The 56,138-nt window shown below is 57.1% G+C and carries 53 protein-coding genes, 1 pseudogene and 1 other annotated feature (1 of these 55 running past the window's edge); of the genes and pseudogenes, 34 read left to right on the top strand and 20 right to left on the bottom strand.

Annotated elements, in window-relative coordinates; all coding sequences use genetic code 11:
- The 3 genes in view from dnaN to gyrB are tightly spaced (at most 28 nt apart) and all read left to right on the top strand, a layout consistent with a single transcriptional unit that may run on beyond the window.
- A protein-coding gene (gene dnaN / locus ACTJJI_RS17260) for a DNA polymerase III subunit beta (protein WP_014830028.1) crosses the window boundary here: on the top strand, positions 1-50 show its 3' end. It extends 1,051 nt beyond the left edge of the window; the window shows 50 of its 1,101 coding nt (coding positions 1,052-1,101); its start codon lies off the left edge, out of view; it ends in the stop codon at positions 48-50.
- Positions 50-1,123 (top strand): DNA replication/repair protein RecF, encoded by a 1,074-nt coding sequence (recF, locus tag ACTJJI_RS17255; RefSeq protein ID WP_014830029.1) that lies wholly within the window; start codon positions 50-52, stop codon positions 1,121-1,123. Before dnaN ends, recF begins: the two co-directional genes overlap by 1 nt.
- A 28-nt stretch (positions 1,124-1,151) precedes the next feature.
- Positions 1,152-3,563, top strand: a complete 2,412-nt coding sequence (gene gyrB, locus ACTJJI_RS17250; RefSeq protein WP_014830030.1) for a DNA topoisomerase (ATP-hydrolyzing) subunit B — start codon at positions 1,152-1,154, stop codon at positions 3,561-3,563.
- A gap of 33 nt (positions 3,564-3,596) precedes the next feature.
- Here gyrB and ACTJJI_RS17245 read toward each other — a convergent pair whose 3' ends face one another.
- Positions 3,597-4,532 (bottom strand): LysR family transcriptional regulator, encoded by a 936-nt coding sequence (locus ACTJJI_RS17245; RefSeq protein WP_050861182.1) that lies wholly within the window; start codon positions 4,530-4,532, stop codon positions 3,597-3,599.
- A 110-nt stretch (positions 4,533-4,642) separates the two neighbouring features.
- Here ACTJJI_RS17245 and ACTJJI_RS17240 point away from each other — a divergent pair, with 110 nt between their 5' ends.
- From ACTJJI_RS17240 to ACTJJI_RS17205, 8 genes are all read left to right on the top strand, one after another.
- Positions 4,643-5,668, top strand: a complete 1,026-nt coding sequence (locus ACTJJI_RS17240) for a zinc-dependent alcohol dehydrogenase family protein (protein WP_014830032.1) — start codon at positions 4,643-4,645, stop codon at positions 5,666-5,668.
- Positions 5,669-5,782: 114 nt separating this feature from the next.
- Positions 5,783-6,595, top strand: a complete 813-nt coding sequence (gene yidA, locus ACTJJI_RS17235; protein ID WP_047360526.1) for a sugar-phosphatase — start codon at positions 5,783-5,785, stop codon at positions 6,593-6,595.
- Positions 6,596-6,821: 226 nt separating this feature from the next.
- On the top strand, positions 6,822-7,511 hold the full coding sequence (dgoR, locus tag ACTJJI_RS17230; protein ID WP_003861109.1) for a D-galactonate utilization transcriptional regulator DgoR: 690 nt from the start codon (positions 6,822-6,824) through the stop codon (positions 7,509-7,511).
- Entirely contained in the window at positions 7,508-8,386 is an 879-nt protein-coding gene (locus ACTJJI_RS17225) for a 2-dehydro-3-deoxygalactonokinase (protein ID WP_047360527.1), read from the top strand. Before dgoR ends, ACTJJI_RS17225 begins: the two co-directional genes overlap by 4 nt.
- Entirely contained in the window at positions 8,370-8,987 is a 618-nt protein-coding gene (locus ACTJJI_RS17220; RefSeq protein WP_014830035.1) for a 2-dehydro-3-deoxy-6-phosphogalactonate aldolase, read from the top strand. The genes ACTJJI_RS17225 and ACTJJI_RS17220 overlap by 17 nt, the downstream gene beginning before the upstream one ends.
- The gene (gene dgoD, locus ACTJJI_RS17215; RefSeq protein WP_014830036.1) at positions 8,984-10,132 is read left to right on the top strand and encodes a galactonate dehydratase; all 1,149 of its coding nucleotides are present in this window, start codon (positions 8,984-8,986) and stop codon (positions 10,130-10,132) included. Before ACTJJI_RS17220 ends, dgoD begins: the two co-directional genes overlap by 4 nt.
- A 180-nt stretch (positions 10,133-10,312) precedes the next feature.
- Positions 10,313-11,650 (top strand): MFS transporter, encoded by a 1,338-nt coding sequence (locus ACTJJI_RS17210; protein ID WP_176489214.1) that lies wholly within the window; start codon positions 10,313-10,315, stop codon positions 11,648-11,650.
- A 50-nt stretch (positions 11,651-11,700) separates the two neighbouring features.
- A complete protein-coding gene (locus tag ACTJJI_RS17205; protein ID WP_046888842.1) occupies positions 11,701-12,930 on the top strand; it encodes a DUF3748 domain-containing protein in 1,230 nt (409 codons plus the stop codon).
- On the opposite strand, the gene ACTJJI_RS17200 is transcribed toward ACTJJI_RS17205, so the two are convergent.
- Entirely contained in the window at positions 12,927-13,259 is a 333-nt protein-coding gene (locus tag ACTJJI_RS17200) for a YceK/YidQ family lipoprotein (RefSeq protein ID WP_020685435.1), read from the bottom strand. The genes ACTJJI_RS17205 and ACTJJI_RS17200 overlap by 4 nt on opposite strands.
- Positions 13,260-13,507: 248 nt before the next feature.
- Positions 13,508-13,580, top strand: a sequence feature (ROSE (Repression Of Heat Shock gene Expression) occurs in the 5'-region of heat shock genes and acts as an RNA thermometer to modulate expression.).
- Between ACTJJI_RS17200 and ibpA the strand changes: the two genes are divergently transcribed.
- The 3 genes from ibpA (at position 13,574) to ACTJJI_RS17185 (ending at position 16,375) form a co-directional block, all read left to right on the top strand.
- The gene (ibpA, locus tag ACTJJI_RS17195) at positions 13,574-13,984 is read left to right on the top strand and encodes a small heat shock chaperone IbpA (protein WP_006177605.1); all 411 of its coding nucleotides are present in this window, start codon (positions 13,574-13,576) and stop codon (positions 13,982-13,984) included. Its footprint overlaps the feature before it by 7 nt.
- Positions 13,985-14,120: 136 nt before the next feature.
- Positions 14,121-14,549 (top strand): small heat shock chaperone IbpB, encoded by a 429-nt coding sequence (ibpB, locus tag ACTJJI_RS17190; RefSeq protein ID WP_047360530.1) that lies wholly within the window; start codon positions 14,121-14,123, stop codon positions 14,547-14,549.
- Between the two features lie 164 nt (positions 14,550-14,713).
- Positions 14,714-16,375: a putative transporter gene (locus ACTJJI_RS17185; RefSeq protein ID WP_194516655.1), complete on the top strand. Its 1,662-nt coding sequence runs from the start codon at positions 14,714-14,716 to the stop codon at positions 16,373-16,375.
- On the opposite strand, the gene ACTJJI_RS17180 is transcribed toward ACTJJI_RS17185, so the two are convergent.
- Positions 16,343-17,089, bottom strand: a complete 747-nt coding sequence (locus ACTJJI_RS17180; protein ID WP_014830042.1) for a GntR family transcriptional regulator — start codon at positions 17,087-17,089, stop codon at positions 16,343-16,345. The genes ACTJJI_RS17185 and ACTJJI_RS17180 overlap by 33 nt on opposite strands.
- A gap of 222 nt (positions 17,090-17,311) precedes the next feature.
- On the opposite strand from ACTJJI_RS17180, the gene ACTJJI_RS17175 reads away from it, so the two are divergent.
- From ACTJJI_RS17175 to ACTJJI_RS17160, 4 genes are all read left to right on the top strand, one after another.
- A complete protein-coding gene (locus tag ACTJJI_RS17175) occupies positions 17,312-18,934 on the top strand; it encodes an alpha-glucoside-specific PTS transporter subunit IIBC (protein ID WP_440654953.1) in 1,623 nt (540 codons plus the stop codon).
- A complete protein-coding gene (locus ACTJJI_RS17170) occupies positions 18,931-20,253 on the top strand; it encodes a 6-phospho-alpha-glucosidase (RefSeq protein WP_319852366.1) in 1,323 nt (440 codons plus the stop codon). Before ACTJJI_RS17175 ends, ACTJJI_RS17170 begins: the two co-directional genes overlap by 4 nt.
- Before the next feature lie 92 nt (positions 20,254-20,345).
- A complete protein-coding gene (locus ACTJJI_RS17165) occupies positions 20,346-20,693 on the top strand; it encodes a YidH family protein (protein WP_014068263.1) in 348 nt (115 codons plus the stop codon).
- Positions 20,683-21,030 carry a DUF202 domain-containing protein gene (locus ACTJJI_RS17160; protein ID WP_046888835.1) on the top strand — a complete coding sequence of 116 codons (348 nt, stop codon included), beginning with the start codon at positions 20,683-20,685 and terminating at the stop codon, positions 21,028-21,030. The genes ACTJJI_RS17165 and ACTJJI_RS17160 overlap by 11 nt, the downstream gene beginning before the upstream one ends.
- A 34-nt stretch (positions 21,031-21,064) precedes the next feature.
- Here the strand turns inward: ACTJJI_RS17160 and dsdA are convergent, their stop codons facing one another.
- Together dsdA and dsdX are read right to left on the bottom strand one after the other, a co-directional pair.
- Positions 21,065-22,351: a D-serine ammonia-lyase gene (dsdA, locus tag ACTJJI_RS17155; RefSeq protein WP_047360533.1), complete on the bottom strand. Its 1,287-nt coding sequence runs from the start codon at positions 22,349-22,351 to the stop codon at positions 21,065-21,067.
- 17 nt (positions 22,352-22,368) lie between these two features.
- Positions 22,369-23,706, bottom strand: a complete 1,338-nt coding sequence (gene dsdX, locus ACTJJI_RS17150; RefSeq protein ID WP_440654950.1) for a D-serine transporter DsdX — start codon at positions 23,704-23,706, stop codon at positions 22,369-22,371.
- Positions 23,707-23,910: 204 nt separating this feature from the next.
- Here dsdX and dsdC point away from each other — a divergent pair, with 204 nt between their 5' ends.
- Together dsdC and ACTJJI_RS17140 are read left to right on the top strand one after the other, a co-directional pair.
- The gene (gene dsdC / locus ACTJJI_RS17145) at positions 23,911-24,837 is read left to right on the top strand and encodes a DNA-binding transcriptional regulator DsdC (protein ID WP_038418253.1); all 927 of its coding nucleotides are present in this window, start codon (positions 23,911-23,913) and stop codon (positions 24,835-24,837) included.
- 84 nt (positions 24,838-24,921) lie between these two features.
- Positions 24,922-26,010: a cellulase family glycosylhydrolase gene (locus ACTJJI_RS17140; protein ID WP_046888831.1), complete on the top strand. Its 1,089-nt coding sequence runs from the start codon at positions 24,922-24,924 to the stop codon at positions 26,008-26,010.
- Here ACTJJI_RS17140 and emrD read toward each other — a convergent pair.
- The 4 genes from emrD to tisB form a co-directional block, all read right to left on the bottom strand.
- Positions 25,913-27,097 (bottom strand): multidrug efflux MFS transporter EmrD, encoded by a 1,185-nt coding sequence (gene emrD, locus ACTJJI_RS17135; RefSeq protein ID WP_014830051.1) that lies wholly within the window; start codon positions 27,095-27,097, stop codon positions 25,913-25,915. The genes ACTJJI_RS17140 and emrD overlap by 98 nt on opposite strands.
- Positions 27,098-27,272: 175 nt before the next feature.
- Positions 27,273-28,106: an EamA family transporter gene (locus ACTJJI_RS17130; RefSeq protein ID WP_014830052.1), complete on the bottom strand. Its 834-nt coding sequence runs from the start codon at positions 28,104-28,106 to the stop codon at positions 27,273-27,275.
- Between the two features lie 62 nt (positions 28,107-28,168).
- On the bottom strand, positions 28,169-28,615 hold the full coding sequence (locus tag ACTJJI_RS17125; RefSeq protein WP_020684668.1) for a GNAT family N-acetyltransferase: 447 nt from the start codon (positions 28,613-28,615) through the stop codon (positions 28,169-28,171).
- Between the two features lie 64 nt (positions 28,616-28,679).
- Positions 28,680-28,769, bottom strand: coding sequence for a type I toxin-antitoxin system toxin TisB (gene tisB, locus ACTJJI_RS17120; protein ID WP_020684667.1), 90 nt, complete (start codon positions 28,767-28,769; stop codon positions 28,680-28,682).
- A 625-nt stretch (positions 28,770-29,394) separates the two neighbouring features.
- On the opposite strand from tisB, the gene ACTJJI_RS17115 reads away from it, so the two are divergent.
- The 10 genes from ACTJJI_RS17115 to ACTJJI_RS17070 all read left to right on the top strand — a co-directional run bounded on the left by ACTJJI_RS17115 (position 29,395) and on the right by ACTJJI_RS17070 (position 39,387).
- Positions 29,395-30,099: a hypothetical protein gene (locus tag ACTJJI_RS17115; protein WP_014830054.1), complete on the top strand. Its 705-nt coding sequence runs from the start codon at positions 29,395-29,397 to the stop codon at positions 30,097-30,099.
- Positions 30,100-30,304: 205 nt separating this feature from the next.
- A complete protein-coding gene (locus tag ACTJJI_RS17110) occupies positions 30,305-30,784 on the top strand; it encodes an Hcp family type VI secretion system effector (protein ID WP_083021658.1) in 480 nt (159 codons plus the stop codon).
- 107 nt (positions 30,785-30,891) lie between these two features.
- The gene (gene ivbL, locus ACTJJI_RS17105) at positions 30,892-30,990 is read left to right on the top strand and encodes an ilvB operon leader peptide IvbL (protein ID WP_071830013.1); all 99 of its coding nucleotides are present in this window, start codon (positions 30,892-30,894) and stop codon (positions 30,988-30,990) included.
- Between the two features lie 229 nt (positions 30,991-31,219).
- Entirely contained in the window at positions 31,220-32,908 is a 1,689-nt protein-coding gene (ilvB, locus tag ACTJJI_RS17100) for an acetolactate synthase large subunit (protein ID WP_046888828.1), read from the top strand.
- Positions 32,909-32,911: 3 nt separating this feature from the next.
- Complete coding sequence (ilvN, locus tag ACTJJI_RS17095) at positions 32,912-33,199, top strand: acetolactate synthase small subunit (RefSeq protein ID WP_001171659.1); 288 nt, start codon at positions 32,912-32,914, stop codon at positions 33,197-33,199.
- Positions 33,200-33,281: 82 nt separating this feature from the next.
- Entirely contained in the window at positions 33,282-33,875 is a 594-nt protein-coding gene (gene uhpA / locus ACTJJI_RS17090) for a transcriptional regulator UhpA (RefSeq protein ID WP_014830056.1), read from the top strand.
- Positions 33,872-35,377, top strand: a complete 1,506-nt coding sequence (uhpB, locus tag ACTJJI_RS17085; protein WP_050861167.1) for a signal transduction histidine-protein kinase/phosphatase UhpB — start codon at positions 33,872-33,874, stop codon at positions 35,375-35,377. The genes uhpA and uhpB overlap by 4 nt, the downstream gene beginning before the upstream one ends.
- Positions 35,370-36,689: an MFS transporter gene (locus ACTJJI_RS17080; protein WP_014830058.1), complete on the top strand. Its 1,320-nt coding sequence runs from the start codon at positions 35,370-35,372 to the stop codon at positions 36,687-36,689. The genes uhpB and ACTJJI_RS17080 overlap by 8 nt, the downstream gene beginning before the upstream one ends.
- Positions 36,690-36,829: 140 nt before the next feature.
- A complete protein-coding gene (gene uhpT / locus ACTJJI_RS17075) occupies positions 36,830-38,221 on the top strand; it encodes a hexose-6-phosphate:phosphate antiporter (RefSeq protein ID WP_020684662.1) in 1,392 nt (463 codons plus the stop codon).
- Positions 38,222-38,382: 161 nt separating this feature from the next.
- Complete coding sequence (locus tag ACTJJI_RS17070) at positions 38,383-39,387, top strand: alpha/beta fold hydrolase (RefSeq protein ID WP_125365835.1); 1,005 nt, start codon at positions 38,383-38,385, stop codon at positions 39,385-39,387.
- On the opposite strand, the gene ACTJJI_RS17065 is transcribed toward ACTJJI_RS17070, so the two are convergent.
- Complete coding sequence (locus ACTJJI_RS17065) at positions 39,375-40,277, bottom strand: LysR family transcriptional regulator (RefSeq protein WP_440654944.1); 903 nt, start codon at positions 40,275-40,277, stop codon at positions 39,375-39,377. The two genes, ACTJJI_RS17070 and ACTJJI_RS17065, sit on opposite strands and share 13 nt — an antisense overlap.
- Positions 40,278-40,376: 99 nt before the next feature.
- Between ACTJJI_RS17065 and ACTJJI_RS17060 the strand changes: the two genes are divergently transcribed.
- From ACTJJI_RS17060 to nepI, 3 genes are all read left to right on the top strand, one after another.
- Positions 40,377-40,829 carry a DUF1198 domain-containing protein gene (locus ACTJJI_RS17060; protein WP_014830062.1) on the top strand — a complete coding sequence of 151 codons (453 nt, stop codon included), beginning with the start codon at positions 40,377-40,379 and terminating at the stop codon, positions 40,827-40,829.
- A 96-nt stretch (positions 40,830-40,925) separates the two neighbouring features.
- Positions 40,926-41,453 carry an SRPBCC domain-containing protein gene (locus ACTJJI_RS17055; protein ID WP_047360541.1) on the top strand — a complete coding sequence of 176 codons (528 nt, stop codon included), beginning with the start codon at positions 40,926-40,928 and terminating at the stop codon, positions 41,451-41,453.
- A gap of 65 nt (positions 41,454-41,518) precedes the next feature.
- Positions 41,519-42,709, top strand: coding sequence for a purine ribonucleoside efflux pump NepI (gene nepI / locus ACTJJI_RS17050; RefSeq protein WP_063411750.1), 1,191 nt, complete (start codon positions 41,519-41,521; stop codon positions 42,707-42,709).
- A gap of 49 nt (positions 42,710-42,758) precedes the next feature.
- On the opposite strand, the gene ACTJJI_RS17045 is transcribed toward nepI, so the two are convergent.
- From ACTJJI_RS17045 to ACTJJI_RS17020, 6 genes and pseudogenes are all read right to left on the bottom strand, one after another.
- Positions 42,759-43,664, bottom strand: a complete 906-nt coding sequence (locus ACTJJI_RS17045; protein ID WP_063411749.1) for an EamA family transporter — start codon at positions 43,662-43,664, stop codon at positions 42,759-42,761.
- A 144-nt stretch (positions 43,665-43,808) separates the two neighbouring features.
- Positions 43,809-45,188 carry a carbohydrate porin gene (locus ACTJJI_RS17040; RefSeq protein ID WP_014830068.1) on the bottom strand — a complete coding sequence of 460 codons (1,380 nt, stop codon included), beginning with the start codon at positions 45,186-45,188 and terminating at the stop codon, positions 43,809-43,811.
- Between the two features lie 134 nt (positions 45,189-45,322).
- Positions 45,323-45,625, bottom strand: coding sequence for a PTS lactose/cellobiose transporter subunit IIA (locus ACTJJI_RS17035; protein WP_014830069.1), 303 nt, complete (start codon positions 45,623-45,625; stop codon positions 45,323-45,325).
- An 11-nt stretch (positions 45,626-45,636) separates the two neighbouring features.
- Positions 45,637-47,010, bottom strand: a complete 1,374-nt coding sequence (locus ACTJJI_RS17030) for a glycoside hydrolase family 1 protein (protein WP_440654940.1) — start codon at positions 47,008-47,010, stop codon at positions 45,637-45,639.
- A gap of 17 nt (positions 47,011-47,027) precedes the next feature.
- A pseudogene (locus tag ACTJJI_RS17025) lies at positions 47,028-48,352 on the bottom strand (PTS sugar transporter subunit IIC).
- An 11-nt stretch (positions 48,353-48,363) separates the two neighbouring features.
- Entirely contained in the window at positions 48,364-48,678 is a 315-nt protein-coding gene (locus ACTJJI_RS17020) for a PTS sugar transporter subunit IIB (RefSeq protein ID WP_440654938.1), read from the bottom strand.
- Positions 48,679-48,971: 293 nt separating this feature from the next.
- Here ACTJJI_RS17020 and ACTJJI_RS17015 point away from each other — a divergent pair, with 293 nt between their 5' ends.
- A complete protein-coding gene (locus tag ACTJJI_RS17015; protein ID WP_013094823.1) occupies positions 48,972-49,922 on the top strand; it encodes a LacI family DNA-binding transcriptional regulator in 951 nt (316 codons plus the stop codon).
- A gap of 61 nt (positions 49,923-49,983) precedes the next feature.
- Here ACTJJI_RS17015 and ACTJJI_RS17010 read toward each other — a convergent pair whose 3' ends face one another.
- From ACTJJI_RS17010 to ACTJJI_RS16995, 4 genes are all read right to left on the bottom strand, one after another.
- A complete protein-coding gene (locus ACTJJI_RS17010; protein ID WP_013094824.1) occupies positions 49,984-50,280 on the bottom strand; it encodes a YicS family protein in 297 nt (98 codons plus the stop codon).
- A gap of 119 nt (positions 50,281-50,399) precedes the next feature.
- On the bottom strand, positions 50,400-51,764 hold the full coding sequence (locus tag ACTJJI_RS17005; RefSeq protein WP_440654935.1) for an efflux transporter outer membrane subunit: 1,365 nt from the start codon (positions 51,762-51,764) through the stop codon (positions 50,400-50,402).
- Positions 51,764-54,874, bottom strand: a complete 3,111-nt coding sequence (locus ACTJJI_RS17000) for an efflux RND transporter permease subunit (RefSeq protein ID WP_014830074.1) — start codon at positions 54,872-54,874, stop codon at positions 51,764-51,766. The genes ACTJJI_RS17005 and ACTJJI_RS17000 overlap by 1 nt, the downstream gene beginning before the upstream one ends.
- The gene (locus tag ACTJJI_RS16995; RefSeq protein ID WP_219280424.1) at positions 54,874-55,995 is read right to left on the bottom strand and encodes an efflux RND transporter periplasmic adaptor subunit; all 1,122 of its coding nucleotides are present in this window, start codon (positions 55,993-55,995) and stop codon (positions 54,874-54,876) included. Before ACTJJI_RS16995 ends, ACTJJI_RS17000 begins: the two co-directional genes overlap by 1 nt.
- Positions 55,996-56,138: the final 143 nt, after the last annotated feature.

Raw genomic sequence — 56,138 nt, 5'->3', positions numbered from 1 at the left:
ATGCGGCCAGCCAAAGCGCGGCTTATGTTGTTATGCCAATGAGACTGTAATGTCGCTCACCCGTCTGTTGATCCGCGACTTTCGCAATATCGAAAGCGCGGATCTCGCTTTATCCCCTGGCTTTAACTTCCTGGTTGGCGCGAACGGCAGCGGCAAAACCAGCGTGCTTGAAGCCATCTATACGCTCGGCCACGGTCGGGCGTTTCGCAGTTTGCAGATTGGGCGCGTGATTCGCCACGAGCAGGAATCCTTTGTCCTGCACGGGCGTTTGCAGGGGGCGGAGCGGGAAACCGCCATTGGCCTGACCAAGGACAAGCAGGGCGACAGCAAGGTGCGCATCGACGGTACCGACGGCCACAAAGTGGCGGAGCTGGCGCTGCTGATGCCGATGCAGCTGATCACGCCGGAGGGGTTTACTTTACTCAACGGCGGCCCCAAATACAGAAGAGCGTTCCTCGACTGGGGATGCTTTCACAACGAAGCCGGTTTCTTTAACGCCTGGAGCAACCTGAAGCGTCTGCTTAAGCAGCGTAACGCCGCATTGCGCCAGGTCACGCGCTACGCCCAGCTGCGCCCGTGGGACATGGAATTAATTCCTCTTGCGGAACAAATCAGCCGCTGGCGTGCCGAATACAGCGCAGGTATCGCCGAAGATATGGCCGACACCTGCAAACAGTTTTTACCTGAATTTTCTCTCACCTTCTCCTTCCAGCGTGGCTGGGAAAAAGAGACGGATTATGCCGACGTGCTGGAGAGAAACTTCGAGCGCGACCGTATGTTGACCTACACCGCGCACGGCCCGCACAAGGCGGATTTCCGCATTCGTGCTGACGGTGCGCCGGTGGAAGACACACTGTCGCGTGGGCAGCTCAAGCTCCTGATGTGCGCGCTGCGCCTGGCGCAGGGGGAGTTTTTAACCCGTGAGAGTGGGCGACGCTGCCTGTACCTGATAGATGATTTTGCCTCGGAACTTGACGACGCGCGGCGCGGACTGCTTGCCAGCCGCTTAAAAGCCACGCAGTCGCAGGTTTTCGTCAGCGCCATTAGCGCTGAACACGTTATGGACATGTCGGACGAAAATTCGAAGATGTTTACCGTGGAAAAGGGTAAAATAACGGATTAACCCAAGTTGAAATGAGCGAGAAACGTTGATGTCGAATTCTTATGACTCCTCCAGTATCAAAGTCCTGAAAGGGCTGGATGCGGTGCGTAAGCGCCCGGGTATGTATATCGGCGATACGGATGACGGCACCGGTCTGCACCACATGGTATTCGAGGTGGTAGATAACGCTATCGACGAAGCGCTCGCGGGTCACTGTAAAGACATTATCGTCACCATCCACGCCGATAACTCCGTTTCCGTACAGGATGACGGCCGTGGTATCCCGACCGGTATCCACCCGGAAGAGGGCGTGTCTGCTGCAGAAGTGATCATGACCGTTCTGCACGCAGGCGGTAAATTTGACGATAACTCCTATAAAGTCTCCGGCGGCCTGCACGGCGTAGGTGTTTCCGTGGTAAACGCCCTGTCGCAGAAACTGGAACTGGTTATCCAGCGCGAAGGCAAAATTCACCGTCAGATCTATCAGCACGGCGTGCCTGAAGCGCCGCTGGCGGTGACCGGCGATACCGAAAAAACCGGTACCATGGTGCGTTTCTGGCCGAGCCTCGAAACCTTCACCAACGTCACCGAATTCGAGTACGACATCCTGGCAAAACGCCTGCGTGAACTGTCGTTCCTGAACTCCGGCGTCTCAATTCGTCTGCGTGACAAACGCGACAACAAAGAAGACCACTTCCACTATGAAGGTGGTATCAAAGCGTTCGTTGAATACCTGAACAAGAACAAAACGCCAATTCACCCAAATATCTTCTATTTCTCCACCGAAAAAGACGGTATCGGCGTGGAAGTGGCCCTGCAGTGGAACGATGGTTTCCAGGAAAACATCTATTGCTTCACCAACAACATTCCACAGCGTGACGGTGGTACGCACCTTGCCGGCTTCCGTGCGGCGATGACCCGTACCCTGAACGCCTACATGGACAAAGAAGGCTACAGCAAAAAAGCGAAAGTCAGCGCCACCGGTGATGACGCCCGTGAAGGCCTGATCGCTGTTGTCTCCGTGAAAGTGCCGGATCCGAAGTTCTCCTCACAGACCAAAGACAAGCTGGTCTCCTCTGAGGTGAAATCGGCGGTTGAACAGCAGATGAACGAACTGCTGAGCGACTACCTGCAGGAAAACCCGAACGACGCGAAAATTGTTGTCGGTAAAATTATCGATGCAGCGCGTGCCCGTGAAGCGGCGCGTAAAGCCCGTGAAATGACCCGTCGTAAAGGCGCGCTGGACTTAGCTGGCCTGCCGGGCAAACTGGCTGACTGCCAGGAACGTGACCCGGCGCTGTCCGAACTGTACCTTGTGGAAGGGGACTCCGCGGGCGGTTCTGCGAAGCAGGGCCGTAACCGTAAGAACCAGGCTATCCTGCCGTTGAAAGGTAAAATCCTCAACGTTGAGAAAGCGCGTTTCGACAAAATGCTCTCTTCACAGGAAGTAGCGACGCTGATCACCGCGCTGGGTTGCGGCATTGGCCGTGACGAATACAACCCGGACAAGCTGCGCTATCACAGCATCATCATCATGACCGATGCGGACGTCGATGGCTCGCATATCCGTACGCTGCTGTTGACCTTCTTCTACCGTCAGATGCCGGAAATCGTTGAACGTGGCCACGTCTACATTGCACAGCCGCCGCTGTACAAAGTGAAGAAAGGCAAACAGGAACAGTACATTAAAGATGACGACGCGATGGATCAGTACCAAATCGCGATCGCACTTGATGGCGCGACCCTGCACGCAAACTCCAGCGCCCCGGCACTGGCAGGTGAGCCGCTGGAGCGTCTGGTGTCTGAGTTCAACGCCACGCAGAAAATGATTGGTCGTATGGAGCGTCGCTATCCAAAAGCGCTGCTGAAGGAGCTGGTCTATCAGCCAACCCTGACTGAAGCCGATCTGAGCAACGAGCAGGCTGTGACCCGCTGGGTAAACGCTCTGGTGAGCGAGCTGAACGAGAAAGAGCAGCACGGTAGCCAGTGGAAGTTCGACGTTCAGCAGAATGCTGCTCAGCAGTTTGAGCCGATTATTCGCGTGCGTACCCACGGCGTCGATACCGATTACCCGCTGGAGCACGAGTTTGTGACCGGCCCGGAATACCGTCGTATCTGTACCCTCGGCGAGAAATTGCGTGGTCTGATCGAAGACGATGCGTTCATCGAACGTGGCGAACGTCGTCAGCCGGTAGCCAGCTTCGAGCAGGCGCTGGACTGGCTGGTGAAAGAGTCCCGTCGCGGCCTTTCTATCCAGCGTTATAAAGGTCTGGGCGAAATGAACCCGGATCAGCTGTGGGAAACCACCATGGATCCGGAAAGCCGTCGCATGCTGCGCGTTACCGTTAAAGACGCGATTGCTGCCGACCAGCTGTTCACCACCCTGATGGGTGATGCGGTTGAACCACGTCGTGCCTTCATCGAAGAGAACGCGCTGAAAGCGGCGAATATCGATATTTAATCGTTGTTACACAGCACGACTCAGGCCGCGCATTTAGCGCGGCTTTTTTTTGGGCGGAGGCATTTCCAGCGACAGCACTGATGGTAGTCGGCTGGCAAGCGTATCGACGGCAATTCTGACTCTGAGTGGCAGATGCGGCGTCTGTTGCCAGACCGCATGAACGTCGAAGCGCACATCCGGCGCCTGCTTTAAAAGCGGGATGAGTTTTCCCTGATGAATTTCTCTGCTGGCCATCCAGCAGGGCAACCATGCAATGCCGTGGCCTGCCAGCGCTGCGTCGCAAATCGCCTGCAAATCATCCATATTGAGGGATGAGCGGGGAGTAAAGGTGTGCGACGTTCCTTCGTTATCCATCAGTTGCCAGGGTAACACTCTGCCTGCGCGCAGATAGTTAATGGCCGTATGGTGGGGTAAATCCGCAACGGTTTCTGGCAGACCGCTTTTCTGCAGATAATCTGGTGCGGCGCACAGCACCATGCGATGTTCTCCCAGTCTTCTGGCCACCAGAACGCTACTGTCCTGCAGCGTGCCGTTGCGCACCGCCATATCAAACCCTTCCTCTACGAGATCCACCACGCGGTCGCTGAATGACATTTCCAGCTCAAGACCGGGATGTTCCTGCGCCAGTTCTATCAGCAGTGGGGCGACACACTGGCGACCAAACAGCACCGGCATGGCCACACGCAGGCGGCCTCTGACCTGCTGCTTCCCCGTTTCCAGCAGGGTTTCTGCGCCCCGAATCTCCTCCAGTGCGCGCAGGCAGCGCTCATAAAAAAGCGCCCCGTTATCGGTCAGGCTTTGGCTGCGGGTGGTGCGGTGAAACAGACGGACTCCGAGCCGCTCTTCCAGGCGAGCAATGCTTTTTCCCACCGCGGAGCGTGACAAATGCAGGCGGATCGCGGCCTGCGCAAAACTGCCCGCCTCCACGGCGGCCACAAAAACGGGAATATCCTTCAGCGTACTGGTCATGTATTGTTTCCATCATGGCGTCAATAGTGGGAAAAGTTATCGCCACTGGCAACCTGTAGTCAACGGTAGACTGTCGATACTGAAGCTCATTTAACGGCAGGAGAAAAACGATGGCAGAGACAATGCAACGCTGGTCAATGGACGCTCTCGGGCGCGAGAATCTCAAACTCACCCAGGAGCCCATTCCTGCGCCAGGTCCAGGCGAAGTGCGCGTGCGGGTGAATGCCGTTGCGCTCAACTATCGCGATAAAATGGTTATTGAAGGCATTATGCCGATCCCGCTCTCCTTCCCGTTCACACCGGCGTCTGATATGGCCGGCGTGGTGGACAGCATTGGTGAAGGCGTGACGCGTTTCAAACCCGGTGCCCGTGTTATCTCGACGTTCTTCCCGGAGTGGATGGACGGCAAGCCGCAGGCGGATGCCCGCGATTTGCCTTATAAAACGAGCGGAGGGTACTTCCCGGGGATGCTGGCTGAGTACGTGATCGTGAATGAAAACGGGCTGGTGGCCGCTCCGGAAACCCTGGATGACGTTGAGGCCAGCACATTACCGTGTGCAGGGCTAACCGCCTGGTTTGCGCTGGTGGAGCGCGGGAACTTGCGCGCCGGACAATCGGTGCTGGTACAAGGCACCGGCGGGGTGGCGATTTTCGCACTGCAAATTGCAAAAGCATTCGGTGCAGAGGTTTACGTGACCTCGGGGAGTGATGAAAAGCTGGCGCGGGCCAAAAAACTGGGGGCCGATCGGGGTATCAACCGGCTGAAAGGCGACTGGGCTGAAGCGCTTTTAACGCTGACTCAGGATCGTGGCATCGACCATATTATTGAAACCGTGGGTGGAGAAAACCTGAAGCACTCCCTGCGTGCCGTCGCCGTTCATGGACGCATCTCGGTTATTGGCGTGCTGGCCGGGACCGACATTTCGCTGTCAGCAGGTGAGCTGCTACTGAAATCCCCGGTTATTCAGGGAATTGGCGTCGGGCATCGCCGCGCGCTGGAAGATTTTGTCCGCGCCGTGGAGGTGACAGGGCTGAAACCGGTCATTGAGCAGCGCTACCGTTTTGACCAGCTTGAACAGGCGCTGGAACACCTCGATCGCGGCGCGTTTGGTAAAATCGTCCTCACCCGCGAGTGAGTCAACGTTCCCCGGGATTGCGGAAAAGGGGTATTTCTGTTGCGCAATGTAGCTCTATTTTTGTGTGCTTAATCGCGTTAGCATGAGGTAGCACTCATTTATCCCGGGGACCTCATGGCTATCAAACTCATTGCAATCGATATGGACGGCACGCTGCTGCTGCCAGACCACACTATCTCTCCAGCCGTTAAAAACGCGATCGCCGCGGCGCGCGCAAAGGGCGTGAATGTGGTACTGACCACCGGGCGTCCGTATGCGGGCGTGCACAGCTACCTCAAAGAGCTACACATGAATCAGCCGGGTGATTACTGCATCACCTATAACGGCGCGCTGGTGCAGAAAGCGGCGGACGGCTGCACGGTTGCGCAAACTGCGCTGAACTATGATGACTATCTGTTCCTGGAAAAACTGTCCCGTGAAGTCGGGTCCCACTTCCACGCGCTCGATCGCACTACGCTCTACACCGCTAACCGCGACATCAGTTACTACACCGTGCACGAATCGTATGTGGCCACCATTCCGCTGGTGTTCTGTGAAGCGGAAAAAATGGATCCGGCCACCCAGTTCCTGAAAGTGATGATGATCGATGAGCCCGAGATCCTCGATAAAGCCATTGCGCGCATCCCGGCGGAGGTCAAAGAGAAATACACCGTGCTGAAAAGCGCACCGTACTTCCTCGAAATCCTCGATAAACGCGTCAATAAGGGCACCGGCGTGAAGTCGCTTGCCGACGCGCTGGGCATTAAGCCTGAAGAGATCATGGCCCTGGGCGATCAGGAAAACGACATCGCAATGATTGAATATGCAGGTATGGGTGTGGCGATGGAAAACGCGATCCCCTCCGTGAAAGAAGTGGCGAATTTCGTCACCAAATCCAACCTGGAAGACGGCGTTGCCCACGCGATCGAGAAATTTGTGCTGCAGTAACCGGCATTTCAGATCATCAGCCTCGGTTATCAACCGGGGCTTTTTTTGGCCCTGAATTTATCGAATTGTTCTTTTTGTGATCTGGATTGTAGTACAACATTAAGTGATTGTACTACATTGTCATCACGGTAAAGGCGAAAGGCCTCACGTTTGTACTGCAAAAGTGAGGCGAAATTCAGCGGTCGCGGTAAAGTAGTGATGGACTTACAGAGCACAAGGACTCTCCATGACACTCAATAAAACCGATCGCATTGTCATCACGCTGGGTACACAGATTGTGGGTGGCAAATATGTTCCCGGCTCGCCACTGCCAGCAGAGGCGGAACTGTGTGAGGAGTTTGAAACCTCCCGCAACATCATCCGGGAAGTGTTCCGCTCGCTGATGGCGAAGCGGCTGATTGAAATGAAACGTTATCGCGGCGCGTTTGTTGCGCCGCGCAACCAGTGGAACTACCTCGATACCGATGTTCTGCAGTGGGTACTGGAAAACGATTACGACCCGCGGCTGATTGGCGCCATGAGCGAGGTACGAAACCTGGTAGAACCGGCCATCGCCCGCTGGGCAGCAGAACGGGCAACGTCAGGGGACCTGGCGCAGATTGAGTCGGCGCTGAACGACATGATCGCCAATAACCAGAACCGGGAGGCGTTCAACGAGGCGGATATTCGCTATCACGAGGCAGTTCTGCAGTCGGTGCATAATCCGGTGTTACAGCAGCTTAGCGTGGCGATCAGCTCGCTTCAGCGAGCGGTATTTGAACGTACCTGGATGGGCGATGAGGCCAATATGCCGAAAACGCTCCAGGAACATAAAGCGCTGTTCGATGCGATACGGCATCAGGACGGCGATGCGGCAGAGCAGGCGGCGCTCACCATGATTGCCAGCTCGACACGAAGGCTGAAGGAAATCACATGACATCACGCTACATCGCAATTGACTGGGGATCGACCAACCTGCGCGCCTGGCTCTGTCAGGGCGAACAGTGCCTGGAGAGCAGGCAATCAGCAGCAGGCGTTACGCGCCTGAACGGTAAATCCCCTGAAGCGGTGTTAGCAGAGGTGACGCAAAACTGGCGCGACAGCGCCACGCCCATCGTGATGGCGGGAATGGTGGGCAGCAACGTGGGGTGGAAAATCGCGCCTTACCTGCCTGTTCCTGCTCATTTCTCCGCGATTGGCGAGCAGTTAACGTCGGTTGGCGACAATATCTGGATTATTCCTGGTTTGTGCGTCTCGCGTGACGATAACCATAATGTGATGCGCGGCGAAGAGACACAGCTGCTCGGTGCGCGCACGCTTTCTCCTTCTTCTGTCTACGTCATGCCCGGAACGCATTGCAAGTGGGTCCAGGCAGATGCTGAGCAAATCCACGATTTTCGCACCGTGATGACCGGCGAATTGCATCATTTGCTGCTCGCTCATTCGCTGGTAGGGGCGGGTCTGCCAGAGCAAGCGCCCTCGGCAGCGGCGTTTTCTGCCGGTCTGGCGCGTGGGATCGCTTCTCCTGATGTTTTGCCGCAACTTTTTGAGGTTCGCGCCTCGCACGTGCTGGGAAATCTCCCGCGCGAGCAGGTCAGCGAGTTTCTCTCTGGCCTGCTGATTGGCGCAGAGGTCGCCAGCATGCGTGAATTCGTCGGGCGCGAGCAGGCTGTCACGATTGTCGCTGGTGCAGCGCTGACGTCGCGCTACGAGCAGGCGTTTCGCGCGATTGGCCGTGAAGTATCAACGGTATCCGGCGACACGGCATTTCAGGCAGGAATAAGGAGCATCGCTCATGCAGTGGCAAACTAGTCTTCCCCTTATCGCAATCTTGCGCGGCATTACCCCCGACGAGGCGCTGGCGCACGTCGGTGCCGTTATTGACGCCGGATTCGACGCGGTGGAAATCCCGCTCAACTCTCCTGAGTGGGAAAAAAGTATTCCGACAGTGGTGGATGCCTTTGGTGATAAAGCGCTGATCGGCGCAGGAACCGTGTTACAGCCGGAGCAGGTGGAAAGGCTGGCGAAGATGGGCTGCAAACTCATCGTCACCCCCAACATCAACCCCGAGGTGATCCGCCGCGCGGTGAGCCATGGGATGACCGTTTGTCCGGGATGTGCGACGGCTACTGAAGCCTTTACCGCCCTCGATGCGGGTGCGCAGTCACTCAAAATTTTCCCGTCTTCAGCCTTTGGTCCTGACTATATCAAAGCACTGAAAGCAGTATTGCCTGCCAGGGTGCCGGTCTTTGCCGTGGGCGGCGTGACGCCAGAAAACCTGGCGCAGTGGATTAACGCAGGTTGTGTGGGTGCGGGGCTGGGCAGCGATCTCTATCGCGCCGGACAGTCCGTTGAGCGTACTGCGCAGCAGGCGGCAGCATTTGTGAAAGCGTATCGAGAGGCAGTGCAATGAAAATAACCAAACTCACCACGTACCGTTTACCCCCGCGCTGGATGTTCCTGAAAATCGAAACCGATGAAGGCGTGGTTGGCTGGGGTGAACCGGTGATAGAAGGACGGGCGCGTACCGTGGAAGCCGCAGTCCATGAGCTGGGTGAATACCTGATTGGTCAGGATCCGGCACGCATTAACGACCTGTGGCAGGTGATGTACCGGGCGGGTTTTTATCGCGGAGGTCCAATCCTGATGAGCGCCATCGCCGGTATTGACCAGGCGCTGTGGGATATCAAAGGCAAAGTGCTGAATGCCCCGGTCTGGCAACTGATGGGCGGCCTGGTACGCGACAAAATCAAAGCCTACAGCTGGGTGGGTGGCGACCGTCCTGCGGAAGTGATCGACGGCATTACGCAGCTGCGCAATATCGGCTTCGATACTTTTAAGCTCAACGGCTGTGAAGAGATGGGCGTGATCGACAACTCGCGCGCGGTGGACCGGGCGGTGAATACCGTGGCGCAAATCCGTGAAGCTTTCGGTAATGAGATAGAGTTTGGTCTGGATTTCCACGGACGCGTCAGTGCGCCAATGGCCAAAGTGCTGATTAAAGAGCTGGAGCCCTATCGTCCGCTGTTTATTGAAGAGCCCGTGCTGGCCGAGCAGGCGGAATACTATCCGAAACTGGCTGAACAGACCCATATTCCTATCGCCGCGGGTGAACGCATGTTCTCGCGCTTCGAGTTTAAACGCGTGCTGGAAGCAGGCGGTATTGCGATCCTGCAACCGGATCTCTCCCATGCGGGCGGCATCACTGAATGCTACAAAATTGCCGGGATGGCGGAAGCCTATGATGTGGCGCTGGCACCGCACTGTCCGCTGGGACCTGTTGCACTTGCGGCCTGCCTGCACGTGGATTTTGTCTCCCGCAACGCCGTGTTCCAGGAGCAGAGCATGGGCATTCACTATAACAAGGGCGCGGAACTGCTCGACTTTGTGAAAAACAAAGAAGACTTCAGCATGGATGGCGGTTTCTTCAAACCATTAATGAAGCCGGGCCTTGGCGTGGACATTGACGAAGCCAAAGTCATTGAGCTCAGTAAAAATGCGCCGGACTGGCGTAACCCGCTGTGGCGTCATGAAGATGGCAGCGTAGCGGAATGGTAAATGCGCGTCATACTTCGCGCTGGTGATGCGTTGGCTGCGTTTTCTTACCCCGGTCACATACTATTGTATGCTCCCGGGGATGCGAAAACTTGCCGCCTTCCCCCAGCACGAATTATTTAGCGCATTCTGTTTACGTTTTTAATTAAAAAAACCAAATACACCCTCTGTAAATTACAGGGCATGGTGAGCGGCTTCGCTATGCCCAAAATCTGGAGACAGATTGCGATGGATATTCCAGTTACTGCTACAAAGACCGGGCGTCGCCGCTACCTGACGCTAATCATGATCTTTATTACCGTGGTCATTTGCTATGTTGACCGCGCCAACCTAGCCGTGGCATCGGCCCATATTCAGGAAGAGTTTGGGATCACCAAAGCGGAAATGGGCTATGTCTTCTCGGCGTTTGCCTGGCTTTATACGCTCTGCCAGATCCCCGGCGGCTGGTTCCTCGACCGCGTGGGATCGCGTCTGACCTACTTCATCGCCATTTTAGGCTGGTCCGTGGCAACCCTGTTTCAGGGCTTCGCCACCGGGCTGATGTCGTTGATTGGCCTGCGTGCTATCACCGGCGTTTTCGAGGCACCCGCGTTCCCCACCAACAACCGTATGGTCACCAGCTGGTTCCCGGAGCATGAGCGCGCCTCCGCCGTTGGCTTTTATACCTCCGGACAGTTTGTCGGCCTGGCGTTCCTGACCCCGCTGCTGATCTGGATCCAGGAGCTGCTAAGCTGGCACTGGGTGTTCATCGTCACCGGCGGGATTGGCATTATCTGGTCGTTTATCTGGATTAAGGTCTATCAGCCGCCGCGGCTGACCAGGAGCATCAGCAAAGCGGAGCTGGACTATATTCGCGATGGTGGCGGCCTGGTGGACGGTGATGCGCCGGTGAAAAAAGAGGCGCGTCAGCCGCTGAGCAAAGCGGACTGGAAACTGGTTTTCCATCGTAAGCTGGTGGGCGTTTATCTGGGGCAATTTGCGGTCACCTCAACGCTGTGGTTCTTCCTCACCTGGTTCCCGAACTACCTGACGCAGGAAAAGGGCATCACCGCGCTGAAGGCGGGCTTTATGACCACCGTACCGTTCCTTGCCGCGTTCTTTGGCGTGCTGCTCTCGGGCTGGCTGGCGGATAAGCTGGTAAAAAAAGGTCTCTCGTTAGGTGTTGCGCGTAAAACGCCGATTATCTGCGGGCTGCTGATCTCTACCTGCATCATGGGTGCCAACTATACCAACGATCCGGTGTGGATTATGACCCTGATGGCGCTTGCGTTCTTCGGCAACGGTTTTGCCTCCATCACCTGGTCGCTGGTGTCATCTCTGGCGCCGATGCGTCTGATTGGCCTCACCGGTGGTGTGTTTAACTTCGTCGGTGGACTCGGCGGGATCACTGTGCCGCTGGTCATCGGCTACCTGGCGCAGGACTACGGCTTTGGCCCGGCCCTGGTCTACATCTCCGCCGTGGCGTTGATTGGCGCACTCTCCTACATCCTGCTGGTCGGCGACGTGAAACGAGTAGGCTAATCCCTTCGGATGTTTTACCCTGATGCGATAACTGCGCATCAGGGTATCCCATGAAACAAATCACCTTCGCTTCCCGCAACCATCAGCTCACCAATATCAATACCTGGACACCGGACAGCCAGTGGCTGGTCTATGATGTGCGCCCGTCCGGGGCATCGTTCACCGGCGAAACCATCGAGCGGGTAAACGTCAGTACGGGCGAGGTTGAGGTGATTTATCGTGCCACGCACGGCGCGCATGTTGGCGTGGTGACCGTTCATCCTGCACAAGACAAATACGTCTTTATCCACGGCCCGAAAAACCCGGATGCAGACTGGCAATACGATTTTCATCATCGTCAGGGCGTGATTGTCCATAACGGCCAGGCGAGCAACCTCGATGCCATGGATATCACCGCGCCCTATACCGCAGGCGCACTCCGTGGCGGCAGCCATGTCCACGTCTTTAGCCCGAACGGGCAGTTCGTCAGCTTTACCTATAACGACCATGTGTTGCATGAACGCGATCCAAAGCGCGATTTACGTAACGTTGGCGTCGCCGCACCTTTTGGCCCGGTCATCCCGCAGGGCAACCATCCCCATGAATATCCGGGCACCTTCTGGAGCGTGCTGGTAAGCCGCACGACGCCGACCCCGCAGCCGGGCAGCGATGAGATCAATCGCGCCTATGAAGAGGGTTGGGTGGGCAACGGCAGGCTGGCGTTTATTGGCGATACCCTGTCTGTGAAAGGCGAAAAAGTGCCTGAACTGTTTATTGTCAATCTGCCCAAAGACGCGCAGGGCTGGAAACAGGCAGGCGATGCGCCGCTGCAGGGCACGCCGGAGACGATGCCTGCACCGCCTGCTGGCGTGCTGCAGCGCCGTTTAACCTTTACCCATCAGAAGGCGTATCCGGGGCTGGTGAACGTGCCGCGCCACTGGGTGCGCAGCAACCCGCAGGGTACGCAGATTGCTTTTCTGATGCGCGATGATAACGGCATTGTCCAGGTGTGGCTGATCTCCCCTGAGGGGGGCGAGCCGCGCCAGTTAACGTATACCGAAAGCGGTATCCAGTCGGCATTCAACTGGCATCCTTCGGGCGACAGTCTGGGATTTGTGCTGGAAAATCGTATCGCCTGCTGCGATGCGCAGACCGGAGAGGTCACGTTTTTGACGTCCGATCACGGCAATCCGCCGTCTGCTGATGCGGTCGTCTTTTCCCCGGACGGGCGTGCTATTGCATGGATGGAAGAGACAGAGGGTTTCCGCCAGCTGTGGCTAACGGAAACCGCACAGGATTAGCGTCGCGGCATCTCGGCGGGCGGGATAACGGCGTTGGTGGCCAGATTTTGCTGCTCGCTTTTCTCAACGCGCGAGCGTACGGAGCTGTCCGTGCGGAACATATCCCAGGGCAGCAACAGGGTATCCGCCACTGCTGTAAACGGCATATCGAGGATCACCAGGGATTTGGTGCCCCAGTTCGTGTCATCATCGGAGATCATCGCCGCGCTGGCGCGCGTCCCCGGATATGTTCCTTCTTTACCGCCGGTGTGAGACATCACGCTCGAACACCCGCAAAGTAAAACCACCCCGCTGAACATCGTCAGCTTAATCAGAACATTTTTCATCATCACTCAGTCATCGTTAATGGCACTGCATAGACCTGCAACTCTGGGTTATAGCGAGCCTTGTTCAAAATGAATAGCCCGATAACCCCGCACTGTGGCAGCCATCGCAATTTAACCCTTTGTGCTGTTGTCCCAGTCTAAGCGAGAAGCACAAAAGTGCAAAAAAAAGTGCGATCGTCGCGGTTGAAAACACCGGTTCCAGACCCATTTTAAGAATGTGACCCGATAACGAACACGCCTGATGGGTGTTCGGGGGCGCAATAGCCTGTCCATGGTGGAAGGCAAAAATTTCTCGCTGATTTCAGGAGCTTTTATTTATGCGTAACTTCGATCTTTCCCCGCTATACCGTTCTGCAATTGGTTTTGACCGCCTGTTTAACCATTTAGAAAATAACCAAAGCCAGAGCAACGGCTACCCTCCATACAATGTTGAGCTGGTTGATGAAAACCACTACCGCATCGCCATTGCCGTCGCCGGTTTTGCAGAGAGCGAACTGGAGATCACCGCGCAGGACAACCTGCTGGTGGTGAAAGGTTCACATACGGCCGAGCAGAAAGAACGTACCTACCTTTACCAGGGCATCGCCGAGCGTAACTTTGAGCGCAAGTTCCAGTTAGCTGAGAACATTCACGTTAAAGGCGCGAACCTGGTCAACGGTCTGCTGTTTATCGAGCTGGAACGTGTGATTCCGGAAGAGAAAAAACCGCGCCGTATCGAAATTAATTAATTACGCGGGTCGCATTAGCGGCCCACTCAGAATTGCTTGCCGAACCGGGAGCATATGCGAATCCACAAGGATTTGCAGGAACAACTGCGCACAAAAATAAACTGTGCCGAACTCGCTTCTCAGAAGGAGATTTAGTATGCGTAACTACGATTTATCCCCCCTGCTGCGTCAGTGGATTGGTTTTGACAAACTGGCTAACGCCCTGCAAAGCACCACTGAGCATCAGACGTTTCCGCCGTACAACATCGAAAAAAGCGATGATAACCACTATCGCATCACGCTGGCGCTGGCCGGGTTCCGCCAGGATGACCTGGATATCCAGCTCGAAGGCACGCGTCTGACCGTGAAAGGGTCGCCGGAAAAACAAGAAACCGAGACCAAATGGCTGCATCAGGGTCTGGTGACCCAGCCGTTTAGCCTGAGCTTTACCCTGGCAGATCATATGGAAGTCTCCGGCGCGACCTTTACCAACGGGTTGCTGCATATTGACCTGGTCCGTAACGTGCCGGAAACCATCGCGCCACAACGTATCGCCATTAGCGCGCGGCCGGCGCTGAACAGTTAATGCTGTGCGGGCTGGTGCCCTCACCCCGGCCCTCTCCCACAGGAAGAGGGTGAAAAGTTAAAGCCCTGCCCCGGCAGGGCTTTTTTGTGCGCCATCACCCATACAACGCCCTTCACCTCTGAGAGAATCCTTAACATAACTAAGGTTATGCAAGGAAGTGGATCATGAGTGATATCGCGTTAACCGTCAGCGTGTTGGCCCTGGTCGCTGTTGTTGGACTATGGATTGGCAACATCAAAATCCGTGGCGTCGGGTTTGGGATCGGTGGGGTGCTGTTTGGCGGCATTTTTGTCGGGCACTTTGCTGACAAACTCGGGTTGGTTCTCAGCGCCGATATGCTCCACTTTACGCAGGAATTCGGCCTGATCCTCTTCGTCTATACCATCGGCATTCAGGTCGGGCCGGGCTTTTTCGCCTCCCTGCGGGTTTCCGGATTACGCCTCAATCTGTTTGCCCTCGGCATCGTCGTAATGGGCGGGCTGGTCACCGCTATCCTGCATAAACTCTTCGCAATTCCGCTGCCCGTGGTGCTGGGCATTTTCTCCGGGGCCGTGACTAACACGCCCGCGCTGGGTGCGGGCCAGCAAATCCTGCGCGATTTAGGTATCGAACCCGGCATTGTCGACCAGATGGGGATGAGCTACGCCATGGCTTATCCGTTCGGGATTTGCGGCATACTGCTCTCCATGTGGCTGGTGCGGGTGCTCTTTCGCATTAACGTCGACAAAGAGGCGAAGGACCACGAAACCACGCTCACCAACGGCCATATGCCGATCAAAACCATCAACATCCGCGTTGATAACCCCAATCTGAACAACATGGCGATTCAGGACGTGCCGATCCTGAACAGCGCCAATATCATCTGCTCGCGCCTTAAACGTGACGAGATGCTGATGGTGCCCGCGCCTGGCACCATTATTCAGCAAGGCGATCTGCTGCACCTGGTCGGCCAGCCCGGGGATTTAAACAACGCGCGACTGGTGATTGGTCAGGAAGTGGATACTTCGCTCTCCACCCGCGGCACCGATATGCGCGTGGAGCGTGTGGTGGTAACTAACGAGCACGTTCTGGGCAAGAAAATACGCGATCTACAGGTTAAAGAGCGTTATGACGTGGTCATCTCCCGACTTAACCGCGCGGGTGTCGAGCTGGTCGCCAGCCCGGAGGCCAGCCTGCAGTTCGGCGATATTCTCAACCTGGTCGGGCGTCCGTCATCCATTGACGCCGTGGCGGATATGGTCGGTAACGCCCAGCAAAAACTGCAGCAGGTACAGATGCTGCCGGTGTTTATCGGTATCGGGCTGGGCGTGCTGCTTGGCTCCATCCCGGTCTATGTGCCGGGGTTCCCGGTGGCCCTCAAGCTGGGCCTGGCGGGCGGGCCGCTGATTATGGCGCTGATCCTCGGTCGAATCGGCTGTGTTGGTAAGCTCTACTGGTTTATGCCACCGAGCGCCAACCTGGCGCTGCGCGAGCTGGGGATTGTGCTGTTTCTGGCGGTTGTAGGTCTAAAATCCGGTGGCGATTTTGTCGATACCCTGGTCAGAGGGGAAGGGATGAGCTGGGTCGGCTATGGCATCTTCATCACCGCGATCCCGCTGCTGACGGTCGGCATACTGGCGCGAATGTTCGCTAAAATGAACTATCTGACGCTCTGCGGCATGCTGGCGGGGTCGATGACGGATCCCCCGGCGCTGGCCTTTGCCAATAACCTGCATGCCACCAGCGGCGCGGCGGCGCTGTCGTACGCCACGGTCTATCCGCTGGTCATGTTCCTGCGCATCATCACTCCGCAGCTACTGGCGGTGCTGTTCTGGGGAATGAGCTAGCAGGTCGTCCGGATGGATGCGCCGCAGATGGTAGTCCACCTGGTAATCACTGGTATTACGAAACATCACGGAATAATTGAGGAACTCGCCGCTGTCGCTGTAGGAGAGAGAGGTAATGCGCAGCAGCGGCGTCTGTTCCGGCAGGTTCATGTAACCAGCGAGTTGTTTATCGGCCAGCACCGGCGTCAGGCTCTCGTAGTTGCCGCTGATTGTAATTCCGCACTCCTTCTCGATGTAATCAAACTTTGACCCTTCCAGATGCGCCAGCGAGAGGTTGCGAAACAGCTTCACGGGCATAAAGCTGTCCTCCAGCATCAGCGGTTTTCCGTCCACGTAGCGCACGCGGCGGGAAAAGTAGATCCGCTCATCCACCTGGATCCGCAGCTGGCTGGCGATGGCGGGCGGGGCGGGCATCACTTCAAACTGCAGCACCTTGCTCTGCACCTCTTTGCCTTGCTGACGCAGTACCTCCACCAGCCCGGTCAGGTTGGTGGTTTCATGGTGCACATCTTTGCGTGCCACAAACGTCCCACTGCCGTGCCGCCGCTCCACCAGCCCCCAGCTCACCAGCAGATCCAGTGCCTTGCGAATGGTCATGCGCGCCACGCCAAACTCCTGCGCCAGCGCTTTCTCACCCGGAATGGGGCTGCCGATGTTGTAGTCCGATGAATTCAGCCGTAGCCGTAATCGATCGGCAATGGATTTGTAGATCACCAGTAGACCTCTCTGCCCTTATCAGGGCGTGGATTGCATCCTGACATGTCCATATTTACAGCGAAAAGTAGACCTGATTGGTCAAAATAAAACCATGAATGCGATCACGAATCGCAGCGGCACGCCATGTTCGCGCATCAGTAAGTTCTTATGCTCACCTCAGGCCAGCACAAAACCATAAAGGCCTCTCTCCCCTACAGGTTGTTACGTGAGGATTTAAAAATGCTCAGTCAAATACAACGTTTTGGTGGTGCCATGTTTACCCCGGTATTGCTGTTTCCCTTTGCCGGGATCGTGGTGGGAATCGCCATCATGCTTCGCAACCCGCTTTTCGTGGGCGAAGCCTTAACGGCTCCTGATAATCTGTTCGCGCAGATCGTGCACATCATTGAAGAGGGCGGCTGGGCGGTGTTCCGCAATATGCCGCTGATTTTTGCCGTTGGCTTACCGATTGGTCTGGCGAAACAGGCGCAGGGCCGCGCCTGTCTGGCGGTGCTGATAAGCTTCCTGACCTGGAACTACTTCATCAACGCGATGGGGATGACCTGGGGCCACTTCTTTGGCGTCGACTTTTCCGGCGAACCGACGGCGGGAAGCGGGCTGGCGATGATTGCCGGGATCAAAACCCTTGATACCAGCATTATTGGGGCGATTGCGATTTCAGGTATTGTCACTGCGATCCATAACCGTTTTTTCGAGAAACCGCTGCCGGTTTTCCTGGGCATTTTCCAGGGCACCTCGTTTGTGGTGATAATCGCGTTTTTTGTCATGATCCCCTGCGCCTGGCTCACGCTGCTGGGCTGGCCGAAAGTGCAGATGGGCATTGAGTCCCTGCAGGCGTTCTTACGCTCCGCCGGTGCGCTTGGGGTATGGGTATATACCTTCCTGGAACGCATTCTGATCCCAACCGGGCTGCACCACTTCGTCTACGGTCCGTTTATCTTTGGCCCGGCCGCTGTTGAGGGCGGGATTCAGGTCTACTGGGCGCAGCATCTTCAGGCGTTCAGCCAGAGCACGCTGCCGCTGAAAACCCTGTTCCCGGAAGGCGGTTTCGCGCTGCACGGCAATTCAAAAGTGTTTGGCTCGGTCGGGATTGCGCTGGCGATCTGGTACACCGCATCAGCGGAAAATCGCGTCAAGGTCGCGGGCCTGCTGATCCCGGCCACGCTTACCGCTGTGCTGGTGGGCATTACCGAGCCACTGGAGTTTACTTTCCTGTTTATCTCGCCGCTGCTGTTTGCCATTCACGCCGTGCTGGCGGCCACCATGGCGACGGTGATGTACACCTTTGGCGTGGTGGGCAACATGGGCGGTGGCCTGCTGGACCAGTTCCTGCCGCAAAACTGGATCCCCATGTTCCATAACCACGCTTCAACGGTATTCACCCAGATTGGCATCGGCGTCTGCTTCACCGGCCTTTACTTCGTGGTCTTCAAAACGCTGATTGAGCGTCTGAACCTCAAAACGCCGGGCCGTGAAGAGAGTGAAATCAAACTCTACAGCAAGGCGGACTATAAGGCGGCGCGCGGACAAACCACCGCCCCGGCTGCCGCCAGCCAGCAGGTTGGGCAAGCCGCCGGATTCCTGCAGGCGCTGGGCGGCGCGGCCAACATCGAAAGCATCAACAACTGCGCCACCCGCTTGCGTATCGCGCTGGTCGACATGGCGCAAACCCAAAGCGATGAGGTCTTCAAAGCCCTGGGTGCACATGGCGTGGTGCGACGCGGCAACGGCATACAGGTGATCGTTGGCCTGCACGTTCCCCAGGTGCGCGACCAGCTGGAATCGCTGATGAAAACCCCTTTAACGAATGAACAAACCACCCTGACAGAGGCTATATCATGAAAAAATTCTCAGTTGTCATTGCAGGCGGCGGCAGCACCTTTACGCCTGGTATCGTCCTGATGCTGTTAGCCAACCGTGACCGTTTCCCGCTGCGAGCCCTGAAGTTCTATGACAACGACGGCGCACGTCAGGAGACTATCGCCGAGGCGTGCAAAATTATCCTTAAGGAACAGGCACCGGAGATTGAGTTTAGCTACACCACCGATCCAAAAGCGGCGTTTACCGATGTGGATTTCGTGATGGCGCACATTCGTGTGGGCAAATACCCTATGCGTGAAAAAGATGAAAAAATCCCGCTGCATCACGGCGTGCTGGGGCAGGAAACCTGCGGCCCGGGTGGGATCTCTTACGGCATGCGCTCCATCGGCGGCGTGCTGGAACTGGTGGATTACATGGAGCAGTACTCACCGAATGCGTGGATGCTGAACTACTCCAACCCGGCGGCGATTGTGGCGGAAGCGACCCGTCGCCTGCGCCCGAATGCCAGGATTCTTAACATCTGCGATATGCCGATCGGCATAGAAGGGCGCATGGCGCAGATTGTCGGCCTGAAAGACCGCAAGGAGATGCGCGTGCGCTACTACGGTCTGAACCACTTCGGCTGGTGGACATCGATTGAAGATCTGAACGGTAACGATCTGATGCCGAAACTGCGCGAATATGTGGCGAAACACGGCTATGTACCGCCTTCTGACAATGCTCATACCGAAGCGAGCTGGAACGATACCTTCGCCAAAGCCAAAGACGTGCAGGCGCTGGATCCGGACACCATGCCAAACACCTATCTGAAGTATTACCTGTTCCCGGACTATGTGGTCGCGCACTCAAATCCTGAACGGACCCGTGCCAATGAAGTCATGGATCACCGTGAGAAGCACGTGTTCAGTTCGTGCCGGGCGATTATTGAAGCCGGAAAATCTTCTGCCGGTGAGCTGGAGATTGACGAACATGCGTCGTACATCGTCGATCTGGCGACGGCGATTGCCTTTAATACCCAGGAGCGGATGCTGCTGATTGTGCCAAACAACGGGGCCATTCATAACTTTGATGCCGACGCGATGGTGGAAATTCCGTGTCTGGTGGGCCATAACGGGCCGGAGCCGCTCACCGTGGGCGATATCCCTCACTTCCAGAAAGGGCTGATGAGCCAGCAGGTGGCGGTGGAAAAACTGGTGGTGGATGCCTGGGAGCAACGCTCGTACCAGAAACTCTGGCAGGCGATCACCCTGTCGAAAACCGTACCAAGCGCGTCTGTTGCCAAAGCCATTCTGGATGATCTGATCGAGGCCAATAAGGATTACTGGCCAGAGCTGCATTAACCCTCCTGACCGGCATCGCCTGATGCCGGTCTCCTTGTCCTGGCCGATTTACGCTATGCTGAAGCCTGCCTGCAGCATGACAAGGAGCCTTCATGAAAATTTCCCGCCTCGGTGAAGCCCCGGACTACCGCTTCTCGCTGGCCAATGAACGTACATTTCTGGCGTGGATCCGTACCGCGCTGGGCTTTCTGGCCGCCGGCGTCGGTCTTGATCAGCTCGCGCCTGATTTCGCCACGCCGTTGATTCGTGAAGTGCTGGCGCTGCTGCTGTGCCTGTTTGCGGGCGTACTGGCGATTTACGGCTATCTGCGCTGGCTGCGTAACGAAAAGGCGATGCGCCTGAAGCAGGATCTGCCCTATACGCGCGGGTTGCTGATTATCAGTGCGATTTTGCTGACGGTGGCGGGCGTGGTGATGGTACTGGTGTTCTATGGCGGATAGCCGCAAAGCGCGACGCGAAGCGGACCCCGGCCTGCAGCCGGAGCGGACGTCGCTGGCGTGGCTGCGTACGCTGCTGGGGTATGGCGCGCTGATTGCCCTGGCGATTAAGCACAACTGGCACCGCACGGGAGTGCCCTTCTGGATCTCACTGGTTGTGCTGGCGATGGTGGCCATCATTTTATGGCGCTATACCCGCAGCCGTAACGTGATGGACGTGGCGCAGGACGATTTTGTGCAGCCGAAGGCGGTGCGGGATAAGTTCCTGATTGCGTTGGCTGTACTGTCTCTGTCTTTACTCTTTGCAATTACACACATTCAGCAAATTGTGAGCTTATAAGCCCGGTGGCGGCTGCGCCTTACCGGGCCTACGGTTAACGGCCTTTTGCTAAATACTTCGCCATCTCGTCTTCCGGCACCATGCCGCCGCCGGTCGCCCACACCAGATGGGTGACGTTGGCATCAGCCTGAACACGCAGCGGCCCGGCCATGCCCGCCAGCGCCGATGGCTCCAGACGGATCCCTTCCTCCTGCGCCAGCCAGCCGAGCATGTCGTACATGCTTTGATCGGACAGGGTATAGAACCCGTCGAGCAGACGTTCCATCGCACGGCCCACAAAGCCTGACGCGCGTCCTACCGCCAGCCCGTCCGCCGCCGTCACGTTGTCGATACCCAACTCCTGCACGGCAATCTCATCGTGCAGGCCGGTATAAACCCCCAGCAGCATGCACGGGGAGTGCGTTGGCTCGGCAAAGAAGCAGTGGACGTTGTCGCCAAACGCCAGCTTCAGACCAAATGCCACGCCGCCAGGACCACCGCCGACGCCGCACGGCAGGTAGACATACAGCGGATGCTCTGCATCCACCACGCGGCCCTGTTCGGCAAACTGCGCCTTCAGGCGCTCACCAGCAACTGCATAGCCCAGGAACAGGGTGCGGGAGTTTTCGTCGTCGATAAAGAAGCAGTTCGGGTCGCTTTCCGCTGCTTTTCGTCCTTGTTCCACCGCCACGCCGTAATCCTGCTCATATTCCACAACGGTGACGCCATGGCTGCGCAGTTTGGCTTTCTTCCACTCGCGGGCGTCGGCGGACATATGCACCGTCACCGTAAAGCCAATGCGTGCGCTCATGATGCCGATGGACATCCCGAGGTTGCCGGTTGAACCCACCGCAATACTGTACTGGCTAAAGAAGTCTTTAAAGCGCGGTTCCAGCAGGATGCTGTAGTCATCTTCAGTGCTCAGCAATCCCGCTTCCAGCGCCAGCTTTTCTGCGTGGGTCAGTACCTCATAGATGCCGCCGCGCGCTTTAATCGAGCCGGAGATGGGCAGATGGCTGTCTTTTTTCAACAGCAGCGTGCCGGGAATGGCCTTGCCAGATTCCTTCTCCAGCCGTTTTTTCATTGCCGGAATAGCAACCAGCTCAGACTCGATAATCCCGCCCGTTGCCGCGGTTTCCGGGAAGGCTTTCGCCAGATACGGCGCGAAGCGGTTGAGGCGCGCACGCGCGTCATCCACGTCGGCTTTGGTCAGCCCGACGTAAGGCAACCCTTCGGCAAGCGAGGTGGTGCGCGGGTTAAGCCAGGTGGTCTCTTTCAGGGCAATCAGATCCTCAACCAGAGGAAACTGTGCGGTTAAAGCAGTGATAGTTGCGTTTTCCATAATACGTCTCGTCGTGCTCAGATAATGAAAGAAAGCAGGAATGTGCCGCCAAGTGCAAGCACCGAGGCGATAAACGTCGCCGTCGTATAGTATTTGAAGGTCTCATTAAGGGTCGCGCCGCAGTATTGCTTTACCAGCCAGAAGAGCGAATCGGTCACGATCGTGCAGCCAATAGCGCCGGAACCGATGGCAATCGTGATGATCTCCGGGCTTACGTTCGGGTAGAGCGGCAGCATCGGCGCCACTATCGCCGTCGCACCCATCATCGCGACCGTAGCGGAGCCTACAGCGGCATGCAGCACCAGCGCCACCAGCCAGGCGAGCAGGATCGGATGCATGTGCAGGTTCGAGAGAATATGTGCCAGCGAATCTGCCAGCCCGCTGGTTTTGAGAATAGCGTTGAACGCGCCACCGGCACCAATAATCAACAATATGTTCGCGATAGAGCCAAAGCCGTGCTCCGTATGGGTCAGCATTGCGCCCATGCCCATATGCTGGCGGATCCCCAGCAGGTAGTAGGCGACAAATACAGCGATAAACATTGCGGTGATCGGGTTGCCGATAAACTCCAGCAGGGTATACAGCGTGCCATCCTTCGCCATATTGAGCTCAGCGAGGGTCTTCACCAGCATCAGAACAATCGGCAGCAGCACCGTAAACAGCGTTGCACCCAGCGACGGCAGGGTTTGCTCCTCCCGCACCTTCAGGTCGGAAAATTCTGCCGGAACCGGTTTATATGGCAGACGGTTGCCGAGCAGTTTCAGGAACAGCGGGCCACCGACCAGAGATGCCACCAGACCCACCAGCAGACCGTAGACAATCACCGTCCCGACGTCCGCACCTAATTTGTTGGTGACAAACAGCGCAGCCGGATGCGGCGGTACCACGCAGTGCACCGCCATCAGTGCGGTACAGAGCGGAATGGCAAGCTTAAGCAGCGACGTATTCGTCTTTTTGGCGATGGAAAACGCCAGCGGGATCAGCAGTACCACGCCCACTTCCACGAACAGCGTAATACCGCAGATAAGACCCACCAGCACCATAATGACGTCCGCTGACAGCCAGCGGCAGCGCTGTAGCGTGATCCCGATGCGCTCCGCCGCACCGGAGACTTCCATCATCTTACCCAGAATGGTACCCAGGCCGATGACTGCTGCCAGGAAGCCCAGCGTACCGCCAATCCCGCTTTCCATGGCGTTCACCATATCCAGCGGGCTCATCCCCATCATCGCGCCGACGAAAAAGCTCGCCAGCAGCAGTGCGAGGAACGGGTGAAACTTCAGTTTTACGATGGTTAAAACAATCAACACAATGCTGACAAGCAGCGTTACCACAACCCAGACCGGCGATCCCATATCTCACCTCACCCTTATGTCATCTGTGGGTATTGGACGAAAAAACGGCATGAGCTGACAAACGATAAAAATTGCCGTTCAGATGAGCCAGATTGGATCAACTGAGTGACTGAACTCAAAAAAGCGCACTTATTTCGCTGTTGGTTCACATAAATTCATGCCTGGGCGGTATGCTGAGCGCAGAAATAACGTGTGAGAATTGTGATGACCGATGCGAATGAAGTCAGAAACCGGCTGCTAAATGGCTGGCAACTGTCAAAAATGTACACTTTTGAAGTGGCTGCCCGGCATGAATCCTTCGCGCTGGCGGCGGCGGAACTGTCGCTCAGCCCCAGCGCGGTGAGCCACCGCATCAACCTGCTGGAAGAGGAGTTGGGCATTCAGCTGTTTGTCCGCTCGCACCGTAAAGTTGAACTGACGCAGGAGGGAAAGCGCGTTTACTGGACCCTAAAATCATCCCTCGACACCCTGAATCAGGAGATCCTGGATATTAAAAACCAGGCGCTGTCCGGTACGCTGACGGTGTATTCCCGGCCGTCAATCGCCCAGTGCTGGCTTGTCCCCATGCTGGGGGATTTTACCCGCCGTTATCCGTCGATATCTCTCACCATTCTCACCGGCAATGAGTACGTCAATATGCAGCGAACCGGCATCGATCTGGCCATCTATTTCGACGATACGCCGCCAAACTACCTTTCTCATCACTTCTTGATGGACGAGGAGATTTTGCCCGTCTGCTCGCCCGCGTATGCCCGCGAGCATGCGCTGTTGAAAAATCCCGATAACCTCAGCCACTGCACGTTACTGCACGACCGTCAGGCCTGGAGCAATGATTCCGGTACGGATGAGTGGCTCAGCTGGGCGCAGCATTTTGCGATGAATATGCCGTCATCATCGGGTATTGGCTTCGATCGTTCCGATTTAGCGATAGTTGCAGCCATGAATCATGTGGGCGTGGCGATGGGGAGAAAGCGGTTGGTGCAAAAGCGCCTTGAGCGGGGCGAGCTTATCGCCCCGTTTGGCAACAAGACCCTCAAATGCCATCAGCACTATTACATCTCAACGCTTCCCGGCCGTCAGTGGCCGAAAATTGACGCCTTTATTGGCTGGCTAAGAGAACTGGCAGGCTGAAGAATTATTACGCTTTGACGCTACACCAAATGCGAGAAAGCGTGCTAAATACAGGTAATCCTTTTGATTTATCCAGGGTAAAACGTGTTAAAGCCTCTTATTGCGACCGCGTTGCTTCTCTCTTCCGGCTGGGCGATAGCCGCCGAGCCGCCGCTGACGGCTGCGCTTTATGCACAAAAGCTGGGCGTGGGTATGGACGTGGACTGGGCGCGCACCGAGCGCGGCATACGCGAATTCGACCCGCTGGTGGTCCGCGATTTTCGCGCGAAAGGTATCAGCCACGTGCGTATTCGCGTGGCCGATGAGCCGACCGAAGCGCGGCTGATCCATCTGCGTAAGCTGGTGGAAGCCTGCGAGCAGTACGGCGTGATCCCGATTATCGCGTATCAGGCGGACAACTATAAAAACGATCCGAAAGCGGATAACGAAAAAGAGGTCACCGACTGGTGGATTGCCGTGGCGCACTATTTTGGCAAGCGTTCGCCGCTGCTGGGCTTTGACCTGATCTATGAGCCGGCAGACAAGCTCAACCACAACGCGGCCTCGCTCAACCGGGTGTATGAGAAAACTATCAAGGTCATTCACAGCATTGATGCGGACCGGATGATCTTCATCGCCCCCCGCCTGCGTGCGGCACCCGAAGATCTCACCAGCCTGAAGCTGCCTGCGCACAGCCAAAACTTCCTGCTGGCGGAGTGGCATATCTTCCCGTGGGGGCCGCTGAAAAATAACGGCAAATACCCGTGGACCTCCGGTACGGCGGCGGAGAAAGCGGCGATTCACAATCGCATTACGACGGCGCTGCACTGGCAGCAAAAAACCGGACACGTCAGCTGGGTCGGGGGCTGGGGCGTGGGGGAGTCAAACCGCGTTACACCCACCGCGTCGCAAATGGCTTTCGCGACCTTTATGGCCTGCGAGCTGCAAAAGGCGAACATTCCCTATGCGATTAACGCCGATTTCCAGTTTTATGACGGAGAAGAGGGGGCCTGGCGGCCAGCGCCAGAGCCGCTGCTGGAGGCGATGATTGCCCCGGTATGTGAAAAGCCCGGCGAGAAGCCGGGCCATCATGCGGTTAAACAGGCTGCTCGTGATGCGGAACACGCGACGCCAGCGGCAGCCAGCACAGTAAAATCAGCAGCCCCATCAGCGTCATCAGCAAACCCAAACTAGCCTGCCCGGTTTGCGGCATCATGGCGGAGAGCCAGGCCAGCGCGCCGGAGCCAATATTCTGTAAACCGCCCACCAGCGCACCCGCCGTACCCGCGAGGAACGGGAACGGCTCCATGGCGCCGCTGGTGGCAAGCGGGAACAGCATCCCCGCACCGAAGAAGAACAGTGCCGCCGGGATCAGCAGCGTCCAGACAGTCATCACGCCAAACAGACCCGGGATCCACATCATCAGGCCAGCCAGCAGGCAGCTGATTACGGACTGCCACATCAGCGTCGAGAAACGTTTGTTCTGACGTCCGGCGAACCATGCGCCAAAGAACGCCGCCGGGATCGGCAGAATAAACAGAATGCTCACCACCATACTGCTCAGGCCAAGCCCTGCACCCAGCAGCACGCCGGAGCAGGCTTCAAATACCGCGATGCCCGCCAGACCGCCGATCAGCATCAGCAGGTAACAGGTAAAGGCTCCATTGCCGAACAGCGTTCTGTAACTGGCGATAAGCTTCGTGCGCGGTGCGTCCTGCGGGCGGGTTTCCGGCATCCAGCGCGCCATGCTGAAGGTGACAATCACGCACAGCACCAGCAGGAAGGCATAGCAGGCGCGCCAGGACCACATCGTATCCAGCAGGCCGCCAATCAGCGGTGCCAGCAGCGGGCTGACCAGAATACCCATATTCAGCAGGCTATTGGCGTGACGCAGCTGCGTGCCCTGGTACATATCACGCGGTAAGGTACGCGCCATCACCCCGCCAACGCCGGTGCCAACCCCCTGCAGCGCGCTGGCGGCAATCAGTACGGTCAGGCTATGCGTGGTAATGGCGATCACCGTCGCGACCATGAAAATACACATGCCTGTCAGAATGACCGGACGGCGGCCAATGCGATCGGACAGCGGCCCGTAGAATAACTGCGAAACGCCATAGGTGAGCAGGTAGGCGGCCATCACGCTTTGTACCGCGCCCTCACGGACGTTGAGTTCCTTTGCCATGTCGGCAATCGCCGGGATGTAGATGGTTTGCGCCATCTGACCGACGGCCACCAGTAACACCAGCATCAACAATAAGTTAACGTTCCTTTGTTTTTTCATGTCGCTGAATACTTTTGCCAAAAGAGAAAAATGAAGAATAAGTGACTACGCATTCCCATAAATGCGCGAGGAATCTACCACAATGAGATGACAAATTAAGCATTGTCATGATGAATGCAGAAGGGGGGTAAGGCAGGTTTTGTAAACAAGATTGGCAACAAATGTTGCCAGTGAATCACGCCAGGCGCAGCAGGATCGCCCCGCCCGCAATACCCAGCGCGGCTGCGATACGCAGTCCGGCAACCTTTTCTTTTAAAAGCACAAATGCGATCAACGCGCCGAAGAGAATCGACGTTTCTCGCAGCGCAGCGACAACCGCCAGCGGCGCCTGCGTCATTGCCCATAAGGCCAGGCCATACGAGCCCATGGTGCCAACCCCGCCGAGCAATCCCTTTTTCCAGTGCAAACGCAGGTAGCTGGAGGCTTCGCGGCGTCGCGCTACCATTGCCCAGCACAGCAGGCAGAAGCCGTTCATAAAGAAGGTCCACAGCGTATAGCCCAGAGCGGTATCCGATAAACGTACGCCCGTTCCGTCCACCAGTGTATAGCCGGCGATAAAGCAGGCGTTCAGCAGTGCCAGCCAGATCCCCTTCCGTGACTGCAGCCGGCCATTCATCGCCATCGCGAGGATCGACAGGCAGATCACCCCGATGCCCGCCCAGGCGAGCCAGGAGAGGCTATCCCCGAGCACCAGCACGCTGATCAGCGCCACCAGCAGTGGGGCTGTCCCGCGCATCAGCGGATAGGTCTGGCTCATGTCTGAGACCTGATACGTCTTCGCCACCAGTACCGTATACACCACCTGCAGCGCGCAGGAGACCACTAAAAAGGGCCAGCTGGCTGGCGACGGTTGCGGGGAAAAAGGCAGTAAAACCAGAGCAATGAGTGTGGCGGAGCCGCTAACGCTGATCGCCGAGTAGAGCTTATCCGTTCCGGCTTTGACGATGGCGTTCCAGCTGGCGTGCAGCAGCGCGGCAAACAGCAAAATACAGAAAACGGTGATGGTCATGGCGTCTCTGGCGGTGAATTGTCATTCAACTGTAACATTCACGACCTCATGCCGCCAGCCAGCTACACCGCGCAAAAAAGACGGTGAGTGACCCGTGGTTCATCTGACACCAGTCTGAAGCCCGCACGACGGTAGAACCCGCAGGCCGTATCCGGTGCATGGGTATTGAGGAAATCAAACCAGATGCTGGCATCGGCCATCACCACCGTTAACAGCTGTTTACCAATCCCCAGACCGCGGCACTTCTCGCTGACATAAAGATGGCGAATGCGTCCGGCACGCGGTTGCTGGCTGAAGGGATCGCGGTTAAGGCCGCAGACGCCCACCAGCTTGCCGTTTAAAAAGGCACCCAGCAGCTTTTCACCCGGCGCGTTAAAGCGGTTTTCACCGCGCAGCCAGTTCTCTTCCAGCCTGCGCAGCATATTGAAATTCGCCGCGATGCTCTCGGCTTTCAGCGCGATGTACCCGGGCTCTTCTGGCGTAATGGGTTCAATTAACAAACGCGACATAGCATTCCCTCGTTATTAAAGAGGGGCGGTTGCCCGCCCCTCTCAGGTGCGACTTGAACCTGAATCACCGAAGGTATTTCAGGACAGCATCAAGCAGTTGCAGTACAGCAACAATGAGTTTGAGGATAAGAATCACCATATCCACGACGCTCATACGCGTCTCCTTTTGGTAAAAAGGAGCACGATGCTGGCGTACCTTTCCGCCGCCTGTTGCCAGCACCTGGATTGACGTAACACAGTGTGCTCACTTCAGGGGTTAAGGCACTGACGGCACCACCCGTTTCAGCCAGGACTTCGTTGCGCCGGTAGAACTGCGGCCCCCTCGCTCACTGCGAACATCCTCATTATAGATAAATACTGTATGCATGAACAGTATTTTGTGGACAAAATTCGAAACCCGTTCCATACTCAAAAACGTCAAAATCCGTGCCGGAATTGCGCGTTCGTCTTCGATCGCGTATACTTCGTGCGTTGACGTAACACAGTGTGTTCTGCGGCGACCAACCGCAAAACCCTGATAAAAACCTCGCTCCGGCGGGGTTTTTTGTTTTCTGCTTTCTGTACAGAACGGGATGCCAGTTGACTTATTGGCAACGTACCCGGCAGAAATAAGGTACATATTAATGTTTCATTTAATAATCCTTAAATATAGATTATTTAAATAAAACTAAGTCTGTTTATTTTTAAGATGAATATGTATTTAAATAAAACCCACAGATTTGAATTACCAGGTTTTTCAACGTATATTCACATAACCATAAAAACAGTATGGATAGTTTATGCAAGCATCTGATTACTTGAAGATGAAGTTCCAGAGCGACAGGCAGTTAGCTATTTATGGACAACAAGGCGTTGCTGGGACATGGAAAGCATTAAAGGGGATCGGTTCTGATATCTACTCAGGAATGGAGCGTGTTAGTTGGTATTCATCATGCTTAATCCCCAGCTATCACGATGTGTGTGAAGAGTTACTCTCAGAAGAAAAAAGGATGTACCTCTCAATTGTGTCTATTTACCGTTATCGCAATGTAATAGCACACATGCTCTATCTTTATTTTGAAAGCATTATGACCGATTCTGAAAATGGGAATGAAAAAAATCGCGTTCGCAAGACGGATTCAAAAGTAACCAGCCTTGTTAAAAACATCCCGGCAAGCAAGGCAGCGCGTTTAGCGATAGCATGGGCGCTGGCTAAATCCCTATCGGAATCCGGCTTGCTTTCAGAAATCGTCGTCGAACGGCTTGCGCGCCGTGTACCTAATGTTGTTATGGCTCTGCAGCTGATGGGTACGGACCAGAAGTGCGCTCTTGCTGCCCGTCGTCTGAAAATGTTGGATCCTAAGTATTACGCCACCCTCTATGCCGCACAACTGGAGATGCTTTACTACTTTTTTGAACCATTCCTGGCTGAAATCATTAAGAAAGTGCAAACGGGATTCTACAAGGATTTTGATGCGATCTATAACGACTTAAAGGATAGGTAGCATGTTTAAGAGTCTGCTATCCATTCTTTTTACAGATGTTTTATTCCCTGTTTATATTTTTGCTTGCGCCTCTTTGTTTCTCTGGCTGGTGCCCAACCACTGGGTATTATTAACATTCATTGCTATCGTTTTATTTATTATTGTTCATCCGATAATTTTCGGGCGCTTTGATAAGTACGATTGAGTTTTATAAAAAGGAGTTTGTATGTCAAATCCGGCTTATTTGTTTCTGACAGATGAAAATGGTTCTCCAATGGTAGGCCCCTGCCTGGTGTCAGGGCGTGAAGGTGCAATTGAACTCAAATCGTTCACTCATAATGTCAATATCCCGGTCGACGGGAATACCGGGAAATTGACGGGCACGCGCATACATATGCCCGTCATGTTCCAGAAGGAATTTGATCGTGTCACTCCGTTTTTATTTCGGGCGTTGAGTACGGGGAGAACGCTTCAGTCAGCCACCATAAAGATGTATCAGATTAATGAGGCTGGTTTAGAGGAGGAGTATTTTAATATCATCATGGAGAATGTAAAAATAACTTCTATTACACCCGATTTGTATCCAGGTGCCAACACCGGAACACACCTCGAAACGGTTCTCATACGCTATGAGAAAATCACCTGGAAGCATTGCGACGGAAATGTCATCTATAGTGACGCCTGGAATGAGCGAGCAACATACTAAAACGTGATCCCTGACGCATTTTTGCGCAGATGAAAATATTTCCATTGTCACGCCCGAAAACCTGTGTTTGTATAAATTCAATCAATGATTCCAAACACAGGTCCCCCATGACTGCATCCATGAACACCGCGACCCTACTAAAAACTGCGCAACCAGCCGCAGTGGTCGTCGTGCGTGTGGTGGTGGTCGTCGGCAATGCGCCGTAGGGACTGGATCAACACACGAATCCAAAACCCCGCCGGCGCAAACCGGGCGGGGTTTTTCGTTTAGGACCCCTCCCGGATACGCTAAGTAGTTCGGGTTGCAGGAAGGCGGCAAGTGAGCGAATCCCCAGGAGCGTACATAGGTACGTGACTGGGGTGAGGGAACGCAGCCAACGCATCTGCAACCTGAAATACGACGCGTAAAGCTGGCTCAGAAGAAAAGGACTGGAGCATGGCAAGTTCGGGCACAACATCCACCAAGACGCGTTTTACCGGCGCGCAGCTGATCGTTCACTTACTGGAACGACAGGGCATTACCACGGTTGCGGGTATTCCGGGCGGTACGGTACTGCCGTTGTACGATGCATTAAGCCAAAGCACGCAGATTCGTCACGTGCTGGCGCGTCACGAGCAGGGAGCGGGGTTTATCGCTCAGGGCATGGCGCGTACGCAGGGTAAACCGGCAGTCTGTATGGCCTGTAGCGGTCCGGGGGCGACCAACCTGGTGACCGCCATCGCCGACGCGCGTCTCGATTCCATTCCGCTCATTTGCATTACCGGCCAGGTGCCGTCCTCAATGATCGGTACCGATGCGTTCCAGGAAGTGGATACCTACGGTATTTCTATCCCCATCACCAAACATAACTATTTAGTTCGCGACATCGCCGAGCTTCCTCAGGTTATCAGCGATGCGTTCCGCATTGCGCAGTCCGGTCGTCCAGGCCCGGTGTGGATAGACATTCCTAAGGATGTCCAGACCGCAGAAATTGAGATCGACGTGCTGCCGGAGCCGGGCGAGCGGGCGCCCGCGCCAGAATTCAGCGCTGAGAGCGTGCGCGACGCCGCGGCCATGATCAACGCCGCTAAACGTCCGGTGCTCTATCTGGGCGGCGGGGCAATCAACGCCGCAGATGAAATCCGTCAGTTCGCTGAAAAAGCCAACCTGCCCACCACCATGACCCTGATGGCGCTCGGTATGCTGCCTAAAGCGCATCCGCTGTCATTAGGAATGCTGGGCATGCACGGCGCGCGCAGCACCAATTACATCCTGCAAGAGGCGGATTTGCTGATTGTGATGGGCGCACGTTTTGATGACCGGGCGATTGGTAAAACCGAGCAGTTCTGCCCGAACGCAAAAATTATTCACGTGGATATCGACCGCGCCGAGCTGGGTAAAATCAAACAGCCGCACGTGGCGATTCAGGGGGACGTGGCCGACGTGCTGGCGCAGCTGATCCCGCAGACGGACGCAACTGACCGCGCAGACTGGCGTCAGATGGTGGCGGATCTGCAACGCGAGTTCCCGGGTGCGATCCCAACCGAAGGCGACCCGCTGAGCCACTACGGGCTGATTAACGCCGTGGCCGCCTGCGTGGACGACAGCGCAATCATCACCACCGACGTGGGCCAGCACCAGATGTGGACCGCCCAGGCCTATCCGTTGAACCGTCCGCGTCAGTGGCTGACCTCCGGCGGCCTGGGAACCATGGGCTTTGGTCTGCCTGCGGCAGTTGGGGCGGCGCTGGCGAACCCGGACCGCAAGGTGATCTGCTTCTCCGGTGACGGCAGCCTGATGATGAACATTCAGGAGATGGCCACCGCGGCTGAAAATCAGTTAGACGTTAAAATCATCCTGATGAACAACGAGGCGCTGGGGCTGGTACACCAGCAGCAGAGCCTGTTCTACAAGCAGGGGGTGTTTGCGGCGACCTATCCGGGGATGATTAACTTTATGCAAATTGCCGCCGGTTTTGGCCTGCATACCTGCGATCTGAACGCAGAAGAGGACGCCCACGCAGCGCTGCAGGCGGCGATCTCTCGTCCGGGCCCGGCGCTGATCCACGTCCGTATCGACCCTGAACAAAAAGTGTATCCGATGGTGCCGCCGGGTGCGGCAAATACTGAGATGGTGGGGGAATAAGCCATGCAGAAACAACATGAAAACGTCATTCTGGAACTCACCGTCCGCAACCACCCTGGCGTCATGACCCACGTCTGCGGGCTGTTTGCCCGCCGCGCGTTTAACGTGGAAGGCATTCTTTGTCTGCCGATTCAGGGCAGCGAGCACAGCCGCATCTGGCTACTGGTCAACGATGACCAGCGTCTGGAGCAGATGATGGCCCAGATCGACAAGCTCGAAGACGTCACCAGAGTGGCGCGCAACCAGTCCGACCCCACCATGTTTAACAAAATTGCGGTGTTCTTCGAATAGATCGCTTAAGGTAAGCGTCTTTCGCTCTTGTAGGCCGGATAAGCGCAGCGCCATCCGGCGTTTTCAGACCGCAGGAACAGACATGACCACCATCGCCCTTATCGACGACCATCTTATCGTCCGCTCCGGATTTGCCCAGCTTCTCAACCTCGAACCGGATTTTCAGGTGGTGGCCGAGTTCGGTTCCGGGCGCGAGGCGCTGGCGGGCCTGCCGGGGCGTGGGGTACAGGTCTGTATCTGCGATATCTCCATGCCGGATCTCTCCGGACTGGAGCTGCTGAGCCAGTTACCGAAAGGGATGGCGATTATCATGCTCTCGGTTCACGACAGCCCGGCGCTGGTGGAGCAGGCGCTCAACGCCGGCGCGCGTGGGTTCCTGTCAAAACGCTGCAGCCCGGATGAGCTGATCGCCGCCGTGCGCACCGTCGCGACGGGCGGCTGCTACCTGACGCCGGACATCGCCCTCAAGCTGGCCGCCGGACGTCAGGATCCGCTTACCCGGCGTGAGCGTCAGGTGGCAGAAAAACTCGCTCAGGGGATGGCGGTGAAAGAGATTGCCGCCGAACTGGGTTTGTCGCCCAAAACCGTGCACGTTCACCGCGCCAACCTGATGGAAAAACTCAACGTCAGTAATGACGTCGAGCTGGCGCGCCGCATGTTCGATAGCTGGCAATGAACCCGCTGATTTCGCGGCTGATCGCCGTTGTTGCCAGCTTTTTTATCTTCTCCGCCGCCTGGTTCTGCCTGTGGAGCATCAGCCTGCACCTGGTGGAGCGCCCGGCGCTGGCGGTGTTGCTGTTTCCCTTCGGCCTGCGTCTGGGACTGATGTTGCAATGCCCGCGCGGCTACTGGCCGGTTTTGTTGGGTGCAGAATGGCTGATGCTGATCTGGTTGTCGCAGGAAGTCGCCCTCGCGCATCTGCCCTTATTGATGACCGGAAGCCTGCTCACGCTCCTCCCGGTTGCGTTAATTTCCCGCTATCGTCACCAGCGCGACTGGCGCACGCTGCTGCGCCAGGGGGCGGCGCTGATTGCCGCCGCGCTGCTGCAATCCCTGCCGTGGGTAGGCGAAAAGGAGATGCTTAACGCCCTGCTGCTGACCCTGACCGGCGGCCTGACGCTGGCCCCCACCTGTCTGGTTTTCTGGCACTATCTCACCAGCACCGTCTGGCAGCCGCTCGGTCCGTCGCTGGTCTCTCAGCCGGTAAACTGGCGCGCCCGGCATCTTATCTGGTACTTGCTTCTGTTTGTGGTGAGCCTGTGGCTACAGCTTGGCCTGCCTGCCGAGCTTTCCCGTTTTACCCCGTTTTGTCTCGCGCTGCCAATCATTGCGCTCGCCTGGCACTACGGCTGGCAGGGGGCGCTTATCGCCACGTTGATGAACGCCATTGCGCTGATTGCCAGCCAGACCTGGCACGATCATCCGGTGGATTTGCTGCTCTCCCTGCTGGCGCAGAGCCTGACCGGGCTGCTGCTCGGCGCGGGCATTCAGCGCCTGCGTGAGCTGAACCAGTCCCTGCAAACCGAGCTGTCGCGCAATCGCCGTCTGGCAGAGCGTCTGCTGGAGACTGAAGAGAATGTACGCCAGGAAGTGGCGCGCGAGCTGCACGACGACATCGGCCAGACCATCACCGCCATCCGCACCCAGGCGGGTATCGTCCAGCGTCTGGCGGCGGATAACGCCGGGGTGAAGCAGGGCGGGGCGCATATCGAACAGCTCTCCCTTGGCGTGTACGATTCGGTGCGTCGCCTGCTGGGCAGGCTGCGTCCGCGCCAGCTGGACGATCTCTCTCTGGAACAGGCGGTGCGCTCCCTGATGCGCGAGATGGAGCTGGAAAGCCGCGGGATTGTCAGCCATCTCGACTGGCAGATTAACGAATCTGCGCTGAGTGAAGGCCAGCGCGTCACGCTGTTCCGCGTCTGTCAGGAAGGACTGAATAATATCGTTAAGCACGCCAACGCCAGCGCGGTGACGTTGCAGGGCTGGCAGCAGGATGAAAGCCTCAGGCTGGTGATTGAAGACGACGGCTGCGGTCTGCCGCCCGGCTCCGGGCAGCAGGGCTTTGGTCTGGCGGGTATGCGCGAGCGCGTGAAGGCGCTGGGCGGCACGCTGAGTATCTCCTGCACCCACGGGACACGCGTCAGCGTCAGCCTGCCGCTAAGGAGCCACCATGTTTAAAACCCCCGCTAACGCCGCGCCGATAGGTGACAAAGCGGAGATCGATGCCCGCTACCGCTACTGGCGTCGCCATATCCTGATCACCATCTGGCTCGGCTACGCGCTGTTTTACTTCACCCGCAAAAGCTTCAACGCCGCCGCGCCGGAAATCCTTGCCAGCGGCGTGATGACCCGCACCGATATCGGCCTGCTGGCGACGCTGTTCTACATCACCTACGGCCTGTCGAAGTTTTTCTCCGGCATCGTCAGCGACCGCTCCAACGCCCGCTACTTTATGGGCTTTGGGCTGATCGCCACCGGCGTGGTGAACATTCTGTTTGGCTTTTCCACCTCGCTCTGGGCCTTTGCCCTGCTGTGGGCGCTGAACGCCTTTTTCCAGGGCTGGGGCGCGCCGGTCTGCGCCCGCCTGCTCACGGCGTGGTATTCCCGCAACGAGCGCGGCGGCTGGTGGGCTATCTGGAACACCGCGCATAACGTCGGTGGAGCGCTGATCCCGATGGTGGTGGGCGCAGCGGCGCTGCACTACGGCTGGCGCGCGGGGATGATGATTGCCGGTGGTCTGGCGATCCTGGCCGGGCTGTTCCTCTGCTGGCGACTGCGCGACAGGCCACAAACTGTGGGGCTTCCGCCGGTAGGCGACTGGCGGCACGACGAGATGGAGATTGCCCAGCAGCAGGAGGGGGCGGGGCTGTCCCGCAAAGAGATCCTTACCAAATACGTGCTGAAAAACCCGTACATTTGGCTGCTGTCGCTCTGCTACGTGCTGGTCTACGTGGTACGCGCGGCCATCAACGACTGGGGTAACCTGTACATGTCCGAGACGCTGGGGGTGGATCTGGTGACCGCCAACTCGGCGGTGACCATGTTCGAGCTGGGCGGGTTTATCGGCGCGCTGGTGGCGGGCTGGGGCTCGGATAAACTCTTCAACGGCAACCGTGGCCCGATGAACCTCATCTTTGCGGCAGGAATCTTACTCTCCGTCGGCTCGCTGTGGTTGATGCCGTTCGCCAGCTACGTGATGCAGGCGGCGTGCTTCTTTACCATCGGCTTCTTCGTGTTTGGTCCGCAGATGCTGATCGGCATGGCGGCGGCAGAATGCTCGCATAAAGAGGCGGCCGGTGCGGCGACGGGCTTCGTCGGGCTGTTTGCCTACCTTGGCGCATCCCTCTCCGGCTGGCCGCTGGCGCGGGTGATCGACATCTGGCACTGGAGCGGTTTCTTTGCCGTGATCGCCATCGCGGCGGGGATATCGGCCCTGCTGCTACTGCCGTTTTTGCATGCGCAGGCGCCGCGTGAAGCCAGGGTGATGTGATGCGCCTCACCTTTTCACCCCGAGTGGCGCAAAACTAAGAAATTTTCCCGGTTTTACCTGGACGCTGTCTCAGGCATCTCTCCTGGCTGATTTTTACAATGCCTGCCATTCGCAGGTAAAAATCAGCTCAGGAGCAAACCATGCTGGCCTTCCTCAATCAGGTGCGCAAGCCGACCCTGGATCTGCCGCTCGACGTGCGGCGCAAAATGTGGTTCAAACCGTTCATGCAGTCCTATCTGGTGGTCTTTATCGGCTACCTGACCATGTACCTGATCCGCAAAAACTTTAACATCGCGCAGAACGACATGATCTCCACCTACGGGCTGAGCATGACGCAGCTGGGGATGATTGGCCTGGGCTTCTCCATCACTTACGGCGTGGGCAAAACCGTTGTCTCGTACTATGCAGACGGCAAAAACACCAAGCAATTCCTGCCGTTTATGCTGATCCTCTCCGCCATCTGTATGCTCGGTTTCAGCGCCAGCATGGGCGCGGGCTCCGTCAGCCTGTTCCTGATGATCGCTTTCTACGCCCTGAGCGGTTTCTTCCAGAGTACCGGTGGGTCGTGCAGCTACTCCACCATCACCAAATGGACCCCGCGCCGTAAGCGTGGTTCATACCTTGGCATGTGGAACATCTCCCACAACCTTGGCGGGGCGGGTGCGGCAGGCGTGGCGCTGTTCGGCGCGAACTACCTGTTTGACGGTCACGTGATCGGCATGTTTATCTTCCCGTCGATTATCGCCCTGATTGTCGGTTTTATCGGTCTGCGTTTCGGCAGCGACTCTCCGGAATCTTACGGCCTCGGCAAAGCCGAAGAGCTGTTCGGCGAGACGATCAGCGAAGAGGACAAAGAGACCGAAGAGAACGAGATGACAAAATGGCAGATCTTTGTTGAGTACGTGCTGAAAAACAAAGTGATTTGGCTGCTCTGCTTCTCCAACATTTTCCTGTACGTGGTGCGCATCGGTATTGACCAGTGGTCCACCGTGTATGCCTTCCAGGAGCTGAAGCTCTCTAAAGAGGTGGCGATTCAGGGCTTCACCCTGTTTGAAGTGGGCGCACTGGTCGGCACCCTGCTGTGGGGCTGGCTCTCTGACCTCGCCAACGGTCGTCGTGCGCTGGTGGCCTGCGTCGCGCTGGCGCTGATTATCGCTACCCTGGGCGTCTACCAGCACGCCAGCAACCAGTACGTTTACCTGGCGTCCCTGTTTGCGCTCGGCTTCCTCGTGTTTGGTCCGCAGCTGTTGATCGGCGTAGCGGCGGTAGGTTTTGTACCGAAAAAAGCGATCGGCGCCGCCGATGGGATTAAAGGTACCTTCGCCTACCTGATCGGCGACAGCTTCGCCAAGCTGGGTCTGGGGATGATTGCCGACGGCACGCCGATTTTCGGCCTCACCGGCTGGGCTGGCACCTTTGCGGCGCTGGATGCCGCCGCCATCGGCTGTATCGTCCTGATGGCGATGGTTGCGGTGCTCGAAGAACGTAAAATTCGCCGTGAAAATCGTGTGCAGAAATTAAAAGCAGCCTGAGTGTGCAGGTGACTTCGTTGCCCGGTGTGTGATGCCGGGCTTTTTTGTTTTAAATTCCAGTCTTTACCCCGCTTTACACACTCACCCCTCTCCTTGCTCTACAGTTTTTTTTGCTGCCGCCTTTCGCGCAGCCTTATTCCTTTTGCTATGGGAGAGCTTGCATGTTGACCCGACGATTATCCTGCCTGGCGCTGTTGATGGCGCTGACAACCCCCGCAATGGCTACGGATGCGCCCACCTACGGCGAGAAGCTGGAAGGTTTCGACTACGGCTGGCCGGTAAAGCACTTTACCTTTACCTCGCAAAATCAGTCTCTGGATATGGCCTACCTGGACGTGAAGCCGGAAAAACCCAACGGCCGCACCGTGGTGCTGATGCACGGCAAAAACTTCTGCGCCGGTACCTGGGACGGCACTATCCGTGCGCTCTCAGCCAGCGGTTATCGGGTGATCGCTCCCGACCAGATTGGCTTTTGTAAATCCACCAAGCCGGAGCATTATCAGTACACCTTTCAGCAACTGGCTGATAACACCCACGCCTTGCTGAAAACGCTCGGCGTCGAGCGCGTGACGGTTATCGGCCACTCGACCGGCGGCATGCTGGCGACCCGCTATGCGCTGATGTGGCCGCAGCAGGTGGAGCAGCTGGTGATGGTCAACCCAATTGGTCTGGAAGACTGGAAAGCGCGCGGCGTGCCGCATATTACGGTCGATCAGTGGTACCAGCGCGAGCTGAAGGTCAGCGCCGATGGCATTCGTCAGTACGAGAAAAATACCTACTACGCCGGAGAGTGGAAGCCGGAGTATGAGCGTTGGGTCACCATGCTCGCCGGGCTGAACAACGGGCCGGGAAAAGAACGTGTGGCCTGGAACTCGGCGCTGCTCTACGACATGATTTACACCCAGCCGGTGATCTACGAATTTAGTGAACTGAAGATGCCGGTATTATTGATGATCGGCACGAAGGACAACACCGCCATCGGGAAAGATCTCGCCCCGCCTGAGATCCGCAAAACGCTCGGCAACTATGCGGTGCTGGGGAAGGAGACGGCGAAACGCATCCCGCACGCAACGCTGGTTGAGTTCAACGACATGGGGCACGCGCCGCAGATGCAGGATCCTGCACGCTTCCACGAGGCACTGCTGAAAGGGCTTCAGGCTCGCTGACTGGTTTCCAGCAACAACCCGCGCAGCCACATTTGCGCGGGGTTACGGTGTGTTCTGGTGTGCCAGGCCATGCACTTGGTGAAACCCGGCACCGGAACCGGTGTGTTGCAGACAAACATTCCCGTCTGGTTTTCCGCTATCCGTGACGGTACCACGGCGATCATATCGCTTATCGCCAGTACATCCGGCAGTACCAGGAAGTTGCTCACCGATAACCCCACGTGCCGCGTCCGGCCCATTTTTTCCAGCGCGCCATCCGTCACGCCGCGAAAACTATCACCTTCATAAGAGACCAGCACGTGTTCAAGGGCGCAAAAGCGCGCCAGAGAGAGCGGTTTGCCCGCGTCCGGGTGGTCGGCACGCATCATGCAAACGTACCGTTCATCATAAAGCGCCCGGCTGTGCAGGTCGTCTGGCGTGGTATGGGGCGTGATCAGCGCCACGTCAACGTTCCCGCGTTCAAGCTGGTTCATCATGCGCTCGGAATCGACAGGTATAACCCGCACGCGTATTGCCGGTGCCCGCACCTTCAGTGCCGCGATAAACGGCACCGCAATCGCGCGGAGCGCGTAATCGGTGGCGGCAAGCGTGAAGGTGAGGGTGGCCTGCAGTGGGTCAAACGCCACCGGCTGCAGCAGGAGGTCGATATCTGCCAGGATGCGCTTCACCGGCGCGGCCAGCTCTTCCGCACGGGTCGTGGGTACGATGCCGTGGGGCGCTCGGATAAACAGCGGGTCGTCGAAGTAATCCCGCAGGCGGTTCAGCATGCCGCTGACCGCCGGCTGGGTCAGGGCCAGACGCGCCGCCGCGCGGGTGACGCTGCGTTCATCCAGCAGGGCGTCGAGCGTTTTCAGCAGGTTAAGATCCAGCGTGCGCAGATCCGTTTTCATGACGATATTCTACCTTTTTTCAGTTCACTATTATGGCCGTGCCCGCTGTCGATACCCTGAGTTTCCCGCTATGATGAGCGGCTATTCAAAGGAGAACGCATGGTCTGGATAATGCTGGCAACGCTTGCCGTGGTGTTTGTGGTTGGGTTTCGTGTCCTGACCTCGGATTCCCGCCGCGCCATCAAACGTTTAAGCGAACGGCTGGGTATCACCCCGATGCCGGTCGAGTCGATGATCGATCAGTTCGGTAAAACGCCCGGCAATGAGTTTATCCGCTACCTTGAACGCCCGGACGAAGCGCATCTGCAAAACGCCGCCCAGGTGCTGCTCATCTGGCAGGTGTGTATCGTCGACGGTAGCGAAGAGAATCTCCACACCTGGCACCGCATGCTGCGTAAAGCCCGTCTGGCCGCGCCGATCACCGATGCGCAAATCCGCCTCGCCCTCGGCTTTATGCGCGAGATGGAGCCGGATCCGCAGGAGCTGAACGCTTTCCAGCTGCGTTACAACCAGCTCTTTCTGCCGGAAGAGGGCGTGTTTTACCTGCACTGATATCACGAACCGTGATGATGAGTATAAGGCATCATCATTAGATTTATACCACTCACGGGCGCACCATCACCTCATCCACTCACGATGAGGTGAACCATGAAACAATCCGCCATTATCTGGCCAGACGATTACCTGCCAGGCACCACCGATAACTTTGCGTCGAATGAAATCATTGTCGCCGGACTGAGCGCGAAAGCGATCTGGGCGCAGCTCAACGACACCAGCCTGTGGCCGGGCTATTACAGCAACGCCAGCGATATTCGTTTCCATGATGGCAGTGGCCCGGAACTGAGTGCCGACGCCCGCTTTCGTTTCACCACCTTTGGTTTTCCGGTTGAGGCGCGGGTGACGGAGTACGTTCCGCCGGTCGATGGCGAGGCGGCGCGTATCGCCTGGCACGGCTGGGTGGAAGGGGAGGAGAGCGCACGTCTGGATGCCTACCACGCCTGGCTGTTTGAAGACTTACCGGGTAACCGCGTCCGTATTTTGACTCAGGAGTCGCAGAAAGGCGTACCGGCGCAGGAATTAGCACGTACCCTACCGAACCCCATGATCAACGCGCATCAGGAGTGGATCGTCGGGCTGGCGAAAGCGGCGATGCAAGAAAAGTTGTCTAAACGTTAAATCCGTCACACTTTTGATGATAAACTGCGCGACTTTCCCGCACGTTTTTATCTTCAGGTGACGCCATGACAGAACATATCCAGCCCACGATCAGACCGCAGACCAAAGAGGTTTCTCGCCCCAACTGGTCGGCGGTTTTTTCCGTGGCGTTCTGTGTCGCCTGTCTTATTACCGTCGAGTTTTTACCGGTCAGCCTGCTGACGCCGATGGCGCAGGATCTGGGTATTTCCGAGGGCGTGGCAGGGCAGTCCGTTACCGTGACCGCGTTTGTGGCGATGTTTGCCAGCCTGTTTATCACGCAGGTGATTGGCGCGATTGATCGCCGCAAAGTGGTCATTCTCTTCAGCGTGCTCCTGACGCTCTCCTGCCTGCTGGTCTCTTTCGCGGAGAGCTTCACCCTGCTGTTGCTGGGGCGCGCCTGTCTTGGCCTGGGGCTCGGCGGCTTCTGGGCGATGTCGGCCTCGCTCACCATGCGACTGGTGCCGACGCGCACCGTGCCGAAAGCCCTCTCCGTTATCTTTGGCGCGGTCTCCATCGCGCTGGTGATTGCCGCGCCGCTGGGGAGTTTCCTTGGCGGAATCATCGGCTGGCGTAACGTCTTTAACGCCGCAGCGGTGATGGGTTTTCTCTGCATTCTGTGGGTGTGGAAAGCGCTGCCGCCCCTGCCGGGCGAAGCGGCGCACCACAAACAGAACATGTTCAGTCTGCTTAAGCGCCCCGGCGTGCTGGCGGGGATGACCGCCATCTTCATGGCCTTTGCCGGGCAGTTTGCCTTCTTTACCTATATCCGCCCGGTCTTTATGACCATGGCGGGCTTTGACGTGGATGGCCTGACGCTGGTGCTGCTCAGCTTCGGTATCGCCAGCTTTGTCGGCACCTCGCTGTCGTCTCAGTTCCTGAAGCGCTCCCTGAAAGTGGCGCTTGCTGGCGCCCCGCTGGTACTGGCTGTCAGTGCCGTCGTGCTGATTCTGTGGGGCAGCGACAAATGGGTGGCCTCGGCGATTGCAATTATCTGGGGCTTTGCTTTTGCGCTGGTGCCGGTGGGCTGGTCGACGTGGATCACCCGCTCGCTGGCCGATCAGGCTGAAAAAGCCGGGTCGATTCAGGTGGCGGTGATCCAGCTGGCGAACACCTGCGGCGCGGCGGTGGGCGGCGTGGCGCTCGACCACCTTGGGCTGACGTCGCCGCTGGTCATCTCCGGCACGCTGATGTTGCTGACGGCGCTGCTGGTGGCAGGGAAAGTGAAGGTAAAGTAATGCTTTTTCTCCCTCTCCCGTGGGAGAGGGTTGGGGTGAGGGCATCAGGCTACGCCGGGGCTTTCACCCGTTTTCTCGAATCCATCGAAATCAACACCACCGACGACACGATCAGCAGCGTGCCCAGCCAGTCCGGCAGGGTAAACGCCACGCCCAGCAAAATCACCGACAGTAACGCGCTGCTCAGTGGCTCGGCACAGCTCAGAATGCTTGCCTTCGGCCCGCCGATCATCTGCGCGCCTTTCAGGTACAGGCTGAACGTCAGCGCCGTGCCGATCACCACCAGGTAGAAAAACGCCAGTAGCAGGCTGCCGTCAATGACAAACGCGGTGCCGCGTCCGGCGTAGAACGGCGTCAGCATTAACCCGGCAATCAACATACTCCAGCCGACAATCGGCAAGGTGCCGTAGCGGGCGATCAGGGTTGACGGATACGTCGTGTAAAACGCCGCGGCAAAGGCCGAGGCAATGCCGAAGAACAGCGCGGCAGGTGAGATAGAGAGCGAGGTAGGGTCGCCATGGGTCACCAGCAAAAATGTCCCCACCAGTGAGGTCAGGATCGCCGAAAGCACAAACAGACCCGGCCGCTTTTTCCGCGCCAGCGCAAACCACGCCACGATAATCGTCGGCGACAGAAACTGCAGCACGGTGGCCGTAGCCGCGTTGGATTTCTCGATTGTCACCAGGAAGGTGAGCTGCACCGTGAGCGCGCCAGCCAGGGAGAAAAACAGCAGGCTGAGGGCGTCTTTGCGATGTTTGATGACCGAGAAAATCTTGTCGCCGTGAACGAAGGACAAGGTCAGCAGGATCAGGCCGGTAAACAGCAGGCGAACCATGGTCAGATAGGGTGACGAGATCTGGCTTTTCTCCATGATGTACTGCGCGCAAACCCCTGAGCTGCCCCATAAAACGGCGGCGATCAGGACGTTCAGCATCCCTTTACGTGTGGAACCCATGTTCTCCCCTGCGATGTTGTCGTTAATTCGGTCAACAGCATAGCATGGTTGTGTGCGGCCTGATGCCCTCACCCCGGCCCTCTCCCACGGGGAGAGGGAGCAAACACTAAAAACGGCAACGCTCGTTGCCGTTTTGCTTTTACCTTAGAACCACGCCTCCCACATTGCGCCGACGTTGAAGTCGTCCAGCGTTTCGTCTTTGGTATTGTTCACGCGGGCGGTGCGTTCGTTATCCACTTTGCCGCCGGTGACGTAGAAGCGCAGCATCGGACGGAACTCCGGCCCCATGGCGATAGACATGTTCTGCGACAGGGTCAGCTTCCAGCCCTTGTTGTCGCCGCCGTTGTCGTAGTCCACATGCTGCCAGCCCGCTTCCAGCCAGGTGGAGTGAACGTCGTTCCACCAGTGCATCGGACGCACAATGGCGTTGTAGTTCTTACGGTTGTCCGTTTTATCACGGCTGTTGTCGTAGTCGTGGAAGGCGAGGATGTACTCCACCTGCGTGGCCGGAGTGAATTTATACAGCCCTTCGAAGCTGGCATAGACCGTGGTCAGATCCTCGGTTTTATTGAACACACTGTTGTCCGCGTTATCAGAGTAACGGGCAATCACCTTATTCACGCCGCTGTCGTTAGTGTGGCTCAGCACCACGCCGCCCTGCCAGGCGTTCAGACGCTCGTCGCTTTCAACCGCTTTTGAGTCAAAGCCGTAGTTGGCGTACAGCTCCAGATCCAGCGGACCGACCTTCATGCCGTGAATTTTTGACGTCGCGGCGTAGTTGCCTTTGTCGCCCGTGCCGGACCCGCCGGTACAGGTGATGCGCGACGGGTTGGCTTCGTCTTCCATGACTTCCGGGCTACAGGATTCCACCGCCGCCACGGCGGCCACGTCAAACTGCACGCCGCCGATGTCGAAGTTCTTCACCCCGGCGCCCTGGCCGTCGTGGTTCATCCAGAAGTAATCGTTAATGCCCTGCTGCGGACGCTGGTGGAAGTCACGACCGGCCCAGAAGTAGGCGTTCGGGTTGGAGGCCATAATGTTGGTCACCCCCGCGTAGGCTTTTTTCAGGTTAACTTCATCGCCCCAGTGATCGATCATCACGTTGATGTCCCAGATGGCGCCGTTGTCACCCTTGAAGGCCTTGGAGAGCTGGAATTCACCGCCGTTGCCTTCGTTACCCAGACGACCGATGGCTGATGCCCCGTTATAGGAACCGTCCACCGCCACGTATTTCTGGTCAGCGGCCTGGAAGTGCGCGCCGTAGCGGGCGTAGCCGGTAAATTTAATGCCGAACGGAATGGCCATATCCGGGGATTGCGCCGCGCTTTGCGGCTCCGTCACCACGTCGGCTTTTTTCGCGACCGCGGCATCCATTTTGGCCTGACGCTCCGCGAGGGCTTTATCCACCGCTTTTGCCACAATGGCGTCGATTTGTTCCTGTGTAAATTCCTGTGCGAGTACAGAAATTGGGCAAAGCGCGGCGATAACCGCCATGGTTAATGGAAGTTTTTTTAGGGTAGTCATGGTTATCTCAATATAGTTTAATTTTATTCAGACAATAACCATCCCGCTCCGATCTGACAGAGTATGTCGCTATCATCAGAACAAGTGGATTTCTATTTAAGGTACAGAGGTATTACTCGTTATTTCGCCATAGATTATCTCTGATATAAATGAATAATTTCTTCGGATAATTCACGCGCCAGTAATGAATTCATTAAATGATCCTGCGCGTGTACCATAATTAACGTCATCGGCTGACGGGCTTCACCCGCATCCTGCTCAATGAGTTTGGTCTGCATCTTGTGCGCCTGGCGCGCGTAGCCATCGGCTTCGCGCAGCAGGCTTTTGGCTTCGTCAATGTTGCCCTGCCGCGCAGCGTGCAGTGCTTCAAAGCACAGGCTGCGCGACTGACCCGCATTGACGATGATTTCCATCACGGCTTCTTCTAAGGCAACCATCGTCTTTCTCGCTATTTATCGAAACTATTATGTAAAGAGGTGGCGGCAAACCACTCTCCGCTCTTTTTAATGGTGCGCTGTTGCGTAGTTAAATCGAGCTGGACAAAGCCATAGCGGTTTTTATACGCATTACACCACGACCAGTTATCAATAAAGGTCCACATATGGTAGCCAAGGCAATTGCACCCTTCGCTAATACCTTTATGCAGCCAGGTTAAATGTCCGGAAATAAAATCAATACGGTATTGATCGTTTATCTGGCCATTTTCAATAAAGCGCTGCTCATTTTCGACGCCCATTCCGTTTTCAGAAATAAAACAGCGTGGGTTGCCGTAATTGTCGCGCAGGTTAACCAGAATATCGTAAATACCCGGCTCGTAAATTTCCCAGCCACGGTACGGGTTCATCTTGCGGCCCGGCATCTCGTAGTTATCAAAGAACCACTCCGGCATAAACGGCGCCTGCGGGTTCACCGCGCTGTCGCGACACTTCACGCGACGAGGCTGGTAATAGTTAATGCCGAGCAGGTCGATTTTCCCTTCCGCAATCAGGAAGCTGTCCTCCGGTTTACAGGCGGGAAGCTGGTCGTAAGATTTCAGCAGTGCCACCAGATCGGCCGGGTATTCACCGCACAGAACCGGGTCGAGGAAGCTGCGGTTAAACATCAGATCCGCGATGTGCGCCGCCTTCACGTCCGCCGGGTTTTGCGAGCGCGGGTAGGACGGTGTCAGGTTGAGCACGATGCCGATCTCCCCCGCGTAATGTCCGGCGCGGTAGGCCTGGACGGCCTTCGCGTGGGCCAGCACGGTGTGATACGCCACGGTGGCCGCCCGACGGAAATCCACCACGTTCGGGTAGTGGAAATCGTACAGATAACCGCCCTCAACCGGGACAATCGGCTCGTTAAAGGTAAACCAGTGCAGCACGCGGTCGCCAAACAGGTCGAAGCAAATCTGCGCATAGCGGGCGTAAGCGTCCACTACCTCCCGGTTTTCCCAGCCGCCGATCTCCTGCATCGCCATCGGCATGTCGAAATGGAACAGGGTGATAAACGGCGTAATGCCCTGCGCGATCAGCTCATCAATGACCTGGCTATAAAATTCGACCGCCTTTGGATCCACTTCACCGATACCGTCGGGGATCAGGCGTGCCCAGCTTATGGAAGTGCGAAAGCTGTTGTGGTTCAGCTGTTTTAACAGCTGAATGTCCGTTTTCCAGTGCTGATAAAACGTGGAGGTATGCTGCGGCCCCACGCCGTTGTGAAAACGGTTCGGCTCGCGGGAAAACCAGTAATCCCATGTGGTTTCACCCTCTCGTGTCCCTTCGGTCTGGAGAGCGGAGCTTGCGCTGCCCCACCAGAAATTATCGGGAAAGGTATATTTCATGACGCTTCCTCTTTGACTTAATGGCTTGCGGTCTCAGCGGCACCGACGGTTGCCTGAGCTTTCTGCTCTTCGTTTTTCATCAACGTACGCTCGTAAGCCCGCAGGAACGGCAGGTACATGAGCGCTGACATCACCATACAGATGAGACACATCACCACCGGGCTCAGCGCCCAGTTGGCGGCCCATGAGGCGCCAATCGGTGCGGGCGTGGTCCACGGCGTTAACGATACCACCTGTGCCAGCCAGCCCAGTTTGGTTGCCGCGTACGCCAGGCACGCATTCACCAGCGGCACACACACGAACGGGATAAACAGCATCGGGTTCATGATGATGGGCGCGCCGAACAGGATCGGTTCGTTGATGTTAAAGAAGCTTGGCACAACGCCCATTTTGCCGATGGTGCGTAAGTGCGTTACCCGACTACGCAGCAGCAGGAAGGCCAGCGGCAGCGTGGAGCCTACGCCGCCAATCAGCAGGTAGTGATCCCAGAAGCCCTGCAGGTAGACGTGTGGCAGTGCTGCACCGGCCGCCAGCGCCGCCTGGTTTGCCGACAGGTTTGCCATCCAGAACGGGTTCATGATGCCGGTGACAATCAGCGAGCCGTGGATACCGGCGAACCAGAAGATCTGGCACAGCAGCACGGAGAGCAGAATGGCAGGCAGCGAGTCAGACGCAGAGACCAGCGGTTCCAGCAGGTGCATAATCGCCTGCGGGATGATCATGCCGGTCTGCGCCTCGATAAACAGGTTCAGCGGATGCAGGGTGCCAATCACCACCATCACCGGGATCAGGATCTCAAACGAACGCGCCACGCCGGTCGGGACTTCCTTCGGCAGGCGGATGGTCACGTTGTTCTGCTTCAGCCACGCATAGACGCGGGTGGCATAGATGGCGGTGATCAGCGCGGTGAAAATCCCCTGACCGGACAGATACTGGGTGGAGATTTTACCGTCCGCATACGGCGCGGCCACCAGCAGGAAGGCCATAAAGGCCAGCAGGCCGGACATCACCGGGTCGAGGTTAAACTGACGCCCCAGGCTCGCCCCAATTCCCACCGAGATGAAGAAGGTCATCACGCCCATGCTGAGGTTAAACGGCAGCATCAGCTGTTCGCGATAGGTCTGGGAGAAATCCAGCCAGCCGCGGGCAAAGCTGTTGGTGGTACCGCCGAGAACGGCGGGAAGATGAACACCAGCATAAACGAGCCGATGATCATAAACGGTAGCGCGGCGGTAAAGCCGTCGCGGATGGCAATCACATACTTCTGCTGACCGAGCTTCGCGGCCAGCGGGGTAATTGACTGCTCAATCACCGCGACCATGGATTGATATAACGAACTCATGTGAACACCTTTTAGTGTGCCGCTTCGATGAGCGACAGAGCATAGTCCAGTACTTTATCGCCACGTTGCATGCCGTAGTCCATCATATCGCTGGGCTGGACCGGAATGCCTTTCGTGGCCGCCTTGTCTGAGAGTGTCTGTAACATGTATTTCACTTGCGGTCCGAGAAGCACAACCTGATATTGCGGAAACTGCGTATCAAATTCGGAAACGCCGTACGCATCAATCTTCACCGGCAAACCGCGTTCTTTCGCCACATCGACCATTTTGCTGACCAGCAGGCTGGTGGACATCCCGGCAGAGCAGCAGAGCATAATCTTGAACATCGACAACCATCCTCAAAATGTAAATAGATATTGCGATGATGATTGGATATCATATGGAAACCGGTTTCCATTTATAAAAGACAGAAGTGTGACAACCATCAAGATCCCTTATATATGAGGCTAATTAACCCGATGCGCGTCACAAAATTTGGCTGTTTTGACATCATTTTGAGTGGAAACGGAAAATCGGTTTCCATGGAAAACGGAAACGGATATACTCCCTTCTGGCTATAATGTGAGCCGTAGCGGTAATGGATTTTGCAGGCGCGAGGTAAGCCTGTCAGGGGAAAAAGATGTCGACAATCAATGATGTATCACGTCTTGCCGGGGTATCGAAAGCCACGGTATCGCGAGTGTTGAGTGGGTCGCGTGGCGTAAAGGAAGCCAGCCGTCAGGCCGTTCTGAAAGCGGTAGATGAACTGAACTACCGGCCCAATGTGATTGCGCAGTCGCTGCTGAGCCAGTCGACGGGGTGTATCGGGGTGATTTGCGCGCAGGAGAATATTAACCAGACCACCGGTTATCTCTATGCGCTGGAAAAACAGCTCAGCCAGCATCAAAAACACCTGCTGCTGCGCTTCGCCCATAGCAAAGCGGATGTGCTGCACGCTCTGGAAGAGCTCTCCTGTGGGCTTTGCGATGACATTCTGGTGATTGGCGCGCGTTTTCCACTGGATATCGACATGGATAACGTCATCCTGGTTGACTGTATGGGCTCAGAAAATCCCAACAGCATCCAGTTCGATCACGCCTTCGCCGCCGAAACCGCCTGTAACTACCTTACCAGCCAGGGACGCCGCCAGATTGCCCTGATCCATCCGCACGGTAGCGGCTTTGCCGATCAGGTGCTGCTGGGCTACAAACATGCGCTGGAGAAAAATTTCCTGCCCTTCAACCGCAACCTCGTGTTTATGGACGCCACCTCCTCATCCGTGGCGCTGCAGGAGCTGCTGAATAACGCCAGCACGCTGAATTTCAACGCGTTACTGGTGGCGGACGAACAGGAAGCGCAGCGGGTGATCCCGCAGTTGCAGGCGTTTAATAAATCGGTGCCGGAGGACATCATGGTCTTCAGCCTTGCTGGATCGCTGCATCTGCCGGGCATTCCGGTGATCCCGGCCATTGAGTATTCCATGGACGCCATGGCGGCGCGCATCGTGAGCTGGTTGACGGAAAAAACGCAAATGCTCGGGTCGTACGTGCTGCGCGGGGATTTGATCATTCCGGATGTGCGTAAGCGTTAAAAATGTTGTGCAGGCCGGGTAAGGCGTAGCCGCCACCCGGCGAGAAGCACGTTTCCAGCCCTCAATAATCCTCCATACAATCCACCTGACTCACCGCGTCCCAGTAGGCCTCCAGGTTGTCACGCTTCACGGCGGTGATGGCGTTTTTGATCAGTAGCTGATTAGCCTCGGACGATAAAATCATGGCCTGCCAGGCTTTATCGCTCTGTTTTTTCTGGGGCGTACAGGCTTTTTTTACATCTTTGAGTACCTGCTGCTTAATTTGAGCCTCCCGCGCCGGGTCGTCTTTTTCCTGAGCATGGGCAAACGCGGCGAAAAGCAGGCAGACGAGCAGGCAAACCAGGTGTGCAGATTTCATCGAAACCTCCATTAAGAGACACGTGCTTCCCCAGAAATATATCGTTACATTCAGTGTAGCGACGCCAGCCGAAAGTATGAATTTTCTCTTCACCGCGTATCAGGATTGTCCCGGACGCGTTACTCAATCCCGCCCCCGAGCGATTGCCACAGGGTGATACGGTTTTCCAGGTCGGTTTGTTGTAACGTGATAAGCGACGACTGCGCCGACCACAACGATCGCTGCGCGGTCAGTACCGTCAGATAATCCCCGGCCCCCGCCTGATAGCTGCGGGTCGCCACATCCAGCGTTTTTTGCCCGGCTGCCACGTATTCACGCTGGGCATCAAGCTGCTCGCTGAGCGTTTCACGACGTGCCAGCGCATCGGCCACGTCTTTAAACGCGCTCTGGATGGTTTTCTCGTAGGTGGCGATCAATCCCTTCTTCTCCGCTTCCGCGTAGCGCAGCTGGGCCAGATTGTTACCGCCACTGAACAGCGGCAGGGTGATGGACGGTGCGAATGACCACACCTTCATCCCGTGGCTGAACAGGGACGAAAGCGAATCGCTGCCGACGCCCGCACTGGCGGTCAGTGAAATGGTCGGGAAGAAGTTGGCGCGCGCGGCACCGATATTGGCGTTGGCGCTCAGCAGGTTGTGCTCCGCCTCCTTAATATCCGGGCGACGCAGCAGCGCGTCTGAACTCACACCTGCCGGGATCAGCGTGATGGCGTTATCGCTCAGGCTCTCCAGCGTGCCCGGCAGCAGAGTGCCCGGCACCGTGTCGCCCGCCAGCAGATTTAGGGCGTTTTTGTCCTGTACCACCTGCGTTTGATAGCTCGCCACGCTGGCTCGCGCCTGCTGGTAAACCGCCATCGCCTCGCTAACGTCCGTAGCCGCCGCCACGCCGACCTGCTGCTGACGCTTCACAATCCTGAGCGAGCTGGCGGCGCTCTCCATCGTCGATTTCGCCAGCGCCAGGTTGCTGTTATCCGCCGCCAGGGTCACCCAGGCGGTGGTTAACTCGCTGACCATCGTCAGGCGGGTATTCTGGGCGGTGAACTCGCTGGCAAGCCAGGTTTCACGCGCTGCGCGTGACAGGCTCTGGTTACGGCCAAACAGATCCAGCTCGAAGCTGGAGACCGTGCCGTTGGCCTCATCGCTGGTCGCGACACCGCCTGCCAGCGTGCGGCTGCGGGTGTGGCTCAGCTCCGCGTCCACCGTCGGGAACAGGGAGGATCGCGTTTCGCCGTACTGGGCGCGCGCGGCGTCGATATCGGCAATCGCTTTTTGCAGGTCGCGGTTGCTGTTGAGCGCCATCGTCACTACGCCTTTCAGGCGCGCATCGTTCATCACCTGTTGCCACTGGCTCACCACGGCGGTGGCTTCGCCGTGCGTACCCGGCAACGTCGCCGGGACGGGCGCAGCCGGGCGCTGAGACGTGGGATCTAAAGAGACGCAGCCCGCGCTCATCAGCGCTAACACGAAAACAGATAAACGAAACATTATGACCTCCGGTTGCTGTGTTTACCGGAGAACAGACGTTTCACCAGTACGAAGAATAACGGAACGAAGAAGATTGCCAGCAGCGTGGCGGCCAGCGTCCCACCGATAATGCCGGTCCCGATCGCTACCCGGCTGTTGGCCCCTGCACCGGTGGCAATCGCCAGCGGCGTCACACCTGCGATAAATGCCAGCGAGGTCATGATGATGGGGCGCAAACGCGTCTGGGCGGCACGCAGCGCCGCACGCGTCAGGGAGTAACCTTCGGCGACTTTTGCCTCGGCAAACTCAACAATCAGAATGGCGTTCTTTGACGACAGGCCGATGGTGGTCAGCAGCGCCACCTGGAAGTAGACGTCGTTGCTCAGGCCGCGCAGGGAGGCGGCAATCGCCGCGCCCAGCACCCCAAGCGGGATCACCAGGATAACGGAAATCGGTACCGACCAGCTCTCATACAGCGCCGCCAGACAGAGGAATACCACCAGGATCGAGAGGGCATAGAGGCTCATTGCCTGGCCGCTCGCCAGTTTTTCCTGTAAGGACAAACCGCTCCACGCCCAGGTACTGCCGGATGGCAGGTTGTTTGCCAGCTGCTCCATTTTGCTCATCGCCGTACCGGAACTGGCGCCACTGGCGTTCTCGCCCTGAATTTCATACGCCGCCGAGCCGTTATAGCGCACCAGGCTTTCGGGGCCATACTCCCAGCGGGTGGTGGCAAAGGCGGAGAACGGGGTCATGGTGCTGTCGCTACCGCGCACATACCACTTGTTGAGATCGGACGGCACGGCGCGATAGTCGCTGTCGCCCTGGATATAGACCTTTTTCACGCGGCCGCGATCGATAAAATCATTCACGTAGGTACCGCCCCAGGCGCTGGAGAGGGTGTCGGTGACGTCGCTCAGGGAGAGCCCCAGCGACACGGCTTTATTGTTGTCGATATCCACCTGAAGCTGTGGCATTTGCGGCAGATCGTTGGCGCGAACCGCGTGCAGGGAGGCATCCTGATTCGCTTCGCCAATCAGCTGGTTACGCAACTTGAGCAGCGTGTCGCGATCGGTGCCGCCGCTGGCCATCAGCTCAAAGGTAAAGCCGTTGCTCTGGCCCAGACCATCCACCGCCGGTGGCGTCATGGCAAAGATGGTCGCATCGCGGAGGGTGCTCAGCTCCTGCGTGGCACGCAGGGCAATGGCCTGTGCGGTATTTTCAGCGCCCTTACGTTCGGACCAGTTTTTCAGGGAGACAAACGCCATCCCGGCGTTCTGGCCGCTGCCGCTAAAGCTGAAGCCCTCAATGGTGAAGATAACGTTGGTGTTGGCTTTCTCTTTGGTGAGGAACCACTCGCGCACCTGACGGCTGACTTCGGCAGTACGGACCGTCGTCGCGCCTGCTGGCAGGGTGTACTGCACCATGATTTCGCCCTGGTCTTCCGTCGGCAGGAAGCTGCCCGGCAGTTTCAGCATCGCGAATCCCATCGCGCCGCAGAGCAGGGCGTAGATGACCAGCATGCCACCGGAGCGGCGCAGCGCGCGCAATACCTTGTTCTGGTAACCCTGCTCGGTCTTGCTGTAGAAGCGGTTAAACGCGCCGAAAAAGCCCTTCTTATGTGGGGCGGTGTGGCTCAGAATCGAGCCGCACAGCGCAGGCGTCAGGGTTAATGCCACTACCACGGAAAGGAGCATCGCCGAGATAATGGTGACCGAGAACTGACGGTAAATCACCCCGGTGGAGCCACCAAAGAAGGCCATCGGCAGGAACACCGCAGAGAGCACCAGCGCAATGGCGATCAGCGCACCGGAAATTTCGCCCATCGATTTTTCGGTGGCTTCGCGGGCGGGCAGCCCTTCGTCGCGCATAATACGTTCGACGTTTTCCACCACCACGATGGCATCATCCACCAGCAGTCCTATCGCCAGCACCATCGCAAACAGGGTCAGGGTGTTGATGGAGTAGCCGAACAGCGCCAGTACGCCAAAGGTGCCCAGCAGAACCACCGGAACGGCCAGCGCCGGGATCAGCGTGGCGCGGATGTTTTGCAGGAACAGGTACATCACCACGACCACGAGGATAATGGCTTCGAACAGGGTCTGAATCACGTCCTCAACCGAGATCTTAATAAACTCGGTGCTGTCTTTCGGGTAGGCCACGTCGTAGCCTTCCGGCATCGACTTTTTGAATTCGGCGATTTTCTCTTTCACCGCCGTGGCGGTATTGAGCGCGTTGGCGCCCGGCGAAAGCATCACCGCCATCCCCGCGGCCGGGTGACCGTTCAGCTTCGCGGTGGCGGTGTAATCTTCGCTACCCATCTCCACGCGCGCAACGTCGCTGATATGTACCACCGCGCCGTTAGACTGGCTCTTGACGATGATATTTTTGAACTGATCGACCGTCTGCAGGCGCGACTGGGCGCGCACGGTGGCGGTCAACTGCTGGGCGTTCGACGAGGGCAGCGCGCCGATTTTACCGGCGGAAACCTGCACGTTCTGCGCTTCAATCGCACTTTGCACATCTGACGGCATCAGCGAGTAGGACGCCAGCTTCGCCGGGTCGAGCCAGATACGCATCGCGTATTCCGCGCCAAACACCTGCAGACTCCCGACGCCATCCACGCGCGCCAGCGGATCCTGCATATTACTGACCAGCCAGTCGGCGATATCCGAGCTGCTGGCGGTGTCGGTTTTGTCGTACACCCCCATGATCAGCAGGAAGTTGCTCTGCGATTTCTCGACGGTGATCCCGGACTGCTGCACTTCAGTCGGCAGGCGTGATTCCGCCTGCTGGACTTTGTTCTGCACCTGGACCTGCGCGGTGTCCGGGTCGGTCCCCTGTTCGAAGGTGACGGTAATGCTCACCGAACCGTCCGAACTGCTGGTGGAGGTGAAGTAGAGCAGGTTATCCAGCCCGGTGAGCTGCTGCTCGATCACCTGCGTCACGCTGTTTTCCAGCGTCTGCGCTGAGGCACCGGTGTAGGTGGCGGAGATCTTGATCGACGGCGGGGCGACGTCCGGGTACTGCGCAACTGGCAACGTGCGGATCGCCAGTATCCCGGCGAGCATAATCAGAATGGCGATCACCCAGGCAAATACCGGGCGACGCACGAAGAAACGGGAAAACATCAGGCATTCCCTCCGCTGGATTTCATCTCTTCGGCCTTCACCTGTTGGCCGGCAGTGACTTTGTCGGTGCCTTCCACAATCAGCCTGTCGCCCGCCTTGAGGCCGCTCAGCACCAGCCATTTATCGCCGTAGGTGTCACCCGTTTCCAGCTGACGTTGCTCCACCTTGTTGCTGGCGTTCACCACCAGCGCAGTGGCTTTGCCTTTGGCATCGCGGGTAATGCCCTGCTGAGGGGCCAGGATCGCGTCATCCATGATGCCCTCGTCCACTCTGGCGCGGACAAACATCCCCGGCAAAAGCTGATGCTGTGGGTTCGGGAAGACGGCGCGCAGGGTGACCGAGCCGGTCGATTCATCCACTGCCACTTCAGTCAGCGCCAGGCGACCCTTTTCGCTGTAGGTGCTGCCGTCTTCAAGCTGCAACGTGACGCTCAGCGTATCGTTGTTCGAGGCCAGGGTTTTTTTGCGTAATCGCAGCAGATCGGCACTCGAACGCGTTAAATCGACATACATGGTGTCCAGCCCGCGAATGGTGGCCAGCGCGGTGTCTTGCTGGGCGGTGACCAGCGCCCCGGGCGTGACGGAGGAGATGCCGATGCGTCCGGCAATCGGTGCGGTGATGGTGGTCCAGTTGAGGTTAATGCGCGCACTCTCCTGCGCGGCTTTCTTTGACTCGACGCTGGCCTTGTCCTGCGCGCAGGTGGACTTCGCGTCTTCCGCGTCCTGGCGCGATACGCCGTCGTCTTTCACCAGCTGCGCATAGCGCCGGGCTTTCTGGCAGTCGGCCTGCACCAGCGCCTGCGCCTGTTTCAGCGCCGCGGCGGCTTCATCAAACGCGGCGCGGTAGCTGGAGGGATCGATCTGATACAGCGCTTGTCCGGCTTTCACAGTATCGCCTTCGGTGAACAGCCGCTTCTGGATAATGCCGCCTACCTGCGGGCGCACTTCGGCGCTCATTGCAGCGGTGGTACGCCCGGTCAGTTCACTGACGACGGACACCGGCTGGCTCATGAGTGTGACAATCCCCACTTCCGGAAGAGGACGTTGGGGAGCAGATGTTTGCGCATTATCACACCCTGTCAGGAGGAGTAATGCGGCGATGGAGGTTGTTATGTTTTTCATCATCTTTTTCCAGGGTGAACGATGCCCGCCCTGTTAATGGCTTAACAAGGAGGAGGGCGTTTTAAAGGCACAGCGATACCGCATCTCTGGCTGAGCCAGAAATGGTAAACCGGGAAATTACCTGTTCCCGTTAATTATTCACA

It is taken from the genome of Enterobacter sp. 22466 (assembly GCF_052044775.1).
In the GTDB taxonomy this organism is placed as follows: domain Bacteria; phylum Pseudomonadota; class Gammaproteobacteria; order Enterobacterales; family Enterobacteriaceae; genus Enterobacter; species Enterobacter dissolvens.
The sequence above is the reverse complement of the archived record's forward strand: the minus strand, read 5'-3'. Positions and strand labels throughout refer to the sequence as shown.

What these genes read in the sequence shown, in the direction of transcription:
- tisB (WP_020684667.1), bottom strand. Translation starts at nt 28,769, where the DNA reads ATGAGCGTCGTGGATATGGTGATTCTTATCCTCAAACTCATTGTTGCT.
- ACTJJI_RS17035 (WP_014830069.1), bottom strand. Translation starts at nt 45,625, where the DNA reads ATGGTTGCCTTAGAAGAAGCCGTGATGGAAATCATCGTCAATGCGGGT.
- gyrB (WP_014830030.1), top strand. Translation starts at nt 1,152, where the DNA reads ATGTCGAATTCTTATGACTCCTCCAGTATCAAAGTCCTGAAAGGGCTG.
- uhpT (WP_020684662.1), top strand. Translation starts at nt 36,830, where the DNA reads ATGCTGGCCTTCCTCAATCAGGTGCGCAAGCCGACCCTGGATCTGCCG.
- ACTJJI_RS17225 (WP_047360527.1), top strand. Translation starts at nt 7,508, where the DNA reads ATGACATCACGCTACATCGCAATTGACTGGGGATCGACCAACCTGCGC.
- ACTJJI_RS17040 (WP_014830068.1), bottom strand. Translation starts at nt 45,188, where the DNA reads ATGACTACCCTAAAAAAACTTCCATTAACCATGGCGGTTATCGCCGCG.
- ACTJJI_RS17060 (WP_014830062.1), top strand. Translation starts at nt 40,377, where the DNA reads ATGGTCTGGATAATGCTGGCAACGCTTGCCGTGGTGTTTGTGGTTGGG.
- ibpB (WP_047360530.1), top strand. Translation starts at nt 14,121, where the DNA reads ATGCGTAACTACGATTTATCCCCCCTGCTGCGTCAGTGGATTGGTTTT.
- ACTJJI_RS17240 (WP_014830032.1), top strand. Translation starts at nt 4,643, where the DNA reads ATGGCAGAGACAATGCAACGCTGGTCAATGGACGCTCTCGGGCGCGAG.
- ACTJJI_RS17065 (WP_440654944.1), bottom strand. Translation starts at nt 40,277, where the DNA reads ATGAAAACGGATCTGCGCACGCTGGATCTTAACCTGCTGAAAACGCTC.
- ACTJJI_RS17045 (WP_063411749.1), bottom strand. Translation starts at nt 43,664, where the DNA reads ATGGGTTCCACACGTAAAGGGATGCTGAACGTCCTGATCGCCGCCGTT.
- ACTJJI_RS17000 (WP_014830074.1), bottom strand. Translation starts at nt 54,874, where the DNA reads ATGTTTTCCCGTTTCTTCGTGCGTCGCCCGGTATTTGCCTGGGTGATC.
- ACTJJI_RS17185 (WP_194516655.1), top strand. Translation starts at nt 14,714, where the DNA reads ATGAGTGATATCGCGTTAACCGTCAGCGTGTTGGCCCTGGTCGCTGTT.
- dsdX (WP_440654950.1), bottom strand. Translation starts at nt 23,706, where the DNA reads ATGGGATCGCCGGTCTGGGTTGTGGTAACGCTGCTTGTCAGCATTGTG.
- ACTJJI_RS17015 (WP_013094823.1), top strand. Translation starts at nt 48,972, where the DNA reads ATGTCGACAATCAATGATGTATCACGTCTTGCCGGGGTATCGAAAGCC.
- ACTJJI_RS17030 (WP_440654940.1), bottom strand. Translation starts at nt 47,010, where the DNA reads ATGAAATATACCTTTCCCGATAATTTCTGGTGGGGCAGCGCAAGCTCC.
- ACTJJI_RS17115 (WP_014830054.1), top strand. Translation starts at nt 29,395, where the DNA reads ATGCAAGCATCTGATTACTTGAAGATGAAGTTCCAGAGCGACAGGCAG.
- uhpA (WP_014830056.1), top strand. Translation starts at nt 33,282, where the DNA reads ATGACCACCATCGCCCTTATCGACGACCATCTTATCGTCCGCTCCGGA.
- ACTJJI_RS17125 (WP_020684668.1), bottom strand. Translation starts at nt 28,615, where the DNA reads ATGTCGCGTTTGTTAATTGAACCCATTACGCCAGAAGAGCCCGGGTAC.
- ACTJJI_RS17055 (WP_047360541.1), top strand. Translation starts at nt 40,926, where the DNA reads ATGAAACAATCCGCCATTATCTGGCCAGACGATTACCTGCCAGGCACC.
- ACTJJI_RS17010 (WP_013094824.1), bottom strand. Translation starts at nt 50,280, where the DNA reads ATGAAATCTGCACACCTGGTTTGCCTGCTCGTCTGCCTGCTTTTCGCC.
- ilvB (WP_046888828.1), top strand. Translation starts at nt 31,220, where the DNA reads ATGGCAAGTTCGGGCACAACATCCACCAAGACGCGTTTTACCGGCGCG.
- uhpB (WP_050861167.1), top strand. Translation starts at nt 33,872, where the DNA reads ATGAACCCGCTGATTTCGCGGCTGATCGCCGTTGTTGCCAGCTTTTTT.
- ACTJJI_RS16995 (WP_219280424.1), bottom strand. Translation starts at nt 55,995, where the DNA reads ATGAAAAACATAACAACCTCCATCGCCGCATTACTCCTCCTGACAGGG.
- ACTJJI_RS17165 (WP_014068263.1), top strand. Translation starts at nt 20,346, where the DNA reads ATGAAAATTTCCCGCCTCGGTGAAGCCCCGGACTACCGCTTCTCGCTG.
- ACTJJI_RS17020 (WP_440654938.1), bottom strand. Translation starts at nt 48,678, where the DNA reads ATGTTCAAGATTATGCTCTGCTGCTCTGCCGGGATGTCCACCAGCCTG.
- ivbL (WP_071830013.1), top strand. Translation starts at nt 30,892, where the DNA reads ATGACTGCATCCATGAACACCGCGACCCTACTAAAAACTGCGCAACCA.
- nepI (WP_063411750.1), top strand. Translation starts at nt 41,519, where the DNA reads ATGACAGAACATATCCAGCCCACGATCAGACCGCAGACCAAAGAGGTT.
- ACTJJI_RS17210 (WP_176489214.1), top strand. Translation starts at nt 10,313, where the DNA reads ATGGTGAGCGGCTTCGCTATGCCCAAAATCTGGAGACAGATTGCGATG.
- yidA (WP_047360526.1), top strand. Translation starts at nt 5,783, where the DNA reads ATGGCTATCAAACTCATTGCAATCGATATGGACGGCACGCTGCTGCTG.
- emrD (WP_014830051.1), bottom strand. Translation starts at nt 27,097, where the DNA reads ATGAAAAAACAAAGGAACGTTAACTTATTGTTGATGCTGGTGTTACTG.
- ACTJJI_RS17130 (WP_014830052.1), bottom strand. Translation starts at nt 28,106, where the DNA reads ATGACCATCACCGTTTTCTGTATTTTGCTGTTTGCCGCGCTGCTGCAC.
- dgoD (WP_014830036.1), top strand. Translation starts at nt 8,984, where the DNA reads ATGAAAATAACCAAACTCACCACGTACCGTTTACCCCCGCGCTGGATG.
- ACTJJI_RS17070 (WP_125365835.1), top strand. Translation starts at nt 38,383, where the DNA reads ATGTTGACCCGACGATTATCCTGCCTGGCGCTGTTGATGGCGCTGACA.
- ACTJJI_RS17080 (WP_014830058.1), top strand. Translation starts at nt 35,370, where the DNA reads ATGTTTAAAACCCCCGCTAACGCCGCGCCGATAGGTGACAAAGCGGAG.
- ACTJJI_RS17160 (WP_046888835.1), top strand. Translation starts at nt 20,683, where the DNA reads ATGGCGGATAGCCGCAAAGCGCGACGCGAAGCGGACCCCGGCCTGCAG.
- ACTJJI_RS17200 (WP_020685435.1), bottom strand. Translation starts at nt 13,259, where the DNA reads ATGATGAAAAATGTTCTGATTAAGCTGACGATGTTCAGCGGGGTGGTT.
- dsdA (WP_047360533.1), bottom strand. Translation starts at nt 22,351, where the DNA reads ATGGAAAACGCAACTATCACTGCTTTAACCGCACAGTTTCCTCTGGTT.
- ACTJJI_RS17205 (WP_046888842.1), top strand. Translation starts at nt 11,701, where the DNA reads ATGAAACAAATCACCTTCGCTTCCCGCAACCATCAGCTCACCAATATC.
- dsdC (WP_038418253.1), top strand. Translation starts at nt 23,911, where the DNA reads ATGACCGATGCGAATGAAGTCAGAAACCGGCTGCTAAATGGCTGGCAA.
- ACTJJI_RS17110 (WP_083021658.1), top strand. Translation starts at nt 30,305, where the DNA reads ATGTCAAATCCGGCTTATTTGTTTCTGACAGATGAAAATGGTTCTCCA.
- ACTJJI_RS17005 (WP_440654935.1), bottom strand. Translation starts at nt 51,764, where the DNA reads ATGTTTCGTTTATCTGTTTTCGTGTTAGCGCTGATGAGCGCGGGCTGC.
- dgoR (WP_003861109.1), top strand. Translation starts at nt 6,822, where the DNA reads ATGACACTCAATAAAACCGATCGCATTGTCATCACGCTGGGTACACAG.
- ACTJJI_RS17170 (WP_319852366.1), top strand. Translation starts at nt 18,931, where the DNA reads ATGAAAAAATTCTCAGTTGTCATTGCAGGCGGCGGCAGCACCTTTACG.
- ibpA (WP_006177605.1), top strand. Translation starts at nt 13,574, where the DNA reads ATGCGTAACTTCGATCTTTCCCCGCTATACCGTTCTGCAATTGGTTTT.
- recF (WP_014830029.1), top strand. Translation starts at nt 50, where the DNA reads ATGTCGCTCACCCGTCTGTTGATCCGCGACTTTCGCAATATCGAAAGC.
- ilvN (WP_001171659.1), top strand. Translation starts at nt 32,912, where the DNA reads ATGCAGAAACAACATGAAAACGTCATTCTGGAACTCACCGTCCGCAAC.
- ACTJJI_RS17245 (WP_050861182.1), bottom strand. Translation starts at nt 4,532, where the DNA reads ATGACCAGTACGCTGAAGGATATTCCCGTTTTTGTGGCCGCCGTGGAG.
- ACTJJI_RS17220 (WP_014830035.1), top strand. Translation starts at nt 8,370, where the DNA reads ATGCAGTGGCAAACTAGTCTTCCCCTTATCGCAATCTTGCGCGGCATT.
- ACTJJI_RS17175 (WP_440654953.1), top strand. Translation starts at nt 17,312, where the DNA reads ATGCTCAGTCAAATACAACGTTTTGGTGGTGCCATGTTTACCCCGGTA.